Annotated in this window: 43 protein-coding genes and 4 tRNA genes (1 of these 47 only partly in view); 42 read left to right on the plus strand and 5 right to left on the minus strand. The window is 48.8% G+C overall.

The window, feature by feature from the left end; all coding sequences use genetic code 11:
• The 27 genes from ULO1_RS12985 to ULO1_RS13110 all read left to right on the plus strand — a co-directional run.
• On the plus strand, positions 1–4,467 hold a 4,467-nt coding region (locus ULO1_RS12985), incomplete at its 5' end, for a cytochrome c3 family protein (protein ID WP_200806973.1).
• A gap of 299 nt (positions 4,468–4,766) precedes the next feature.
• Entirely contained in the window at positions 4,767–5,501 is a 735-nt protein-coding gene (locus tag ULO1_RS12990) for a cytochrome c biogenesis protein ResB (protein ID WP_079933731.1), read from the plus strand.
• A gap of 4 nt (positions 5,502–5,505) precedes the next feature.
• Positions 5,506–6,309 (plus strand): cytochrome c biogenesis protein CcsA, encoded by an 804-nt coding sequence (ccsA, locus tag ULO1_RS12995; RefSeq protein ID WP_242947966.1) that lies wholly within the window; start codon positions 5,506–5,508, stop codon positions 6,307–6,309.
• A gap of 18 nt (positions 6,310–6,327) precedes the next feature.
• The gene (locus tag ULO1_RS13000) at positions 6,328–7,524 is read left to right on the plus strand and encodes a hypothetical protein (RefSeq protein ID WP_079933733.1); all 1,197 of its coding nucleotides are present in this window, start codon (positions 6,328–6,330) and stop codon (positions 7,522–7,524) included.
• Positions 7,525–7,624: 100 nt separating this feature from the next.
• On the plus strand, positions 7,625–8,578 hold the full coding sequence (locus ULO1_RS13005) for a 6-bladed beta-propeller (RefSeq protein ID WP_079933734.1): 954 nt from the start codon (positions 7,625–7,627) through the stop codon (positions 8,576–8,578).
• 16 nt (positions 8,579–8,594) lie between these two features.
• Positions 8,595–9,836 (plus strand): cytochrome c3 family protein, encoded by a 1,242-nt coding sequence (locus ULO1_RS13010; protein ID WP_079933735.1) that lies wholly within the window; start codon positions 8,595–8,597, stop codon positions 9,834–9,836.
• A gap of 27 nt (positions 9,837–9,863) precedes the next feature.
• On the plus strand, positions 9,864–18,242 hold the full coding sequence (locus ULO1_RS13015; RefSeq protein ID WP_079933736.1) for a cytochrome c3 family protein: 8,379 nt from the start codon (positions 9,864–9,866) through the stop codon (positions 18,240–18,242).
• A gap of 141 nt (positions 18,243–18,383) precedes the next feature.
• Positions 18,384–19,514 carry a cytochrome c biogenesis protein ResB gene (locus ULO1_RS13020; protein WP_159446908.1) on the plus strand — a complete coding sequence of 377 codons (1,131 nt, stop codon included), beginning with the start codon at positions 18,384–18,386 and terminating at the stop codon, positions 19,512–19,514.
• Positions 19,504–20,328 carry a cytochrome c biogenesis protein CcsA gene (gene ccsA / locus ULO1_RS13025; RefSeq protein ID WP_079933738.1) on the plus strand — a complete coding sequence of 275 codons (825 nt, stop codon included), beginning with the start codon at positions 19,504–19,506 and terminating at the stop codon, positions 20,326–20,328. Before ULO1_RS13020 ends, ccsA (ULO1_RS13025) begins: the two co-directional genes overlap by 11 nt.
• A gap of 8 nt (positions 20,329–20,336) precedes the next feature.
• Complete coding sequence (locus tag ULO1_RS13030; protein WP_079933739.1) at positions 20,337–21,521, plus strand: cytochrome c biogenesis protein ResB; 1,185 nt, start codon at positions 20,337–20,339, stop codon at positions 21,519–21,521.
• Positions 21,514–22,305: a cytochrome c biogenesis protein CcsA gene (gene ccsA / locus ULO1_RS13035; RefSeq protein ID WP_078666066.1), complete on the plus strand. Its 792-nt coding sequence runs from the start codon at positions 21,514–21,516 to the stop codon at positions 22,303–22,305. Before ULO1_RS13030 ends, ccsA (ULO1_RS13035) begins: the two co-directional genes overlap by 8 nt.
• 8 nt (positions 22,306–22,313) lie before the next feature.
• Positions 22,314–22,631, plus strand: coding sequence for a hypothetical protein (locus tag ULO1_RS13040; RefSeq protein WP_078666067.1), 318 nt, complete (start codon positions 22,314–22,316; stop codon positions 22,629–22,631).
• Between the two features lie 19 nt (positions 22,632–22,650).
• Positions 22,651–24,105, plus strand: a complete 1,455-nt coding sequence (locus tag ULO1_RS13045; protein WP_079933740.1) for a B12-binding domain-containing radical SAM protein — start codon at positions 22,651–22,653, stop codon at positions 24,103–24,105.
• Positions 24,106–24,218: 113 nt separating this feature from the next.
• Positions 24,219–25,451: an Ig-like domain-containing protein gene (locus ULO1_RS13050; protein ID WP_079933741.1), complete on the plus strand. Its 1,233-nt coding sequence runs from the start codon at positions 24,219–24,221 to the stop codon at positions 25,449–25,451.
• 134 nt (positions 25,452–25,585) lie between these two features.
• Positions 25,586–26,920, plus strand: coding sequence for a cytochrome c biogenesis protein ResB (locus ULO1_RS14615; protein ID WP_159071894.1), 1,335 nt, complete (start codon positions 25,586–25,588; stop codon positions 26,918–26,920).
• Positions 26,921–26,923: 3 nt separating this feature from the next.
• On the plus strand, positions 26,924–27,757 hold the full coding sequence (ccsB, locus tag ULO1_RS14620) for a c-type cytochrome biogenesis protein CcsB (RefSeq protein ID WP_107753548.1): 834 nt from the start codon (positions 26,924–26,926) through the stop codon (positions 27,755–27,757).
• Between the two features lie 77 nt (positions 27,758–27,834).
• Positions 27,835–28,476: a bifunctional precorrin-2 dehydrogenase/sirohydrochlorin ferrochelatase gene (locus tag ULO1_RS13060; RefSeq protein WP_078666070.1), complete on the plus strand. Its 642-nt coding sequence runs from the start codon at positions 27,835–27,837 to the stop codon at positions 28,474–28,476.
• The gene (gene hemA / locus ULO1_RS13065; protein ID WP_078666071.1) at positions 28,445–29,770 is read left to right on the plus strand and encodes a glutamyl-tRNA reductase; all 1,326 of its coding nucleotides are present in this window, start codon (positions 28,445–28,447) and stop codon (positions 29,768–29,770) included. The genes ULO1_RS13060 and hemA overlap by 32 nt, the downstream gene beginning before the upstream one ends.
• Positions 29,767–30,696, plus strand: coding sequence for a hydroxymethylbilane synthase (hemC, locus tag ULO1_RS13070; RefSeq protein ID WP_079933742.1), 930 nt, complete (start codon positions 29,767–29,769; stop codon positions 30,694–30,696). Before hemA ends, hemC begins: the two co-directional genes overlap by 4 nt.
• Positions 30,697–32,211: a uroporphyrinogen-III C-methyltransferase gene (gene cobA / locus ULO1_RS13075; protein ID WP_079933743.1), complete on the plus strand. Its 1,515-nt coding sequence runs from the start codon at positions 30,697–30,699 to the stop codon at positions 32,209–32,211.
• Positions 32,212–32,231: 20 nt separating this feature from the next.
• Positions 32,232–33,212: a porphobilinogen synthase gene (gene hemB, locus ULO1_RS13080; protein WP_079933744.1), complete on the plus strand. Its 981-nt coding sequence runs from the start codon at positions 32,232–32,234 to the stop codon at positions 33,210–33,212.
• Entirely contained in the window at positions 33,212–34,207 is a 996-nt protein-coding gene (gene nirJ2 / locus ULO1_RS13085; protein ID WP_078666075.1) for a putative heme d1 biosynthesis radical SAM protein NirJ2, read from the plus strand. The genes hemB and nirJ2 overlap by 1 nt, the downstream gene beginning before the upstream one ends.
• Before the next feature lie 92 nt (positions 34,208–34,299).
• Positions 34,300–35,607: a glutamate-1-semialdehyde 2,1-aminomutase gene (hemL, locus tag ULO1_RS13090; RefSeq protein WP_078666076.1), complete on the plus strand. Its 1,308-nt coding sequence runs from the start codon at positions 34,300–34,302 to the stop codon at positions 35,605–35,607.
• 4 nt (positions 35,608–35,611) lie between these two features.
• Complete coding sequence (locus tag ULO1_RS13095) at positions 35,612–35,878, plus strand: hypothetical protein (RefSeq protein ID WP_078666077.1); 267 nt, start codon at positions 35,612–35,614, stop codon at positions 35,876–35,878.
• A gap of 17 nt (positions 35,879–35,895) precedes the next feature.
• Entirely contained in the window at positions 35,896–36,672 is a 777-nt protein-coding gene (locus tag ULO1_RS13100) for a protein-glutamate O-methyltransferase CheR (RefSeq protein ID WP_242947967.1), read from the plus strand.
• 36 nt (positions 36,673–36,708) lie between these two features.
• The gene (gene cax / locus ULO1_RS13105; RefSeq protein WP_079906180.1) at positions 36,709–37,767 is read left to right on the plus strand and encodes a calcium/proton exchanger; all 1,059 of its coding nucleotides are present in this window, start codon (positions 36,709–36,711) and stop codon (positions 37,765–37,767) included.
• A 36-nt stretch (positions 37,768–37,803) separates the two neighbouring features.
• Positions 37,804–39,756, plus strand: coding sequence for a cell division protein FtsA (locus tag ULO1_RS13110; RefSeq protein ID WP_159446909.1), 1,953 nt, complete (start codon positions 37,804–37,806; stop codon positions 39,754–39,756).
• A 40-nt stretch (positions 39,757–39,796) separates the two neighbouring features.
• Here ULO1_RS13110 and ULO1_RS13115 read toward each other — a convergent pair.
• From ULO1_RS13115 to ULO1_RS13125, 3 genes are all read right to left on the minus strand, one after another.
• Positions 39,797–39,883 (minus strand) — tRNA-Leu (locus tag ULO1_RS13115).
• A 9-nt stretch (positions 39,884–39,892) separates the two neighbouring features.
• Positions 39,893–39,969: transfer RNA gene (locus tag ULO1_RS13120), tRNA-Pro, on the minus strand.
• Between the two features lie 51 nt (positions 39,970–40,020).
• Complete coding sequence (locus ULO1_RS13125) at positions 40,021–41,196, minus strand: class I SAM-dependent rRNA methyltransferase (protein WP_079933746.1); 1,176 nt, start codon at positions 41,194–41,196, stop codon at positions 40,021–40,023.
• A 100-nt stretch (positions 41,197–41,296) separates the two neighbouring features.
• Between ULO1_RS13125 and ULO1_RS13130 the strand changes: the two genes are divergently transcribed.
• Positions 41,297–42,298: an asparaginase gene (locus ULO1_RS13130; protein WP_079906177.1), complete on the plus strand. Its 1,002-nt coding sequence runs from the start codon at positions 41,297–41,299 to the stop codon at positions 42,296–42,298.
• 25 nt (positions 42,299–42,323) lie between these two features.
• Positions 42,324–42,518, plus strand: coding sequence for a hypothetical protein (locus ULO1_RS13135; RefSeq protein WP_079906176.1), 195 nt, complete (start codon positions 42,324–42,326; stop codon positions 42,516–42,518).
• An 88-nt stretch (positions 42,519–42,606) separates the two neighbouring features.
• Here the strand turns inward: ULO1_RS13135 and ULO1_RS13140 are convergent.
• Positions 42,607–42,693: transfer RNA gene (locus tag ULO1_RS13140), tRNA-Leu, on the minus strand.
• Positions 42,694–42,708: 15 nt separating this feature from the next.
• Positions 42,709–42,794 (minus strand) — tRNA-Tyr (locus tag ULO1_RS13145).
• Positions 42,795–42,885: 91 nt separating this feature from the next.
• Here ULO1_RS13145 and ULO1_RS13150 point away from each other — a divergent pair.
• The 13 genes from ULO1_RS13150 to ULO1_RS13210 form a co-directional block, all read left to right on the plus strand.
• Positions 42,886–43,458 carry a hypothetical protein gene (locus ULO1_RS13150; RefSeq protein ID WP_078666682.1) on the plus strand — a complete coding sequence of 191 codons (573 nt, stop codon included), beginning with the start codon at positions 42,886–42,888 and terminating at the stop codon, positions 43,456–43,458.
• Positions 43,459–43,533: 75 nt separating this feature from the next.
• Positions 43,534–44,514 carry a hypothetical protein gene (locus tag ULO1_RS13155; RefSeq protein ID WP_079906175.1) on the plus strand — a complete coding sequence of 327 codons (981 nt, stop codon included), beginning with the start codon at positions 43,534–43,536 and terminating at the stop codon, positions 44,512–44,514.
• Between the two features lie 234 nt (positions 44,515–44,748).
• A complete protein-coding gene (locus ULO1_RS13160) occupies positions 44,749–45,525 on the plus strand; it encodes an AAA family ATPase (protein WP_078665806.1) in 777 nt (258 codons plus the stop codon).
• Positions 45,526–45,574: 49 nt separating this feature from the next.
• Positions 45,575–47,530 (plus strand): anaerobic carbon-monoxide dehydrogenase catalytic subunit, encoded by a 1,956-nt coding sequence (gene cooS / locus ULO1_RS13165; protein ID WP_079906174.1) that lies wholly within the window; start codon positions 45,575–45,577, stop codon positions 47,528–47,530.
• A gap of 40 nt (positions 47,531–47,570) precedes the next feature.
• Positions 47,571–49,703 carry an acetyl-CoA decarbonylase/synthase complex subunit alpha/beta gene (acsB, locus tag ULO1_RS13170; protein WP_078665808.1) on the plus strand — a complete coding sequence of 711 codons (2,133 nt, stop codon included), beginning with the start codon at positions 47,571–47,573 and terminating at the stop codon, positions 49,701–49,703.
• Between the two features lie 80 nt (positions 49,704–49,783).
• Positions 49,784–51,124 carry an acetyl-CoA decarbonylase/synthase complex subunit gamma gene (gene acsC / locus ULO1_RS13175; RefSeq protein ID WP_078665809.1) on the plus strand — a complete coding sequence of 447 codons (1,341 nt, stop codon included), beginning with the start codon at positions 49,784–49,786 and terminating at the stop codon, positions 51,122–51,124.
• A 15-nt stretch (positions 51,125–51,139) separates the two neighbouring features.
• Positions 51,140–53,047 carry an ASKHA domain-containing protein gene (locus tag ULO1_RS13180; RefSeq protein WP_079906173.1) on the plus strand — a complete coding sequence of 636 codons (1,908 nt, stop codon included), beginning with the start codon at positions 51,140–51,142 and terminating at the stop codon, positions 53,045–53,047.
• A 20-nt stretch (positions 53,048–53,067) separates the two neighbouring features.
• Positions 53,068–54,021, plus strand: a complete 954-nt coding sequence (locus ULO1_RS13185; protein ID WP_078665811.1) for an acetyl-CoA decarbonylase/synthase complex subunit delta — start codon at positions 53,068–53,070, stop codon at positions 54,019–54,021.
• Positions 54,022–54,062: 41 nt separating this feature from the next.
• Positions 54,063–54,860 (plus strand): methyltetrahydrofolate cobalamin methyltransferase, encoded by a 798-nt coding sequence (locus ULO1_RS13190; RefSeq protein WP_078665812.1) that lies wholly within the window; start codon positions 54,063–54,065, stop codon positions 54,858–54,860.
• A gap of 95 nt (positions 54,861–54,955) precedes the next feature.
• Complete coding sequence (locus tag ULO1_RS13195; RefSeq protein ID WP_079906172.1) at positions 54,956–56,233, plus strand: FAD-dependent oxidoreductase; 1,278 nt, start codon at positions 54,956–54,958, stop codon at positions 56,231–56,233.
• The gene (locus tag ULO1_RS13200) at positions 56,233–56,634 is read left to right on the plus strand and encodes a hydrogenase iron-sulfur subunit (protein ID WP_078665814.1); all 402 of its coding nucleotides are present in this window, start codon (positions 56,233–56,235) and stop codon (positions 56,632–56,634) included. Before ULO1_RS13195 ends, ULO1_RS13200 begins: the two co-directional genes overlap by 1 nt.
• The gene (locus ULO1_RS13205; protein ID WP_078665815.1) at positions 56,631–57,311 is read left to right on the plus strand and encodes a methylenetetrahydrofolate reductase C-terminal domain-containing protein; all 681 of its coding nucleotides are present in this window, start codon (positions 56,631–56,633) and stop codon (positions 57,309–57,311) included. Before ULO1_RS13200 ends, ULO1_RS13205 begins: the two co-directional genes overlap by 4 nt.
• Positions 57,295–57,671, plus strand: the beginning of a protein-coding gene (locus ULO1_RS13210; RefSeq protein WP_078665816.1) for a methylenetetrahydrofolate reductase. It continues 541 nt past the right edge of the window; 377 of the gene's 918 nt are visible here — the first part of the coding sequence; the start codon lies at positions 57,295–57,297; the stop codon falls past the right edge of the window. Before ULO1_RS13205 ends, ULO1_RS13210 begins: the two co-directional genes overlap by 17 nt.

The raw sequence follows: 57,671 nt of genomic DNA on the forward strand, positions 1-57,671 counted from the left end.
CTGAAACACCAGCCTTTGCACTCAGCTGACAATGTTTTTAATACGCCGGCATTACACAATAATTGTAATACTTGCCATGGTAATGTCGACCTAACAGCCACGATTAAAAATCTGGCATTGTCCAATCAAAGCTACAGTTGTTTTGTCTGTCACAGCGGTACGCGGGCTCCGTTGCACAAGGCCGTCTTTAGCGGCAATAACCAGGAATATGACTTACCGGCAATGCATAGTGCTTGTGCGACCTGTCATGGCAATCCCGCTGTGAATGACAAGATCAATAGCCTGGCAGCAACCAATCCTGCTTCGGCCTATTCCTGTAATGAGTGCCATAGTGGCAGTATGCAACCCAAGCACAGTGCTGCTTTAACTTCCGGTGGAGCGTCTCTTGATACTGTTGGTTTCCATCCCAGCTGCACTACCTGTCATGGTAACGCTCAGGTAACAGCTATTATTCCGCAGCTAAAAGCTACGGCAGGAAGCTACCTGTGCACTGACTGCCATAATGGCAATGTAGCTTCTATTCCTAAACATCAGGCAGAACCTGAAGCTGGAGCAGCAACTCTGGATACCACCCAGTATCACCCTGATTGTGCCACCTGTCACGCCAACCCGGCAGCCCAGGCTAAAGTCAGTGGGTTGAAACAGGCTGTTAGCTATCAGTGCTGGAGCTGTCACGATGGGGTAGTGGCACCGACGGCTACCCATAAAGCTACCCTGGATCAGACGGGTGTAGCTTATGAAACCCCGAAAATGCACCCCAGCTGCAATACCTGCCACTTGAGTACTGATAGCAATGTTAAAACCCAGATTAAGGCTCTGGTTGGTCAGACCAGTTACAATTGTAGTGCCTGCCATACTGGTAGCATGGCACCGCGCCATCAGGCCTTGCTGGAGGCAGGGGGAACTCTTTACAATACAACCAGTTTCCATCCTGATTGCACCACCTGTCATGGCAACCAGCAGGTAGTCAACAACATTTCAGCTTTGAAGACTAAGAATCCCTATTATTGTCTGGATTGCCACAATGGCACAGTGGCACCTCAGCCTTACCATCAGGCCAGGTTTGACAGCAATGGTCAGGCTCTTTCTACACTAACATTCCACAGTCAGTGTGCTACCTGTCATGGCAATACAAATGCGAATAACACTATTAGCCAGTTAAAGGGTACCAGTGGTTACCTGTGTACAGAGTGTCATAATGGCACTGTGGCGGCAAATCCCAGTCACCAGGCGCGTTTTGATGCTAACAGCAGTCCCGAATCGACGGTTACTATTCACAAGGATTGCGCAACCTGTCATACCAATACGACAGTTGCCCCCATCATAGCTCAGCTGAAAGGGACTTCTGGCTATCAATGTTCGGAGTGCCATGGTGATATCAGCAGTAAGCACATAACCACTATCTCTACCTATCCTGTTGATTGTACCTGGTGTCACTCCACCAGCCTGGTGGATACTCACCTGAAACCGACTATTACATTAAACGGTACCTATACCTGTAATACCTGTCATGGCACAACCAGTCCGGTGAACAGCCAGGTGCAACTGAAATTGAAACAGTGTACAGATTGCCATAATGGTACCAGCGTTCAGGCACCGCATCCGAGCGAACAGTACGTGCCCAGACATGTTAACAAGTTCCCGGCCTTCTTGCCGGAATATGCTCCGGATTGTGGCAGCTGTCATAACAAGCAGTTCATCAGCTTGCACAATGATGTACAGCCTCCTGTCGGACCGGTTTCCTGTGACGTTTGTCATACCAGAACAACTTATAAGCCTGTGGTAACTTCCTTAAATACTGATTGTTCTGGTTGTCACCAGGCGACTATGGTTGATCGACATACTGTACCTCATAATGTGGATACCACTAAATATCCTGTTGCAGGAGATTGCCTGAAATGCCATGGTACTGCAGGCAATAACTTACTGGCAGTGCATAAGGCCAAATCAACCAGCACTGTTACCTGCAATACCTGTCACGGCTCCAGCAGACCGGAAGTGCAACAGGCTATAGCTAACAACAATGTCAGCTGTGATGCTTGCCATAGCGGTGGTACCGGGCACAAGCATCCGGTTAACAGCTTCGAAGCTCAAGAAGAGGTAAGCTGTAAAGCCTGTCACACAACTGACCAGGCTACAGGTTCTACTGAGCTGGCAAAACTGCACCTGGATCGGGGCCTGTCCTGTGCTACCTGTCACAACCCGACTTTTGAAGGCAGTGTGATCATCAAAGATGGTGCCATCAATGTACCCTACTGCAGTAGCTGCCATGACGGTACTAAGGCACCAGCACGGCATACCAGCCCGGCGCCCGGTCATACTGCCAGTGGTTATGGCGCCTTGACCAGCCTGGATGGCTACAGCTGCACCAACTGTCATAGCACCTTGAAGGTAACTGAGCTGCATAAGTCCAAAGGCTGTAACACCTGTCATGACAATCCGCAAAGCCCGATCTTTGCCACAGCGCAGCAGGTGATTACCAGCAACTGGAGCAGGAATACCGGAACTAAGACCGGTTACGCCTGTGATAGCTGCCATGGCACCGTGCATGGGTCCTGGACGACACTGCATACCTCCAGTTATGTGGCCAATCCGCCCATGAACTGCGCTGATTGCCACAAGAATTACCTGCCTGAGGAACACTTGAAGGCACTGCAAACATCCAGTGGTATTGCTTATGAAGTGCAGCGCAGTAGCGATAATGTTAACTTCGTCAAGGTGGGAACTACTACTGGTACTACCTTTAGTGTGGGCAGCCTGAGTCCCAACACGACCTATTACTTCCGGGTACGGGCCTATGATGCTGCGGGTAATTATTCAGGATTCAGCTCTGTGGTAAGTGCTACCACTAAACCGGCACCGGTTACCAGTATAACCAAGAATCCGGGAGCTGCTGAATATGCTAGCGGCAATAATGGCGACAGTGTATCCGATACAGGTATCAGGTCACTGAGTCCCACTGCCTTGACCCGGATTACCGATAATAAAGATACCTTCTATTCCACCTCTGATGTGGTGGTAAAAGAAGGGGGCAACAGTGACCAGTGGCTATATGTACGGTTACCGGAAGATGCTAAGAACTACACTGCTATAAAACTACAGGTACGGGCTTCCTGGAAGAGCACTGATAGTGCTGGTAGCATCGTGATCTATCCTTATAAGAGTGACGGTAAGAGCATCAACACTACCTCAGCCGTAACTTACAAGATCACCAATCCTGCCGCCAAAGGGACCTATGCTGATTATGTCATTGATGTGACTTCAGCAGCCAGCACAATGCAGAATTTTGGCTGGATGAAGTTCCGCATCAAGACTGGCAGTGATGGGACTTACAAAGAAGCGGCCATCAGTGAAGTGCGGTTCTTGCTGAGCAGCGGTACCAGCACGGAAAGCTCTGTCACTACACCCAGTACTACAGTTGCGCCGGTAACTGGCAGCACTGATACCCAGCCTCCGACCGTACCGGGCGGACTGACTGCTACGGCTGTCAACTCAGCCCAGATTGATCTGAGCTGGAATCCTTCCAGTGATAACAGTACATCTGGTACCGGATCCTGTGCGGTCTGTCACCAGAGCACCCGGACCGAGGTTCAGACTGCTATTACTCAGGGAAAAGTTAACTGTGATGCCTGCCATACCATCCATGCGGATGTTAACACCGTGCATACCAGTACCTTTGTTGACTCTCCGCAGTGGGACTGCAGCAAGTGTCACAGCAATGTACTGAGCGTGGAGCATCAGAACCGCGGCTTCACCTGTGCTACCTGTCATAACAGTACCCGTACCGATGTGCGGACAGCTATTAGCAGCAAGAACACCAAGTGCACTGCTTGCCATGTGGTACACACTGATTTGACGACACCGCACCTGACGGGAATCTTCCCGACAGTCAGCACCAACGACGACTGTCTGAAATGTCATACCGGTCAGGCGGCGGAATTTGCTACGACCCAGGCATCCTATCATGCCATTTTGGGAACCAGTAAAGCTAGCGGTTGGGGTGGCTATATTGGCGGCTATACTGCTACCAGTCAGTTGACCTGTAAATCCTGTCACGGGCCTACGACTCCTGGAGGCACTACAGCTTATGCCAATATCCTGCCCCGGACCTGGACCTATACCTCAGGTTCCAATGATAAGAACATGCTTTGCTATATGTGCCATGATTATGGTACTTATGGCGGCGGTTCCAGTACCTACAAGACCGGCTTCAGTTCCGGTGGCGGTTCCAAGAACCTGCATAATTTAGGAGATCACAAGAAGGGTGGCTACTTGCAATGTACCTGGTGTCACAGTGCTGTGCCCCATGGGGTCAATCGTCCGCATCTGATGGTTCTGACAACCGATCCTAAGCCGTACAGCAGTGGCGCAGTATTGTATAAGTTTGTTGATGCAGCGCCGGGTAATTATAGCAAGAGCAATTGTGGTTCTAATAGCTCCTTGTGTGGAGACCATAAGGGTTACTAATTGGCTTTCTGGTACCGGGCCAGCCAGGCCCGGTACCAGCCCTTATTTCAATTCCGTCATTGAGGTGTAATATGATAAGTAAACTGGGGCGATTCTTGCGGTCAGTCTCTTTAGCAGCAGTTGTTATGTTTTTAATGTTAGGATACAGCATAATGGCCATGGTTCTTAATCAATCACAACTATTTCGGCATCCGGTATTTTTATTTTTAGGTCTGGTTTTCCTGATTAATTTATTAGCCTGTACTTTGTTTCAAAGTCGAAAATTACGGTGGTCAGCACCGTTAGCAATATGGGGGTCTGTGATTTTTCACTGGGGATTAATTTTTGTAACTTGCGGGGCGCTACTCAGTTTTGCTTATAAAGTAGAAGGTTATCTGGTACTGGGGGAGGGCCAGGAAAAGGCTTTAACACCTACTGCTTTTTCTGTCCTGGAAACCGGTCGCTGGCAGCGTCAGTGGCCAGGATGGAACCTACAGTTATTGGAACAGAAGCGGCACTGGCGAGCCGATGGAACTCTGGCTTACACCAGTTCCCTAGTAATGGTCAAGACTGAACGGGGAGAAGAAGCAGTATGGATTGAAAAAGGGCAACCACTAATCGTTGGAGATTGGCGTTTCTTTCATTACGCTACGGGTTACGCCCCGGGTCTGGTAGTAAAAAAAGATGGTGAATTGGTGGGTGCTTTCTTATTGCCGGCAGAAAAAACAGATGAAAATGAGCAGGGATACAGAATTAAGCTATTAGAGATATTACCTGATTTAAAATTGAGCGGGATCTTTTATCCAGATGAGAAAAACAAAAACTCGGAAAAACTGATAAATCCCATGCTGATCGTGAAAGCCGGAGAAGAAGTGGAGCTTCGCCCCGGGCAGGTAAGGAATTTAGGTCCATATCAGCTGGAGTTAGGGGAGATCAGAGCCTGGGTGGGTTTAGAAACAGTTTATGATCCTGGAGCCAAAATTGTCTTTGCTGGTTCCTGGTTAGCGACGGTAGGATTGGGCCTCTGGTTTACTGGCAAAAATCGAAGGAGGTGAGCTGGTGCTCAAGACACAACTGATTTTGCTCTGGGTAAGTGTTTTCTTTTATGTTGTAGCAGCTTCACTGACAATAGCAGGCTCATGGTTTAGCAAACCAAGCTGGCGGCAATGGAGTTATGCTATTGCCTGGCTGGGTCTAGTTCCCCAGACTGCTGCTTTGCTTTTGCGCTGGTACCAAACCGGGCATTTTCCTTACTGGGGCACTTATGAAGTATATACCTCTTATGCCTGGGGGGCGGCACTATTAATTCAATTATTTTCGATGCTGGTACCGGCGGCGAGAAGTATAGTGGGCTGGTTATGGCCAGTGGTGTTTTTGATGATAGGTTTAGGCGCAATGGGAACTAAAGAAATTGAGGAAATACCCAGAACTTTTTATACTTTCTGGCTGGGAGTACACATTTTTTTCGCTAAACTATCATACGGTTCTGCCCTGATTGCTGCCGGACTTGGTGGGGCATTTCTCTGGCGAAGGAAAACAGCGGATCCGGCGGAGCTGGAAAGATTGGATCGTTTAAATTATAGCGTTTCCGGGTTTGCTTTTATTATGCTGGGAATTATGATTCTTTCCGGATCCATCTGGGCCTATAAGGCCTGGGGAGCTTACTGGCGCTGGGATCCGATTGAAACCTGGGCCCTCATTTCCTGGCTGGTTTATGGCATCGCCTTGCACCTTCGTTTTTCCTGGGGATGGCGGGGAGTCAGGGCAGCCTGGCTCAGTATTGCGGCTTTACTTTTAATCCTCTTTGCCTTTTTCGGCATTCCGCTGTTTTATCCCACTGCTCATGAGCATTTAACCTATTAAAATAAGGGGGAGAGCAAGATGGAATTAACAAAATGGGCTGAAGAGCTGGATGCGAAGGTGGCGGCATTTATTGCCCGCAGCTGGGAGCAGGAAACTAATGAGGCTGAGTTTAATGCCCTGGCGCTGGAAATCTTCGCTTACCAGTTTGAGGCAAACGACTATTACCGCAACTTATGTGAACAATTGGGCAAATATCCTGGTCAAATCAGCCACTGGAGCCAGATTCCGGCGATTCCTACCCAGGCTTTTAAGGAGTCGGTAGTAGCCAGCATCCCGGTAGAGAAGAGTGAATTGGCCCTGTTGACCAGTGGCACTTCCGATCCCAATTTGCGGGGAAAAATTTTCCGGGACCGGTCCAGTCTGGCCAATATCATCCAGGCTAATGCGTTGCTGACGAAAAAGTACTGTTTTCCTGATCGGGATAAAATGACCATGGCCATGTTGATCCCACCGCCGGAACAGGCCCCAGGGATGGCGATGGCTTTTGGTTTAGCTCAACTGCTCAAAAATTATGGCAAAGAAGATAGTCAATATTTCATCTCTGAACGGGGCTTAGATGCTGAAGGGTTATTGGCCTTCCTGACTAATGTTATTCAGCGGCAAGAGCCTGTTGCTCTGGTTGGAGCCACTTCTGGTTTCGTACTCTTCTTTAATCATATACGGAAACAGGGGAAAAAGTTGGTATTACCCGAGGGTTCCAGAGTGCTGGATGGTGGCGGTTATCAAGGGACCTTTGGGGCTATGACAAGAGAGGAATTTTATCAAAACTGTCAGGAACTGCTGGGTATATCTGCTCATTTCTGCGTCAATGTTCTGGGTATGAGTGAAAGTGGAACTAACTATGTCGATAATGTCCTGGCCGAAGCTATGGCTGGTCGCTTGCATACTGAAAGACAAAAAATCACTCCGCCCTGGACAAGAACAGTAGTGGTCGGTATGCGAACAGGGCAGCCCCTACCTCCGGGAGAAATAGGTTTGATTCGGCACTTTGATTTAACCAACCGTGCCACTGTGTTGGCTGTACAGACGGATAATCTCGGCTATTTGACTGCAGAGGGCTTTGAGATCATCGGGCGGGCAGAACAGGTTACTTCAGTCAAGGACATTGCTCTCGGGCTGGGGCATCGCTGTTCAACGGTTGTAGACCGCATACTGGCCCATTCCCATGCTTGTTCGACAGTAATGGACCGGATTTTAAAAAAAGCCGGAGTTTAATTCCGGCTTTTTTGTATTTATAGGCAGGAAAAGTAAAGATAATGTCGAATAATGTAGGTAGGTAAATTGTGAAGTAAATTACATCCTTGAGGTGGCAGTTATGGCAAAAACAATTAATCGGGACAAATTAATAATCGTCATATTACTTGTTATAATTGTGGGCATGAGTGGTTTCTTTTACTTGTATTTAACCAAACAAAATCCGCTGGAACCATTGACCCAGCCTGTGCACCAGATTCCTGAGGGTTTATTTACCTTCGGAAATGATAAACAGAATAGTTTATTAAAACCACTGGGGGTAGGGGTCGATGGCAACAAGATTATAGTTGCTGATTCGGCTAAACACCGGCTGGTCTGGTATGATCGGAACGGGAAAATGTTGAAGAGCGTGGGCAGTTTTGGCAATGGCCCAGGTAAGTTCAACTATCCGGTGGCAGTAGCTGCTGGTGATGGCAAAATTTTTGTGGCTGACTTGAATAACAATCGTATTGTTGTATTGGATGAAGATGGTAAATATCTAGAGTCCTGGCCTAAAAATAGCAAAAACAATGTACGCCCAGTAGCACTGGTTTTGAGTAATAAAGGGTTGCTCTATGTATCCGATTTGCTCAGTCAGCAAATTCTGGTTTTAGACGATAAAGGTGAGGTTGTAAAAAGAATAGGTGAACCTGGGACGGGGAGCACAGGCTTATCCTATGCCAATGGATTAGCTCTCAGTGCCGATGAAAGTATTCTGGTGGTAGCTGATTCCAATAACGGACGCTTACAAGTGTTCAGTACTGCTGATGGTAAACATGTCAAAACCCTGAAAGAAGGTTTCAATTTTGTTTTACCCCGTGGTATTGCCTATGATCGAAAAAGAAAAGAATGGATAGTAGTTGACACGATGCAGCAGGTAGTGGTAGTCCTTGATGATAATTTCAAACTTGTAGGCCAAGTTACCGGTTATAAAGAAGGGGATCCGTTCCGTTTTCCTAATAGCGTCACAGTAGATAGTTCAGGAAGAATTTATATCGCTGACCGGGAGAATGACCGGATCGTTGTATTGAAGTAATAAAGGAGGGGTTGTTATGGATAGGCCAATTAAATATTTAACAATTGCCATAACAACCCTGGTGTGCCTATTTATAAGCTCAACCGCCTGGGCGACTATTGATCCTCAAGCAACCATTCGCTTTACCGGTATGCTGGGTGGTAACAACCAGGAAACAGTATCTTGGACCAGTGTGCCAGGAGCGACAGGTTATACTTTGTTTCGCACTACGGATGGGGCTACGTGGATAACATTATATACCGGTACTAATACTCAGTTTGTTGACAATGGTGTACAAAACTATCTTAATTACTATTACAAGGTTACTGCTACGGATGGAACGACAACAATCGAATCACCGATCGGGAAGGCATTTCCCCCTAATACCAGTCCCCATGATTACTATGATCAAAACCTGGGAGCCTGTGCTAGCTGTCACGTGACTCATGCGGCAGCTGGGCCAAAATTGTTAGTGCAGAGGACAGGGACACGTACCTGCCTTGTTTGTCATGATGGTACCCAGAGTAAATACAATGTGCTAAACGGGACTGTAACCTTACCAGGTGCTGTTCTGGCACCTACATCCAGTGGTCCGTTTGGTTTATTGCCTCCGGCGGATAATACCACCAATGAGGTTTATGCAGCGGTATATTATAACTATAATGGCAATTCAGCTGTGAGTGCAGTGCCTACATCAGTACATAATGTGGGCACTCCTCACGGTGAAGCGCCGGGAGAAATGATTTATGATACCTTTTTCTTCGCTAGGCAATTGGATTGTACCAGTTGTCACAATCCACATGATAATGGCAATTACCGTTTACTTAAAAGCATAGTTGGTTCCAGCAGTGGTGAGCAACTGAATACAATTATTGGCTATGCCGTAACTGATACTGGCACTAACCAGGAAATACCGAAGTATGTTAGCGGCACTGTCTATTTTTGTGGAACTTGTCACAGTGACTTTAACCAGAAGGCTGGTAGTGGTCATCGCCTGGCCAAATTTACCGAACAGACCGGCTATGAACTCAATGCCAATTCTGTTGACTTTGTTATGCATGCTGTGTATGTTCCTAACAGTTATAACGGCTTGACTCCCCGTGGCAATTATCCATATGAAAATGGCAATCTGATTGTTTGCCTCACTTGCCATCGTGCCCATGGAACAACGGTGGTTGAACAAAACATTACGAGAAGTGGCCGATTGTCCACAGTTCTGAAAAGGGCTCCGGGTATGGTGATCTGTGAGGATTGCCATCAGAAAACTGATAATCCCTAAACCTGAGCGGAGAAGGAGGGGGACGGAATGAAAAAAACAGTCTTGTCTACTGGAAAATTTAATATATTCCTCCTGACCGTCGGGTGCTGGCTCGCCTTTATCAGCTGGGCCTGGGCCTGGCCGAATGGCAAACTGGATACCGCCAGTGAGAAGAATTATTGTTATTCCTGTCATGATACCAGGGGCGGGGGAACTGTGACGCTCCTGGATGTATCTGTCAACGGAACAAGTAAGGGAGCAGTGTCTGAAGTCAGCCTTACTGCTGGTCAGGCGCTTGAGATTACTTATCGGGTCACAGGATTGGGCTACGGATTAAACGGAACTGTAGCAGGTGCCGTCCAGGTACCTGCTACTTACCAGTGGCAAGTGGCTAATCCTGATACTCCCTGGAGTGATAATGGCCAATCTGATCTGACTCCCTGGGCTGTAGCCAAACAGGATACAGCCAAAAGTGCTCCTCTATATAGCCCATATATGTTTGTTACTGATTTCCCGGCCAATTCAACGCCGGTTAACCAGCAGGGAGTTACTCTGGATGATGGCAGTAACGGCACTCCCGGAGACCGCAACCGTAAACTGCATGATGAAGTGTTTAAAGTTAAATTGATTCCGCCTGCTGTCCAAGGGGTTTATACCATTTATATCCAGGGTGTAGGCAGGGACAGTACCGGGAACCTGGCTTATGCTCAACAGGCAGTTACTGTTAAGGTTGTGGCTTCTCCAGCTTTGCAACCCCATGGTAAGTTCACTGATCCTGGCCGGCAGGACCTGTGTAAATTGTGCCATTCTACCCACTCAGCTCATGGTTACCAGCTGGTTTTGAAGGATACAGTTGCCGATACCTGTTATGTCTGCCATGATGGCACCGCATCTGTTTATAATGTCAAGAGTCAGTTTGATGTTCAGGCTAACCCTTCCCACCACAAAGTGCCTGAGGGTAAAACCTTTTGTCAGGATTGTCATAATCCTCACTTCACCAATACTGACTCCACCAGTGCAGTTACAGGTAAAAAGAATGGCTCTATCCGTCTACTGGCAGCCCAGCGTAATGTCAATGGCACTTTAAAAGGGCCCAACTACTTTGGCAATGATGTTTGCTGGACCTGTCACGGGGCTCCATCGGACTTGCCGCGGCCTTTTGGTATTGACCACCAGACCTATTTTGCCAATTCAACGCATAATATTGGCAATGATGCTAATAGCTTGATGCAATATGCCAGTGTGGATACCAACCTTAACCCGGTAGCTCCCACCAGCAGTCCCCAATCAGACGGAATTGCCATGGTGGAGAGAGAGCCCATTACTGGGGAGACAGCCAGTGGCACTATGATCGCCTGTCTGAATTGCCACAAGCCTCATGGCTCGGCCAGTTATCCCCTGTTGCGCTGGAATAACAAAGCTAGCCTTTGTATCAATTGTCATCAGAGCAAGGGATTCAATTATTATCAGTACAGTTCCCAAAATAGAATTTACAATTCCAGTAATTATTTTATTGGATCCATACATGACAAAAAATTTGCTGCCTGGAATGGCTGCATGATGTGCCATGAACCCCATGGCTCAAAATATCAGTTTATGATTACAGCACCCTTTGTTAACAAACCTTATCCGACGGCAGTAACTCACAACCGTAATGAGTTGTGTTTTAAATGCCATGACTACCGTTATTACTGGAATAATGGCAGTAACCCCATTGTAGGTAGCCGTTTCGGAAATGGCAATGGTCGTAACTATCACTGGCACGTGAATAGTTATAAACTCTCTTGTCGGACCTGTCATGATCCTCATACAGGTAGTAACCAGTATTTTGATCTAAGTAATACCAATGCCTATAAGAACGGAACCAAAGTAAATAACTCTAACTGGAATTTGAATAACCCGGTCAATATCAGTTTTGACTGGTCTTATCTCCTCAATGCGGTGAGTCCGGCCAATGGCCGTCTGGCCTTTTATGCTACCGGTACCGACAGCCAGGGCAATGCCACCGGCTATGCCTGTTATTTGAATTGTAAAGCTAACCATACGCCAAAAGGATATTTGCGCAATCCATATGCCGGGCCAGGCCTCAATTGTGTGGCCTGTCATGACCAGAATGAATTTGACAAAAACTCATCTCACCCGATTATTTATGCTGGCACTACCAGTGGCAAAAAGGTTTCCTGTGATACCTGTCATGAACCGGATCATACCAAACATACTGGTAATAACCCCTATGGTTTGAAAAACCCTGTAGCCTGGACCGATCCCGTCTCCGGGACGGCGGTTACTCCTGACCCGGTCAGTGTGCCCAATTTTGCTACAACTGAGTATCGCGACTGGTGTTTTACCTGTCATGGTTCTACCAGACATATTACTGAGGATTATCAGACTAATTTTGCTGGCAAGCCTCATGCTAGTTTGAGCCGCAGTAATAGCAAGTATGGTACTACAGCCGATGGCATCAGCAAAGACCAGCCCTGTCTGGTCTGTCATGAACATCATGCTTCGACTAACGTTCGTTTGTTACGCCGGGATATCGATACCACTGATACTCATGCGATTGATGCTGATACTGATATAGGCAAAGTGAATGCTTGTTTGGATTGCCATGATGGTTATCCAGCCAAACAGGATATTCGGAAGCTCTATTATGCTGCGACTTCTGCCGGCCATTTTATCAAGTCGGTAGATTCGACCAAAAAACTGCTGTGTACCGAATGTCATAGCCCTCATGGTACGACCAACGCCAAGTATCTCTGGGATCGGGACAAATACGGTACCTTGCAGTTTGCCGGAACGGCCTGGCCAACGAATAAGACCGGCAGTAGTTTTAACGTCAGGGAGTTTTGTCTGGTCTGTCACCCGACTTCAGACCAGCCCAGCCGTGTCTACTATACCGGTAATACTATCAAAGTGACTTCTAGTGACCAGCCGGCTAACAGTTATAAAATCACTATCAAACCTTTGCCGGCCAGCATTGCTTCCCATAGCAGTACATCTACGGATAAATGCGATATTTGCCATGACCCGCATAAACCCTGGCCGGCGACGGGCTCCAATGCTGATTGCTATCTCTGCCATGGCAAACGGGGAGAGGCATATAATATCGAGATATTGATGGGACAGGAAGGGACATTAAGTACCGGGAAGATCAGCCGTCATAAAATCTATGATCCCAATACGGCTGATACTAATGACTGCATGACCAAGTGCCACCTGGCTCACCCGCATAATCCACGTTCCAATAATATCAAGGCGGTAGATGAAAAGACTTTGTGTTTCAACTGCCATGATACGAACGGTGCGCCGGGACCGCAGCCGCGGATTGACATGCTGAAATATGCTGGCAAACCCCATGATTATGTAAAACAGGAGCAAGCCTATAGTGATGGCAGTGGCTTCGGCAATAACTGTACCAAGTGCCATAATCCTCACGGTTCTGATTATAAGCCCTTGTTGAAGTGGGCCAATGGCGATACTCTGTGTTATCAATGTCATGATGGTCTGCATACTGACGGGAATGGCGCGACGATTAGCAATATCAAGACTTTGTATCAAGCTTATGGACATTATCTAAAAAGCGACCCGACCAAAAAATTAAAATGTTCCGATTGTCATTTCCCGCATGGAACTTCCAACACAAAATACTTGCGTGATGCTGACGTCAGTGAAGCCATCTATACTAATGGGGATACCAATCAATTGCGGACTTTCCCCAGCAATATTGGCAATAATGACAGCCGCCGTCCTTTCTGTACGGTTTGCCATTTGCCCAATAACCAGGACGCCAATGCGGATTTTGTGCGCTGGGTTAACCCTGATCTGCCTGGTGGACAGATTAATATCGCTGAATTGCCCCTGGTAGGGCCCAAGAGCGGTATAACTTTGAGTGAACATACGGCAGTAAGTACCGCTAACTGTATGGCCTGTCATAACCCCCATGACCCGCGGCCGGTAGGTTCTAACAAGGATTGTTACAAATGTCATGGTGGGTCCAGTGCTTTAGCGCCCAATATCGACCAGTTAGCCGGTTTGTGGAATGGAACACAAAATACCTGGCCTGATGGCCTAGGTGGCAGGACGACTACTAGTTCCATTGTGTCTTACCATAAGATTACTGATGCTCTGTCGCCTGATACCAATACCTGTATGACCAATTGTCATAAACCCCATTCCCATAACCCGAAAGCGGATTTGATCAAAGACCGCACTGGTGCCAGCGGTGATGTAACACCACCTAATGCTCCTAGCGGTTTAAGTGCCCAGGCGCTGGCCAAGAGTCTGGTGAAGGTCAGCTGGACTCCATCTAATTCCAGTGACATTTTCGGATACTATGTCTATCGTAATGACTTTACTGATGCCAATCCTATTGGTGTAATTAATAATACCACTACTTCCGGTACTGTTACCTTTTATGATGGTGCCGTGCGGGGTACACCGCCATTCACTTATAAAATCAAGGCTTTTGACAAGGCAGGTAACAGCACATGGCTCAATACCACGGTGGATGTATCCCCAGCTTATACCTCTGATACGACCGCGCCCAGTGTGCCGACCGGTTTACAGGCAGTGGCACTCAATAGTGTTCGCATAAAACTGACCTGGGAGCGCAGTACTGATGCGTCCGGGGTAAAGGGCTATAATATCTATCGCAGTATAGATGGCACTAATTTCACCAGAGTCGGTTTCAGCGGGACCAACAGTTTTGTCGATGGACCTGGTCTGAATAACAGTGTTCAACCCAGTACAACCTACTGGTATAAGGTTACAGCTGTAGATAAAACAGAGGACCTGGGCGGGACCGGCAATGAGTCCGGATACAGTAATGTAGCCACTGTTACAACTCCCGCTGCAGTTATTCCGATATCCAACGGGTTGTATAAGGCTGGCAGTGATACGGTGGAATTTTTTGATTACCAGAATGGTCGCACCAATATCTTCCCGGCTGGCACCAATATCCGGGTCAAGGTAACAACCAATACAGTAAACAACGCCAGTACCCGGCGGGTAATTGTCTATAACAAGACTGGTGGGCAACTGGCAACTTATACCATGAGTCAGACCAGCACAACTGCGCCCTACACCTATGAAGTAACCTTTAGCCGTCCCACACCGGGTCTCTATTACTTCCTGGTGCAGGTGTCCAATGGCACCAACTCGATCCAGGCCTATGAGGCGGTGGAAATTGCCGCAACTACCGAACATTATCGTACCTATGCGGATAGCGGCTATACTACAGAAAAGCTGGAATTCCAGCCCGGCCAGGTGGTGTATGGGGAAGTAGCGGCTAATGTCAATGGCACGATTGGAACTACTACTGCCAGCTTGATCAGGATGGATGGTACGACGGCGGCTACCCTGACTGCCAGCAATGTGGCCTATAATGGCAATTATATCCGTTTCCAGGTCACCTGGCCCAGCGGCTTAAATCCTGGCGACTGGTATTCACTTTATATTCGGGTTCGGAATACGGGCGGTACGACCCTGGTCAACGAGTATAAGATGCTAAAGAATTATGCCAGTGATACAACGCCGCCTTCAGCACCTGCTATCAGCAGTTTGTCACCGGGAACAAACAGTGTGACCGTCAACTGGAATGCTTCGACTCCGAGCGATGATGTAGCCGGATATACCATTTATCGCAGTACTGATGGCACTAACTATACCAAGGTGGGCTCAGTAGATGCCTCAACTCTGACCTTTACCGATACCGGACTTAAAAGCAGCACCCAGTACTGGTACCGGGTCAGTGCCTTTGATGTCAGCAGTAATGCCGCTACCGGTTCCGCGGTTACTACTACCACGGCGGCAGAACCGGTAGATAATGTGGCGCCACCGCCGCCGACTGGTGTCAATGCCACTCCGATCAAAGATGTGGTTACCGGCAGCATGGCGGTGGAGCTGACCTGGGCTCCGGCCAGTGCTGCTGATGGGGTAGTGGGTTACAACATCTATCGAATTGTGCCTGGTTTCAGTCAGCCGCTAAAAGTGGGGTCTACTACCGGTACTACCTGGACTGACCTCTATCTCAAGGGCACCACCAGCTACAGTTACTATGTGACTGCCTTTGATTTAGAATGCAATGAATCTTCTTTCAGCAGCAAAGTCACGGCCCTGACGCTGGTTGATCCTATGGCATCCTTGGAACGGGCCCTGTGTATGACCTGTCATGATGGTACCGGTTCGCCGCCAGGAGCGCCTGTGATCGGCACGGCCTATAACAGCAGCAAACACAATGTGGATGTACCGGTGGATACTTTTGCTGATGGCAGTATCTATTACGGGAACTGTACCAAGTGCCATGTACCGCACGGTTCGCAGTACCCGAGCTTGCTGAAGAAAGCCAAGGATAATGAACTGTGCTTTGATTGTCACACCAATGCCTCCAGCAATTACAAATATTCCGGTCGCCGTACCTTTGAAATGTCGGCGCACAGCCGGACCACGGATTCGCCTTCCGGTACACCCATAGTTTTCCCGAATAGTTATGGAACCGGGGGCACCAGGGATCCCAACAGTGCAGCCGATAAAGCGGCTTATGCTGGTAAGTGCTTTAACTGTCATACTCCGCATGGTAAGTTTGTGCCGACAGAGCATGGCGGAGATGGCGTGAGTGTGACCAGAGCTTCGACCCTGGATAGCTATCGCTTTACGGTGGGTGCTGATACCTTTATCAGTGTCAATGCTCTCTGTGAAGGATGTCATGCTGCTATAAGTTTTGGTGCCTGGAACGGTTTTACCATTTACAACAAAACAGCCCATGGCAATAAAAATAACTTGCTGGTCCGCTGGGATAACGAATCTGCACCCAGTGAATGCACCAACTGCCATGATCCTCATGGCACCGATTATGGCAGCATGTTGAAATTGCCCATGAATACCGATGCTGTGGACAGCAATGGTAACAGTTTGAAGAACAGTGTTTGTTTCTGGTGCCATGATAAGCCAGAAGTCATTGCTCAAACTTACTGGTTCCGGGGCAAGGCTGCCTATAATGCGTCAGAACACGCCAGCAAAGCCAAGTGGTATGATTCAGCCACAGGGCAATCGGCCATGTTTGTTCCCGGTAACTGTATGAACTGTCACAGCCCTCATGGCAAGGAGGACCCGAGCAATCCGGGCAATCCTTATCCGAAGCAGTTGTTGAAAAGCCCGGACAATAACGAGCTCTGTTATAATTGCCATGACAGTGTGGCCCTGGTGAAAAAGGTTTATGGAACAGGGGTTTACTGGTATGAAGCTGCTGCTCCTGGTTATCCGACCGTCTACTGGAAAGGTGGTACCAATAATAATGATAACACCATTCCAGAAACCGAACTGGTGGATCCTAAGGTAAAGACCACCGGTCAAAGCCTGTTCTCGACCAGCTCTCATGGTTCCAATGCCAATGCCAAATGGCCGGGCGGAACAGAGGGTGGTAATTATACCCAGGCCAGTAATGCCGCAGGTGCCTGTTATAACTGCCATGACCCCCATGGCTCAGGTTACCAGAGCTCGACTTTGAAGCCGGCTTCGGATCTTTGCTTCACCTGTCATGATGGCACTGGTCCTTCCAGCAAGAATGTGGCGGGGCAGTTTGATGGCACGGTAGGGCATACGGTTAAAGATCCCAATTATATTGCCCGCCATGTGCCCGGCCAGGATCCGGCCCTGATGAATTATGATGATAATTCCAAGACGGTACAATGTGCGGACTGCCATAATATTCACGCTTTGACAACTAAGGATACTTTTGTCAAGGATAACCTAAGAGCGTCAGGAATTGACGTCAATGGCAACTTCAAACAGGTTGCTGACTACCAGTATGAGGTCTGTATCAAGTGTCATAGTACCTTTGGCAGCAAGACTACCTTGCCCACGGGCTGGTCCGACGTACGCAGCCGCTTCCAGACCACCCATGACTCACATCATGGTGTGTTTGGGGTGAAAGGAACTAACACCTATGTCAATAGTACAACCCTAACGGCTTATGGGCTGGCTATACTAAACCGAACACCTCCGGCTGGGCAAGGCAAAGTTTTGTGCTCTGATTGCCACTATACCCACACTGGTACTGATGTCAGCAATCCGTATAATTTGAAGCTCAGTACGGATACTGCAGTTAGCAGTGCGCCGCTGATTGTAAAGCATTGTACCTTGTGCCATAAGCCGACATCCTATGGTTATACTACAAGTACTGGTTCACGGTTCTCCAATCATAGTAAAGGGGAGCACAAAACCACTAATGGTTGTTATGAGTGCCATGGTGACCCGAGTGTGAAAGGCTATATGCATGGCTTTACCTGGAACGGTTATGGCAAGTTTATTCGAGGGAGATCCATTGCAGTCTACAACTCGTCCAATATTGGTAGCAAGAGCGGTTGTACTTTGTTAACAGGGACATGTGGTAGCCATAGTACCACTGGATCGCGTACCAATGGCAGTTAAACAACATTTCTGAAGGGCCCAGCTTAAGCGCCGGGCCCTTCTCTTCACAAAGGTGATTATATGTATTTTTATCAGTTGCTAAAATCGAAAAGATTAGCCTATATTCTGATTATTACTTTAGGTCTTTATGTTTTGTGGGGGGTGGCGCGTGGTCTCCCCAGCGGGCAATATGATACTGCCTTTTTCCGCAGTTTGCTTTTGCAAGTTTTATTGTTATTGCTGTTACTGAACACTGCAGCCTGCATGGTGGCCCAGGTACGGAAACGCTGGCTGCTATACCAACGTTTAAAAAAAGCTGCGAGAATTTATCGTTGGCGGCAACGAAAAAGGATAGAAGGGGATGCCCGTAGCTGGCTCACCAGGCAGGGATTTCGTCCTCTTGGTACAGTGGTCTGGGCCCGTCGCGTATATGGCCTGGCTTTTATAATCTTATTTCATTTTTCCTTTTTACTTATTGGTCTGGGTTATCTCTGGAGTGCCTGGGGGAGAATTGAAGGGCTGGTCCCGATTACGACAGGGGAACAGGTCCAATTGACCAGGGACGCTTATTCATTATTACAGCTCAGTACTTATAGCCGTCTGAACACTGACAATTGGCGTTTACAGGTGGACCAGGTCCTGGTCAATTATCCAGCCCGGGGCTGGCCCCAGGATGTGCAAGGCCGGTTTCAACTCTGGAATAGCAATATTCAAGCGGTTTCAGGAATACTGCGGAAAGTACCACCTGTTAGCTACCGTGGCTATGATTTCAATGTCTGGGATTTCGGCTTTGCTCCCTATCTGGAAATCAGTCAGGAAGGGCAGGAACTACTCAGTGGCTATGTCTCCCTGGCTACATTAACCAGGGATAACCAGAAATTTAGCCGTGATACCTTGCTCTTACCGAATGGTAAAGAAATGGTAGTGGAATTTTTGCCCCGGGGTCTGGACGGAGATTGGGGCAAACCGGATAAATTCATGTACCCCAGTGAACCGCTGGTAAAAATCAGTTCAGGAGGACAGTCCCTGGTTTTACCATTGAACAGTTCCGGGGAGTTAGGGCAGTTTAAAATTAAAACAGGTGATTTCCGCTATTATCTCCAGGTGAAAATAATTAAAGATTATGGCATGGTTCTGATTTTTATAGCCTTCTGGCTGGGTTTAGGAGCTCTAGCAGGGCATTATCTGTTGCCCGCTTCTTTTGCGTGCATTGGACATGAGGGGGAAAAGGAAGTAATATATTTATATACCTGGTCCACATTTCCCCTGAGGAGGACAGAGAATGAACATTGAAGTAGCAGAAATCACTCTTTTCTGGCTGGCAGTTATTTTATATGCGGCTGCAACTGTGCTGGCAGCAATTGGAGTCGTGTGGACCAAGCAGAATTTACAGCGGACCGGCAATATAATCTTTGTCCTGGCCCTTGTTCCCCATGGGATAGCGATAATTCTGCGCTGGCTGGCCACAGGTCATGGTCCCTATTTACAAACTTACGAGATTGTTTCCTCTGATGCCTGGGTTGGAGCTGCTCTGTTCATGCTCTTGCTCTGGCGCCTGCCCAGGCTAATGCCAGCAGCATTATTCGTTTATCCTCTTACCTTGGTGTTTTCTGGCTGGGCCCTGCTTTCGTCCCGGGAAATCAGTCAGATCCCGGCTACCTTTCAGACTATCTGGTTAATCATTCATATCATTTTTGCCAAATTCGCCTATGGTAGCGCTCTGCTCAGTTCTGCCCTGGCTGCTATCTATTTGTTGAAAACCGGCAGCACAAAGTCCGGCTGGCTGCAGCGGGTTCCAGAACCAAACTGGCTGGATTACTATAGTTATCGCCTGACGGCCTTTGCTTTTTTAATGGTGGGAGTAATGATTGTGGCCGGGGCTATCTGGGCCAACCAGGCCTGGGGGTACTACTGGGCCTGGGATCCCATTGAGACCTGGTCCCTGATTTCCTGGCTGCTTTATGGTTTATACTTGCATTACCGCTTTACTGGAGGCAAGCCGCGGCGGGCTGCCCTGTTGAACTTGCTCTCTTTATTAATCTTACTGATCACATTGTTTGCAGTTCCTTACCTTTATGATACTGTTCATTCAGAGTATATGAGTTGAGGTGTGCCATGAACATCCGCCGACTTACCATTGCTCTCTGGTTTATTTTGCTGGTTTTTATCCTAATCCTGGTTCTGGTTCCTCAGGAAAACATCTACGGGGCCAATGGTATCGCTAAATGGGTGGCCAGCAACGGAAGCTGGGCAGTCCGGGTTGACCGGCTGGGATTAACTCATTTTGCTGCTACCTGGCCTTTTAAACTGGGGGTAGGAGTTTTTGCCCTGGTGGCACTTTATTCACTCTTGCAACAGTTTGCACTGGCGTATCAACAATGGTGTCGCGGCGGCATTGGTGGCCGCTGGCAGCCAGTGAAGTTGAAGCAAAAACCAGCAGATAATTGGTGGCAAAAAGCAGGGCTAAAACAGGTTAACCAGGGCTGGCTGCGCCATCCTGTTAGCCTTTTTGCCATTCCCCTTTTTCATCTGGCGCTCATCCTGATTATCTTTGGCGGCGCAGTCACCTATCTTTTGCGCGTTCAGGCTACTGTCTCCTTGACTGAAGGACAGGCCTTCACCGGCCAACAACAGCTGGAAGAAATAAAAAAAGGCCCCTGGGCAGACATTAAATTTCCGGCAGAATATCTGGGCCTGGATAAGTTTGATGCTAATGCAACTGAACCGGCAGCCTATGTGGTCAGACTAACCAGCAAGGGAGAAGTGCTGGCCCGGGAAAAAATAGCTGTGAATGATAATCTGCAATGGCATGGCTATACTCTCTATCTGGCCCGGAGCGGTTATGCTCCCGGCCTGGAAGTGAAAGAAGGCTCCAAGGTGTTGCTGGCTGGCTATGTTGCCATTAAGGAAGAAAGCGGGCAGGGTGAAATAAAGCTGCCCGGTGAACAAGCCCTTTCCCTTGCTTATGATCAAAAAAACCAGCAGCTGTTAGTCAATGGTCTGCCATTAAACCAGGGGGAAACCAGAACCTTACCGCAAGGCCTAACTGTCGCTTTTATCGATTTGCGTTACTGGGCGTCATTTTTGCTGGTAAAAGACCCGGGGCTGTACTGGATTGTGGCTGGTAGTTCCGCAGGTATAATCGCTTTGTTCTTCTGGTTATTCCGGCCGCCGCTGGAAATAGTACTGAACGAAGAAAAAGGGAATTGGATTTTGAAAGCCAGACGGAAACAATGGCAGAGCGGGATAGTGGCTGAACTGCGGCAAGTAATGCAAAAAGGAGAGGTACTGGGTGAGTAAAGTCGAAGTTATTTTCTACTGGCTGGCTGTACTGTTGTATGCTGGCTCCCTTTTTATGTCAGCTGTAAAAATCATCTGGAAAAAAGAACAGGGCAGGCTGGATTTGTACTTAGCCACTGCCGGTTTTCTTGCGCACACTGCGGCTTTACTCTATCGCTGGTACCGGGTCGGTCATGGGCCATATGTCGATTTTGCGGAAGTAGTTCCTGCTGATGCCTGGGCGGGCATGGCTGGTTTCCTCTGGCTTTGCTATTATAAGCCCCGCTTTAGAACTTTGCTTTTATTTGTTGCGCCGGCTACTATGCTGGCTTTGGGAGCGGCAGTTTTAAATTCAGACCAGATGGAAAGCATTCCTCTAACCTACCGTAGTTTCTGGCTCTACCTGCACGTGTTGTTCGCTAAACTGGCCTATGGCAGTGCCTTGCTGGCGGCAGGTACAGGAGCCTACTATTTGCTGCACAAGCGGAAAGGCAACAATGTGGCTGAAGTAGATGATCTAACCTATCGTTTCCTGGCCCTGGCCTTTTTAATGCTGGCTATCATGATGATTACCGGGGCCCTCTGGGCCAACCAGTCCTGGGGCCGATACTGGGCCTGGGACCCTGTAGAAACCTGGGCGATGATTAGCTGGTTGATTTACGGACTGGTACTGCATTTACGCTTCACTTATGGCTGGCGTGGCGAAAAGGCGGCCTGGCTGGCGATAGGGGCATTTGTTCTGATTATATTTGCCTATTTTGGCGTCCCATACATCTATCAATCCATTCATGAACATTTGAAATAGGTGAGAAGATGAAAGACTGGTTAATTGTTACCAACAGTTTTATCCATGATACGGCAACAGGGCTGTGGCTGGCAGGGCTGTTTCTGCTGGGGAAAATCAAGGCCAGTTATGGTCAGGACGCTCTTTTCTGGGAGCTTAACACCTGGGTTTGGCTAGCGCTAGTGCTCATTCTGGTCACCGGTGCCCTGCGCGGTATCAGTTTCCGTTATTATGGCTGGACCGGGGATGTAGCGCGGGAGCGCAAACGCTTATTGCTGATTAAACACGGTATATTAGGGGTAGTATGGACTGCAGGTTTAATTTACCACTGGCAGTTATTACACTAGCAGCAGGAGGTGAGCGGTAATGAAAGTTTTGTTAATCACTCCGTCTTATCATGCCGGCGTGGTGGAAGCAGCTGGTTCCTGGCCTAACCTTGGTCTAGTTTACCTGGCCGGGCATTTGAGGGCGGCCGGGCATGAAGTGGTTATCTATGATGCTATGACTAAAGGGCATGACCTGGCGCAGATTAAAGCCAGGATTGAACAGGAAAGGCCCCGGGTAGTTGGGACCACCTCCTATACAGCCTCAGCGCCAGCTGCCAGCCAGGTTTTACAAGTGGCTAAAGCCGTTGATCCATCGATTCTGACAGTGTTTGGCGGTATCCATGCTAACTTTATGTACGAGGAAATGTTGAAGGACTGGCCCTGGGTTGACGTAGTAGTGCGGGGAGAGGGAGAAGAGATCCTGCCGGAATTGCTGGACAGCTGGCCTGATGAAAAGAAACTGGCTCAGGTAAAAGGCATTGCCTGGCGCAACCAGCGGGGAGAAATCATCGTTAATCCAGCCAGACCTTTTCTGCCTGACCTGGACCGGCTGATTCCGGCCTGGGATCTGGTTGATTGGGAGGACTACACTTTTTATGTTCTACCCGGCTCCCGTCTGGGTTTGGTCAATTCCAGCCGGGGTTGTCCCCATCAGTGCGCCTTTTGTTCTCAGCAGAAATTCTGGCAACAGAGCTACCGGGAACGCAGTGCAGAGAGCTTTGTCAGTGAACTGGAGCATCTGAAACAGACCTACGGGGTCAATGTGGTGATGCTTTCTGATGAATATCCTACCCGTAACCGGGAGCGCTGGGAAAAAATCCTGGATTTGCTGCTGGAACGCCAGGTAGGAATGTATCTCTTGCTGGAAACCTGTGTCAGCGACATTCTTCGGGATCGGGACATCCTGGACAAATACAGGGCGGCAGGAGTTATCCACGTCTATGTTGGAGTAGAAGCCACCGACCAGGCTAGTCTGGATCAATTCAAAAAATCAATTACCTGTGAACAGGGCAGAGAAGCTCTGGCTTTACTTAATCAGGCTAATATCATCAGTGAGTGTTCCTTTGTCCTTGGCACTCCCGATGAGACTCCTGAACATATCGCCCAAACTTTAGAACTGGCCAAACACTATAATCCTGATTTTGCCCACTTCCTGTTGCTGGCTCCCTGGCCTTATGCTGACCTTTATCCACAATTAAAACCCTTTATCATTGAAAATGATTATGCCAAATATAATTTTGTGGAACCGGTAATTAAACCCCTGCAAATGCAACCGGAAGAACTGGCCCAGGCTGTTCTCAAGTGTTACCGGGAATATTACCTGGAGAGGATCGAGTCTTATCCGCTTATTTCTGATCCTTTTAAACGGGAATATATGTTGCGTTCTTTAGAAGTGATGTTGAATAATTCCTTCTTGCGTAAACATATGCAGGGCAAAGGGCCCTTGCCAGAGGCGATGAAAAAAGCTTTATCCATTCTGCAATCCGGCACTTAGGCCGGATTTTTTTGTCGAAAAAAAATATACTTTTCTCGACTGTTTGTGACAATTTTCTCGTCCCCCAGGGAGTATAATTGCAACAGAAAGTACAATCCCTGGGGGTAGGATAAATGAAAAGCTGGTTTATGATTGGTACAGCCTCCTTGATGCTGGCGATGCTTAACTGGTGGGGAATATTTATCTGGGCCGAAGAAGGTCTTTTGCCTGGAAATGAAGGTGTTACCCAGGAAATTGAAGCTCCGACAACCATAGAAAAACCTCAGGAACCAGCACCGGAAGAAAACTCGCCCCTGCCGGTGGTAGCTTCGGCCATTGACCAGGGAGGGGGAAATAGCAATCCTGCAGATATAAGTAACCAGGGAAACTCGGAACAACAGCCAGACGGAGTAACGGAATCACCACCTACAAATTCAACTGAGTCGCAAACAGCAACCGGGGGGAGTCCGGAGGTTGCCCTTTCTGTGAGTGAAGAAACTTATTCTCAAAATCCAGACACCTCTTCTGCAGAGCCACCAGCTGCACCAACTGGCTTAACTGCGGCTGCTACCGGCCCCAATTCAGTGACGCTGTCCTGGAATGGAACTACAGGCGAAAATATAGTCTATCAAGTCTATGGAGCGCCAGATGATGGTACATTCACCTGGCTAAAAGATGTATCTACAACGGTAACGGCTGTAAATGGTTTAAAACCTGTAACTACCTATAATTTCTATGTTCAGCTGTTAGTCCAGGGCCAGGTTAAATCAATCAGTAACATAGTAACCGTAACTACTCCGGCCAACACAAAACCGCCAAGAATAATTTCGAGTCTGAGAAAACCAACGGGGTCCGGCATCTCACGGACTCAGCGGGTCGAAGTGGTCTGGGATGACTGGCTGGAGCCTGCTACCATTAATTCTAAAAGTTTTTATGTTACGGTGGTCAACTCTTCCGTTAAAATTCCAGGGAGATATAGCTGGGATGACACTACTCGCACTATGTATTTTACTCCGGACCAACCCTGGGCCCAGGATACTTCCTATAATGTTGTCATTAATGGAAACATTAAAAGCACTTCTGGTCTCGCAGCAGGCTTTACTTCCTGGGTATTTACCACAATCAAATCTCCTTTTATCAGTCCGCATGGGACATACCTCTTTTCTACTGCTCCCTGCGCTATGTGTCATTCTGCCCATGCTGCCACGGGTAAAATGCTTTTGACTAACTTAACTATCGCTGACCTCTGTCTTTCCTGCCATGATGGCAGTGGCAGTGTTGTGCTCTTTTTTGATGCGCCCCAAATGGGGCATGGCCTTGATTCCAATTGCTGTGCCTGCCATAATCCCCACAGACCCAAACCCTGATACCCGGCTGACGCTGGGTATATTTTTCGTGTGTGAAGCAAGTCACAAAAATTTCAATTTTTTTTCGACAGGATTATTAGGAAGAGGGGAGAATATTTGATACGGAAGTAGACTCAATGAAAGGATGGGGAGACATGCAAGAACAATCCAAACCAGCACAACGCAGCGGTATAGAGGAGGTCTGGCGCTTTTTCTCCTCGATGAAGCTGGCTCTGTTTGTGCTTCTTATTCTGGCTGTGGCATCAGTGGTAGGAACCTTACTTCCCCAGGACCCACAGACCAGGCAGCCGGTTTATGATATTTACCACAGTTTCTGGTACCGGGGCTTACTGGGGTTACTCAGCATGAATTTGCTGATCTGCAGCCTGGAACGAATTAAACTGATCAGAAAAGCTCTCGGGGAACCCAATACAAAAATTTCAGAAGCTTTTGTTAAAAATTTAAAATTGGCAGGGACCGTACGTCATAAAGCCAGTTTGGCTGAGACGGAAAAAGTCTGGGTTGAAGCACTGGCAGCGAAAGGCTACCGGGTTTTTGCCGATGAGAATGAGGGTAAAAAGATACTGGCAGCAGACCGTGGCCGTTTTGGAGTACTGGGTAGCTTTATTACTCACCTTTCCTTTTTAGTGATTGTCCTGGGAGCTATTTATGGTAATTTTACCGGTTTTGAAACTTATCTGGCCGGTGTGGAAGGCCAAACCATCAGTATGTTGTCCTTGCCAGACATTAAAAACTTTGATCCTGAGGAGAATTTCTCCATTCGCATTAACCGTGCCTGGGAAGAGGGGAGCACATCCACACCGGGTATGGTCAAGGACTGGTATAGTGATCTTTCTGTGATTGAAAACGGAAAAGAGGTATTTCGTAAACGGATCGAAGTTAACGATCCTTTGAAATGGAAAGGCGTTAAGTTCTATCAAAGCAGTTTCCAGGCTGGTCTGCCCGCCCTGAACTTTACCATTGAGGATGAAAAGGGGCAGAAACGGGAAGTAACGGGATTGGAAGGGGAGGTCTTGCCACTGGATAACAACCTTTACCTCAATATCCAGGGGTATGTACCGCAATTCGATCCCAATCAGCCCCAGAACCCGCAAGCTCCTAATGGTAAGCCGGCTGTCCTGTATCAAGTGTTTAAAAACAATCAGCAAATTGCCTATTCATATCAGTATATCGGCCAGGCGGCTCAGGTTGAAAATTATAAAGTGACAGCAAATGGAATCAAAACCGTTAATATGACAGGCTTATCGGTACGGCGAGATCCCGGAGTACCTATTGTTTGGGCAGGTAGTATACTGATGGTGGTGGGGATTTTCCTTTCCTTTATGTTGCAGCACCGGAAAATCTGGGTAGTGCTAAAGCAGGCTGGTAATACTATCATTGCTGAGTACGGGGCTCAGGTTGACAAAAATAAACTGGGGCTGGAGCAGGATCTGGATGAGATTCTGACAGCAGTGCAAGAAAGGGGATAAGCTGTGAGTGAGCTGTCTTTATATTATCTAACCATTGGTTTTTATCTGATTTCCTCCCTGTGTTACCTGGGATATTTATTGACTAAAAACGATACTATTGGTAAAGTGGCAACGGGTACTGCTTTTGCAGGTCTACTTTCTAATTTTGCCGGGCTGATCATGAGAACGGTAACCACCGGGCATCCACCTTTTACCAATATGTATGAGTATTCTTCTTCTTTTGCCTTTGGTGTAATGCTGATCTATCTCTTTGCTGAGTGGAAGTACGATATGCGCATCGCCGGGGCTTTCGTAGTTCCCGTAGCCTTTGTGCTGGAGATTTCCACCATGATGCTGGGTTTGCCTTTTGAAGGCAGCAAAGAATTGATGCCTGCTCTGCAAAGCAACTGGCTGCATGCCCATGTGGCTACTGCCATTATTGCCTATGGTGCCTTTGCTTTTTCCTGTGGTTTGGCCATTATGTACCTCTGGAAAGAAAAAATGGAGGCTGTGGGCAGCACTAGCTGGTTTAACCGGGAGTTGCCCAGGGCAGCTTTGCTGGATGAGCTTTCCTATCGCTTTATTGCCTTTGGTTTTCCTTTGATGTCCCTGGTCATCATCACCGGGGCAGTCTGGGCAGAGTTTGCCTGGGGTCGCTACTGGAGCTGGGACCCTAAAGAAACCTGGTCCTTGATTACCTGGTTGGTCTATTCTGCTTATTTGCATGCCCGTTTAACCTATGGCTGGAAAGGGCGCCGGGCAGCCTGGATGGCGATTATTGGCTTTTTAACTGTGCTGTTTACCTACTTCGGAGTTAATATCCTGTTGCCAGGTTTGCATTCTTATTCCGGGGCGTAAAAAATCGCATGTAGGCAGGATTTTTACGAAATATGACGAATTAATTTTTATTCCCTGATAGTTTAGGAGGGGCTGAGGTGCTGTATCCAATTTTTCTCCGTCTGGACGGCAAGAAATGTCTGGTAGTTGGCGGAGGCCAGGTGGCAGAACGGAAAATAGCTGGCTTGCTCCAGGCAGGAGCAGGGGTACTGGTAGTCAGCCCTGAGGTAACAGAAAGAATTGAAGGATGGGCCGGCGCCGGTCGCGTAATGTGGTACCGGCGCCTTTTTCAACCCGATGATGTGGAACAGGCACATCTGGTCTATGCAGCCACAGATGATGCTGCGGTTAATGCCAGGATTGCCCGGGAGTGCCAGCAAAGGAAGATCTGGGTCAATGTGGTTGATGACCCGGAACGGGGGGACTTCTATCTGCCGGCAGTTCTGAGGCGGGGCCATTTGCAGCTGGCTGTCTCCACGGGAGGACAGAGTCCGGTGTTTGCCCGCAAATTAAGGGATCATCTGGCGCGATCTATAGGACCTGAGTATGGAGAGATCAATGATTTGCTCGGTGAACTCAGGCAAATTTTACTTGCCAGAATTCCTGACCCAGGGGAACGCCAGAGGATTATGGAGGGTTTACTGGCTGAGGGATTCTGGGAGGATCTGGTCCGGGGAGAAATGGAGAAGGTAAAGGAGCGGATAAAAAATGTTTTTGGTGACTGTTGGCCTCAATCATAAGACTGCTCCGGTGGAAATCAGAGAAAAACTGGCTTTTACTGAAAGCCAATTGCCTGAGGCCTTGCAAACCTTGAAACAATATCCGGCCATTGATGGGTGTGTACTGCTATCCACTTGTAACCGTACGGAGATTTATGCGGCTTGCACAGATATGACCCAGGGGTTAAAATCCATAAAAACTTTTCTGATGGAATGCTTGCATGAAGAAGAATGTGAAATTGATAACTTCCTCTATATTCATACCCTCTATGACTGTGTCCATCATCTGTTTCGAGTTGCATCCGGACTGGATTCGATGATACTAGGTGAGACCCAGATTCTAGGCCAGGTGCGCCAGGCCTATCAAATTGCCAGTGCGGCGGAAAGCACCAATAAAATCATTAACACTCTGTTTCATAAGGCTATTGCTGTTGGCAAACGGGTAAGAACCGAGACGGAAATCGACAAAAATGCTGTTTCTATCAGCTATGCTGCAGTAGAGCTGGCTCGCCAGCTGTTTGGCACCCTGGAAGGCAAGGCCATTCTGATCATTGGCGCCGGGAAAATGAGTGAGCTGACGGCAAAACACCTGGTGGCCAACGGAGTTACCAGTGTGCTGGTTTCCAACCGCTCTTATGATAAAGCAGTGGAGCTGGCTGAGAAATTTGGCGGTAAAGCAGTGAAATTCGATCAATTAGTGGAATGCCTGATTCAGGCTGATATTGTAATCAGTGCTACCGCCGCCCGCCATGCCATTATTTTGCCGGAAATTGTGCAAAAAGTTATGCAAACCAGACAATACCGGCCCATATTTTTGATTGATATCGCCGTACCTCGGGACATCGATCCGGAAGTGGCCACCATTAAGGGAGTAACCCTCTTCGATATTGATGATTTGCAAAATGTGGTAGATCGCAATTTACAGGAACGGAAAAAAGAGGCCGTCAAGGCCCAGAAAATAGTGGATGAAGAAATCAAGGAGTTTTTCAGCTGGTTAAATACCCAGTTTGTGGTGCCAACCATTGTAGCTCTGAAACAGTTTGGGGAAGAAATCAAACAACGGGAGCTGGAAAAGGCGTTTAATAAACTGGGCGATTTAACGGAACGAGAGCGCAATATTATCCAGGCTCTGGCCCATAGCATCGTTAACAGTATTTTACATCGGCCAATTGTTAATCTTAAAGCTTATGCCCAGACCAGTCACGGTCATCTCTATACCGAAATTTTGCAAAACCTGTTTGATTTACAGATAGAAGGACAGAGAATAAAACCAGGCAAACCCATGGCAGCAGAAGAAGTGGAGGAATTGGTATGAGCAAAACGGTAAGGGTTGGCACCCGGGACAGCGCCCTGGCCATGTGGCAAACGGAATGGGTGGTAACCCAGTTGAGAAAATTGTACCCCGACCTGGGCCTGGAGATCGTACCCATGAAAACCCAGGGAGATAAAATTCTGGATGTGGCACTGGCCAAAATCGGTGACAAAGGGCTTTTTACCAAGGAACTGGAAGTTGCTATGCTGGCAGGGAAAATAGACATGGCGGTGCATAGCATGAAGGACCTGCCCACCCGTTTGCCTGACGGTTTGGCCCTGGGAGCCATCTGTGTCCGGGAAAACCCCGGCGATGTGCTGATCAGTCCTAAGGGTTATACCCTTGCCACCCTTCCTCAGGGGGCAAAAGTGGCTACATCTAGCCTGAGAAGACGGGCCCAGCTTCTGGCTTATCGGCCTGATTTGCAAATGGTGGATATGCGGGGCAATCTGGCTACCCGCTTTCGCAAAATGGAGGAGCAGCAGCTGGATGGTATGATCCTGGCAGCAGCCGGGGTTTTACGCCTGGGCTGGCAGGAACGTATCACCCAGTATATACCTTTTGAGATCAGCCTGCCTGCGGTAGGGCAGGGGTCGATTGGGATTGAAATCAGGGAAAATGATGAAGAGATTAAAGAACTGTTACGGCCGCTTAATGACAGAGCTGCTGCTAAGGCTATCCTGGCAGAAAGGGCTTTCCTGCGCAAATTAGAAGGCGGTTGTCAAATTCCGATTGGAGCTTATGGCATTTTACAGGGTGAACAGCTGATTTTACAGGGTGTGGTAGCTTCCCTGGATGGACAGAAATTAATCAGAAAACAGATAAATGGCAATCCTGAAGCAGCGGAAGAGCTGGGGGAAAGACTGGCCGAGCTCATGCTGGCTGAAGGAGCTGATCGGATACTGGCGGAGGTAAGGGAGCTGAGTTAGATGCAAAAAGGTTTTGTTTATCTGGTCGGTGCGGGCCCGGGAGATCCGAAACTGATCACTCTACGGGGACTGGAGTGTATCAGCAAGGCAGATGTTATTGTTTATGACCGGTTGGCCAGTCCCAAACTTCTGACTTATGCCCGTAAAGATGCTGAACTGATCTTTGCCGGAAAGGAACCGGACAAGCATACCTTTCGACAGCAGGAAATCAATGCTTTACTGGTGGAAAAGGCCCTGGCAGGGAAAATTGTCACCCGCCTGAAGGGGGGTGACCCCTTCGTTTTTGGAAGGGGGGGCGAGGAGGCCGAGGCCCTGGTGGAGCATGGGATTGGTTTTGAAATTGTGCCAGGGATTACTTCTGCTATTGCGGTACCGGCCTACGCCGGGATACCTGTCACTCATCGGGAACTATCGGCCAGTCTGGCTATTATTACCGGCAATGAGGATCCGGAAAAGGGAAACAGTCAAATCAGATGGGAACATTTAGCTACCGGGGCAGGTACCCTGGTAATATTGATGGGCATGGCCAACTTGCCCTTAATCGTGGAGAAACTCATTGAACATGGCCGTTCACCAGAGACCCCGGTTGCCATCATTCGCTGGGGGACCAGGCCGGAACAAATAACGGTAACGGCTACCCTGGCTGATATCGTGGAAAAGGCCAGGGCTGCTGGGGTCAAACATCCGGCTACTATTGTAGTGGGAGAAGTAGTGACAATGCGGGATAAGCTGCGCTGGTATGAAGCTAAACCCCTCTTCGGTCAGCGGATTGTGGTGACCCGAGCCAGAGAACAGGCCAGCAGCCTGACCAGCAAACTGGAAGAACTGGGTGCCGAAGTCTGGGAGTTTCCTGCCATTGAAATTACCGACCCGCTGGATTTTGGTCCCCTGGATCAGGCGATTAATGAGCTGCAGAGTTACAACTATATCATTTTTACCAGTGTGAATGGGGTTGAGCGCTTTTTCCGCCGTCTCTGGCAGCAGGGCAAGGATGTACGCGAACTGGCTGGTATCGAGATTTGCGCCATCGGTCCTAAAACCAGGGATGAGATTGAAAGGCGGGGTATTCGTTGTTCCTTTATCCCGGAGGAATACCGGGCTGAAGCCATTGTTGAGGTTCTGAAGCAAACTGACCTGGCCGGGAAAAGGGTACTATTGCCCCGGGCGGATATAGCCAGAAAGGTGTTACCGGAAGAATTGCGCAAGCTGGGGGCTGAGGTTACAGAAGTGGATGCCTACCGGACTGTGGCTGGTTCCGGGGATAAAGCCCTGTTACGGCGTCTGTTGCAGGAGAAGACCATCTCCTGGGTTACCTTTACCAGCTCATCAACAGTGAAGAATTTTATTAAATTGCTAGGAGAAGATTACCAGGAGCTTTTGCAAGCTGTTAAACTGGCTTCCATAGGGCCTATTACTTCCCAGACCGCCAGGGAGCTGGGACTGACGCTAACCGTGGAGGCCCGGGAATACACCATTGACGGTTTGGTCACAGCAATTGTGGAAAGTATGGTATAATGGAGACGGAGGGAAGGAATATGGGTTTTCCGGTTAACCGCCCGCGGCGGCTAAGGCGTAATGAAACCATGCGGCGACTGGTGCGGGAAAATCATTTGCGGGTCGAAGACCTGGTTTATCCTCTTTTTGTTACTCAGGGCCAGGGTTTTCGCAAGGAAATTGAATCCATGCCAGGGGTAGCCCAGCTTTCAGTGGGTCTGGCAGTGGAAGAAGCGCAGAAGGCAGCTGAACTGGGGATCCCGGCAGTTATCCTGTTTGGTATTCCCGCCTACAAGGATGAAACAGGCAGCAGTGCCTGGGCCGAGGATGAGGCGGTGCAAAGAGCTGTGCGGGAAATCAAAAAGACAGTACCGCAGCTGCTGGTGATTACCGATGTTTGCCTCTGTGAATATACCAGCCATGGGCATTGTGGCCTGCTTCAGGGCCAGGAAGTGGCCAATGATCCTACCCTGGAGTTACTGGCCCGCACAGCTCTCAGCCATGCCCGGGCCGGGGCGGACATCGTGGCTCCGTCGGATATGATGGACGGCAGGGTGGCAGCCATTCGCACCATGCTGGACCACCATGGCTATCAGGATGTTGCCATCATGTCCTATGCGGTTAAATATGCTTCTGCTTATTATGGCCCTTTTCGGGAGGTAGCCGAATCGGCACCGCAATTCGGAGATCGCAAGGCTTATCAGATGGATCCGGCCAATAGCCGGGAAGCATTAAAAGAGGTTGCCCTTGATCTGGAAGAAGGAGCCGATATTGTCATGGTCAAGCCGGCTCTGGCTTACATGGATATAATCCGTCAGGTCAAGGATGCGGTGGTGGTACCAGTGGCAGCCTATAATGTCAGCGGTGAATATGCCATGATCAAGGCTGCGGCCCGTCTGGGCTGGATAGATGAAAAACGGATTGTGCTGGAAACGATGCTTGGCTTTAAACGGGCCGGGGCTGATATAATCCTGACCTATCATGCCCTGGATGTAGCGAAGTGGTTGAAGGAGGGCTATTAATGATTATTTCCTGGAATACTACTAATCAATGCAACATGTATTGTGAACATTGCTACCGGGATGCAGGAGCCAAAGCTTCAGAGGAATTGTCCACCGAAGAAGGCAAGGCTTTGCTGGAGGAAATAGCTAAAGCTGGCTTTAAGATAATGATTTTCAGTGGTGGCGAGCCTCTCATGCGGCCGGATATTTTCGAGCTGGTGGAACATGCCGTTAAGCTGGGGCTGCGGCCGGTGTTTGGTACCAACGGTACTCTGATAACTCCGGAAGTGGCCCGCCGCCTGAAAGAAGTAGGCACTATGGGTGTGGGTATTTCTCTGGACAGCATTGATGCAGACAAGCACGATAAATTCAGAGCCTATCCTGGCGCCTGGCGGGATGCTCTCAAGGGCATGAAAAATTGCCGGGATGCCGGCTTACCGTTCCAGATCCATACCACAGTAGTAGACTGGAACTATGATGAAGTGGAAAAGATCACTGACCTGGCGGTGGGAATGGGGGCGGTGGCTCACCATATCTTCTTCCTGGTGCCTACCGGCCGGGCTGTTAACATTGAAGAAGAATCTTTGCGGGCAGAACAATATGAAGCTCTGCTAACCCGGATCATGAAAAAACAGCAGGAAGTGGATATTGAACTGAAGCCAACCTGTGCTCCACAGTTCATGCGCATTGCCAAGGAAATGGGCATGGATTTGCGTTTTGGCCGAGGCTGTCTGGCCGGAACATCCTACTGTATCATTTCCCCCAAAGGAGATGTGCAGCCCTGTGCCTATCTGAATATTCCGCTGGGGAATGTAAGAGATATTCCTTTCAGCAAAATCTGGGCAGAAAATCCGGTGCTGCAGGAATTGCGTACCCTCAACTATTCCGGTGGATGTGGTGTGTGCAAGTACAAGAAAATCTGTGGCGGATGCCGGGCCCGGGCAGCTTTCTACAATAACGGGGACTACATGGCAGAGGAGCCCTGGTGTCTCTATCATGGGCGCAAAGGCTACTAAAAAATGGGAAGGTGGGAAAAGCGGACAGGGGAGTTAATCTCCTGTCCCTTATCTCCATCTAAGGCCAGCCAATAGAAAGGGAGGATCGGATCGTGCATAAGGGTTTTAACCGCTCGCTCGAATTGTTTGCTGAGGCACAGCAGTATATTCCCGGTGGAGTAAACAGTCCTGTCCGGGCTTTTAAAGCAGTAGGAGGTCAGCCTGTCTTTTTTGTCCGGGGACAGGGGTCAAAAATTTATGATGTAGATGGCAATGAGTATATTGATTATGTGGGTTCCTGGGGGCCGTTGATTCTCGGACATTGCCATCCGGCTGTGACTGAAGCTTTACATAAATGGGTTGATCTGGGCACCAGCTTTGGTGCTCCCACGGAACTGGAAACCCGTCTGGCCCGGATGGTGATTGAGCGCGTGCCATCTGTGGAAATGGTGCGGATGGTTAACTCCGGTACGGAAGCTACTATGAGCGCTTTGCGGTTGGCCCGGGCCTACACAGGTCGCAATAAAATCGTTAAATTTGAAGGTTGTTATCACGGGCATGCGGATTCGCTTCTTATCAAGGCAGGTTCCGGGGCTCTCACCCTGGGAGTACCCACCAGCCCTGGAGTGCCAGTCAATATTGCCAGTAATACCATTACCGCCCGGTTTAATGACCTGGCCATGCTGGAGGAGATTTTTGCCCTGGAGGGCAAAGATATTGCGGCGGTAATCATCGAACCGGTACCTGGCAATATGGGGGTGGTACCGCCTCAGCCTGGTTACCTGGAGGGTGTGCGGGAACTGACCCGGCGTTACGGAACCCTGCTAATCTTTGATGAAGTGATGACCGGTTTTAGGGTGGATTATCACTGTGCCCAGGGCTTGTTCAACATTGAGCCTGATTTGACCTGTTTCGGTAAAGTCATTGGTGGCGGCTTGCCGGTAGGAGCTTATGGTGGCAAAAAGGAAATTATGTCCATGGTTGCTCCCGCTGGTCCTGTCTATCAGGCAGGCACGCTATCCGGTAACCCTCTGGCCATGGCTGCCGGGATAGCCACTCTGGAACAATTAACCCCTGTAGCATATGAGGAATTGGAAAGAAAGAGTGCCAGACTGGCAGAGGGAATGGCCCGAGCCGCAAAAGAAGCAGGGCTGGAATTGACTCAGAATCGGGTGGGTTCCATGGTATGTACCTTCTTTACCAGTCAGCCGGTGGTGGACTTCCAGTCGGCCAGCACCTCAGATACACAAGCCTTTGCCCTCTTTTTCCAGGAGATGTTAAAACGCGGGGTTTACCTGGCACCCAGCCAGTTTGAGGCAGCTTTTGTTTCTCTGGCTCATACTGAGGAAGACATCGACCGGACGATTGCCGCTGCCGCAGAATCATTCCGCATAGTGAAAGAACACTGGAAGCGGGGGTAAGAAAATGAAGAAATACCGTCACCTGATCTCAGGTCTGATTGTGGTGGCCATTCTGGCTGTTCTGGTGGTTTCCTTTTTTGCCAATGCCAAAGGCAATCCCCATGGGGAAGACTGGCTGGCCAAACACGGGGAAACTGTAATGCGTAACCGTAACCCGGAAAAAAACTGTCTGAAGTGTCACAGCAAGAAACTGGGGCAGACCAAGGAGAATTTCTGTGACAGGTGCCATCAGGAGCGGGGAGTCAAAGTTCAGTGGCCACAGGCGCAGTAAGTGGAGGGAAGGAGCAGGTGGATCAGTATATTGAGTTTGCCAAACAGATAAACCGCTATTTCGGGGTAGACCTGTTACAGTATAAGCGGCCCCAGATGGAGCGTAGAATTCTGAGCTTGATGCGGACGGTTGGGGTGGATTCCCTGGAGAAATATGTGCAGGTTTTGCGGGGGGATCAAGCCCAGCTGGACAAATTCATGAACCATTTGACCATCAATGTTTCGGAGTTTTACCGCAACCCTGCTCAATGGCAGCAGCTGGAAAAACAGATTTTACCAGAGCTATTGCAGCGATCCCCGAATTTGAAAGTTTGGAGTGCCGGCTGTTCTTCAGGAGAAGAACCTTACACAGTCGCTATGATTTTGAATGAGCTGGCACCTCAGGGGCGGCACCAGATTATCGCTTCTGATATCGATAGTGCTATTCTGGAACGGGCCCAGGAGGGAAGATACAACATAAAATCTGTAGCAGGGCTTCCCGAACCCTACTTCAAAAAATACTTTGACCGGGATGGAGAAATGGTCCTGGTAAAACCAGAACTAAAGAAGTGGGTTAAATTTAAAAAACATGATTTGCTGAAAGATCCCTATGAGATTTTGTGTGATTTGATTATTTGTCGCAATGTAGTGATCTATTTTACCGAGGAAGCCAAAAATACCATCTATCGCAAGTTTTATAATGCCCTCAAACCGGGAGGAGTTCTGTTTATCGGCAGTACTGAACAGATTTTTCAGGCCCAGGAAATAGGGTTTAAATCAGTGGCACTCTTTTTCTACCAGAAAGCGGCGGGATAGATCTTTCTACCCGCCCTTTTTCCGAGGAGGGTTGAAATGAATATTTTCTACTGGCTGCTAGCATTTGTCCCTGTATCCATAGCACTGGAATACTGGCATTTTTCTGTCGGCTGGGTGTTGCTTACTGCCTGCCTGGCCATCCTACCTCTGAGCGCCCTGATGGGTAAAGCTACGGAGGAATTGGCCCACTTCACTGGACCGCGGATCGGGGGTTTCCTCAATGGCACTTTTGGCAATGCCGTTGAGCTGATTATCACCCTGATTGCCATCAAAAAGGGCTTGTTTGAAATGGTAAAGGCATCCATCACCGGTTCTATACTGGGCAACCTGTTGCTGGTACTGGGTTTTGCCCTGTTATATGGTGGGATAAAACACCGGGAACAATCTTTTAACCAGCAGGCAGCTGGTGTGAATTCCACCATGCTGGCTCTGGCCGTTGCCGGTCTGGTTATTCCGGCTGTGTTTATGTATTCAGCCCATCAACCCCATTCCGACAGGGCTGTTCAGCTTAGCATTGGTGTAGCTGTCGCCCTCTTTCTCGTCTATTTGGCGGCTCTGTTTTTCTCCCTGGTTACTCATCGTGAAATCCTGGCGCCAGTATGTGAGGTGGAAGAGGAGAACGAACCTTGCTGGTCATTGAGAAAAAGCATTACTATTTTGGCCGGAGCTACTGTGCTGGTGGCTGTCACCAGTGAGGTTCTGGTCAGCGCTTTGGAAGAGGTTATTGCTACCTGGCACTGGTCTGAGCTTTTTGTCGGGGTAATACTGGTTCCTATTGTTGGCAATGCAGCTGAGCATTTCTCTGCAGTGCTGATGGCTGGCAAAAACCGAATGGATGCAGCCCTGGAGATTGCAGTGGGTTCCTCGATTCAGATTGCTCTCTTCGTTGCCCCGGTGCTGGTGTTTGCCAGTCTGATTTTTGGCAGACCCATGGACCTGATTTTTCAACCCTTTGAGCTGGCGGCACTGGCAGTATCGATTACAATCGTCAATTTAATTTCTCTGGATGGCAAATCTAACTGGCTGGAGGGGGTTCAACTGCTGGTTACTTACATAGTGATGGCTCTGGCGTTTTATTTCTTACCAACAGCATAATATTGAATGGGAGTGTATGGGAAAGGCTGTGAGAGCGTGGCAGAGGAGAAATATCAGGTGGTCCTGGATATAGGGACCAGGACATTAATTGGTTTAATCCTGAAACAAGAAGAAAAGGGTTTGAAAGTGGTTACCTGCCAGCGCTGGGAACATCCTGATCGCGCCATGCTGGACGGGCAGATTCATGATATACCGGCTGTAGCAGCGGCAGTAAAGCATGTGGTCGGGCAGCTGGCCAAAAAAGCGCGGCGTCCCATAAGGAGCGTGGCCGTAGCGGCAGCAGGACGTTCTTTGCGTACAGAGCGAGTACGGCTGGAAAAGGACTGGGATTGGGGAAAGCCGGTTCAGGCAGGAGATATCAGTGAACTGGAAGAAGAGGCCTTACAGCAAGCTCGTTCTAATGTTACCAGGACCAGACTGGACTGGCATTATCAGTGTGTTGGTTACAGCATAGTACATTACTATTTATCTGGACAGCCAATTGCCAACCTTGTCGGTCAGAGAGGGAACCGGATCGGAGTCGAGCTGATTGCTACCTTTTTGCCCCGGGAAGTAGTGGATTCCTTACAGGCTGTGCTGGATATGACGGGATTGAGTATGGATAGCCTGACTCTGGAGCCAATAGCTGCTGCCCGGGTTGTAATACCTCCTGCGATGCGGCAGTTGTCTCTTGCTTTAGTGGATATCGGAGCCGGAACTGCCGACATAGCGGTTACCCAGCAAGGAGCAATCCAGGGATATGGGATGGTTCCTGAGGCAGGAGATGAAATCACCGAAGCTCTAGCCCAGCTCTTGCTACTGGATTTTAATGAAGCAGAACGTCTTAAACGCTGGCTGAATCAAAAAGATAAGCTGGAATACACTGATATCCTGGGCCAAAAACACCATGCTGAGAGCAGTGAAATAATAAAACTGCTGGAACCCAGGGTACGAGAGCTGGCCCAGAAGATAGGTCAACAAATTTTAGCAATAGCCCCTAAAGGGGTACAGGCGGTCCTGCTGGTCGGGGGCGGTGCCCTGACTCCGGGCCTGGCGCCGTTGCTGGCTGATGAGCTGGGTCTCAGCAGTAACCGGGTAGGCATCAAAGGCAAGGATGCTTTGCAGCAGTGGGTAAACAAGTGGCCGAAAGATTTTGATGGCCCCGATATGATTACCCCTCTGGGGATCGGTTTAACAGCTTTAGCAGGGGAAAGTCTCAAACGCTTTCGTTGTTCTGTTAATGGCCAGGATATCGATGTGTTTGGCTGGCAATCTCCCCAGGTACTGGAGGTATTACGGGAGGCTGGAGTACCCCTGCGGGAAATCTTAGGCAAACCTGGAATGGCCTTGAGTTTTACCCTGAACGGGCAATTGCGCCTGGTCAAAGGGGAAGCCGGTCAGCCAGGTCAAATCTGGCTGAATGGCCAGCTGGTGGATTATTCGGCGCGAGTTAGGCCCGGGGACAGGATCGATTATTCTCCGGGGCAACCGGGGGCAGATGCCAGGGTCCGCGTCAAGGAGATTTGGGAGGGGGAAGAATATAGCCGGTTCTGGTTTAATGGTCAGGAGGTACGATGGCCCTGGACAGTAAAGATTAACGGCCAGACGGTGGCCTGGGATAGCTTTATACCTGATCTGGCTACGGTAGAAATAGGACTGGATTTAACTGTAGCCCAATTTTTACAAGGGCAGCAGATAGAGATCGGAAAAGGGGAAATATATCTTAACAAGCAACCTGCTGGTCTGGAGGCAAAAATCAGGCCCGGAGACTGGATTGAATATGAGGTGCGCCGGGAAACAATTATCGTGGATCTGGAAGGACAGGCTCGGGAAATAGAGTGGCAGGAAGGGATGCTGGTTGTGCACGCTCTGGACCTGGTAGGATTCGTTCCCAAGCCCCCCTGGCCGGGAGCAAAAGCCATATTGCTGGTAAATGATAAAATCAGCCAGTTTTCCCAGGCCCTGCAGCCAGGTGATCTAGTCAAGCTTTACTGGCAAAAGGAAGAATAAAAACCGGTTGGTATAACCAACCGGTTTTACTTTCAATTAATGGTGCGGACAAGAGGACTTGAACCTCCACGGGCGTAAGCCCACTAGAACCTGAATCTAGCGCGTCTGCCAATTCCGCCATGTCCGCACATTTAACTGGTCGGAGCGACTGGACTTGAACCAGCGACCTCCACCACCCCAAGATGGCGCTCTACCAAACTGAGCTACGCCCCGACTGACATTGATTATATTAGCGCAAAAACCCCGGATTGTCAAGAGTTTGTTTTAAAGAATTTCTAGGATTAAGAACTTCAAGTAATAGGTCTCTTTGGCAGCCAGCAAAATGGGGTGATCTTTGGATTGTCGCCTTAACTCCAGCAGGCGCACTTGCCGTCCTACATCAAGAGCAGCGCTTTCAATTACTTCCAGAAATAAGTCCTCCTGCATGTGATAAGAACAGGAGCAGGTGATCAAAATACCGGAAGGTGGTAGTAATTTCATTGCCCTTAAGTTAATTTCCTTGTAGCCCCGTACGGCGCCTTCCAGAGTTTGCTTACTTTTGGTAAAAGCAGGGGGATCAAGAATTATAACATCAAAGCGGCGTTTTTCCCTGTCCATTTCCCGCAGCACATCAAAGGCATTGCCTACTTGAAAACTGCAACTGTTTTCTAATCCATTCAGGGAGGCATTTCTCCGCGCTGTTGCAATGGCGTGCTCCGATATATCCAGAGCCAGAACGGAGCGGGCACCATAGTGGGCAGCATGAACAGTAAAGGAGCCAGTGTGACAAAAACAATCCAGCACTGTTCTGTCTTTGACATAAGGGGCAATGGCAGCCCGGTTCTCCTTCTGATCCAGGAAATAGCCGGTTTTTTGGCCATTTTCCATATCGACCAGGAAGGAGAGACCGTTTTCTTTGATTATTACTTCAGGTTGAAACTCTCCATAGAGGACACCTTTAACTTGAGCCAGGCCTTCTAGCTCCCGAACATTGACGTCATTGCGTTCATAGATTGCCCTGGGCTGCAACAGTTCCACCAGTAATTCGGTAAGGAGCTGCTTTTGTTTTTCCATGCCCAGGGTTAATACCTGCATGACCAGGTAGTCTTCAAACTTGTCAATGATAAGCCCGGGCAAGAAGTCTGCTTCGCCAAAAACCAGGCGGTAGGAAGTTGCCTCGGGCATTACTTTTTGCCGGTGTTTCAGGCAATACAGCAATTTTTGTCGAAAAAATTCCCGGTCGATAGTTTCATCTTTGCGGGTAAGCAGCCTGACAGCAATCTGGGAACGGGGATTGTAATAACCGCGGCCGATAAAACGTCCACGGAAATCTACGACATCGACAATTGAGCCAGGCTCAATTCTGGGGTCGACCGAAGCAATTTCGGTAGCATAGACCCAGGGATGACCGGTAGACAGGCGCTTTTGCCGGCCCGGGGCCAGGGTTAGAGTTGGATACAAGTATAATCCCTCCCGCTTACTTAATGAAATTGTTCACAGGTTTATAAGTAGGATTTTAGCAGAAAACAGCGAAATAATAAAGTTAGATGGCAAGGAGGTCATGAATAAAGTGGAAATATTAGCTCAGGTTTTGCGCAACGGACTTGAAGAGAGTGTTCATACCGGACATATTGTAGTTACTGACCACAATGGAACTATCCTTGCGGCTGTCGGAAACCCTGACTATAAAACTTTCTGGCGTTCAGCAGCCAAGCCAATACAGGCTCTGGCGGTAATCGAAGCAGGCGCAGTGCAAACCTTTGACCTGGAACCGGCGGAAATAGCTTTGCTTTGTGCCAGTCATAATGCTGAGCCGGAGCATATCCGGGTAGCTCAGCAGTTGGCTGCCAAAATCCAGGCTGATGTAACAGAACTGCATTGCGGTTTACATTACCCAACCCATCGGCCAACAGCTCAAGAAATGCGGCAGCGGGGAGAACAACCCCAGCCCTGGCACTCCAACTGTTCGGGCAAGCACCTGGGCATGCTGGCCCTGGCTCGTTGTAAGGGTTGGGATACCCAGGGGTACTGGCTGCCTGAACATCCCGTTCAGCAAGAGATGCTTAATATGGTAAGTAACTATACGGACCAGGCGGTAACAGATATTGGCCTTGGGGTTGATGGCTGCGGGGTGCCGGTCTTTCATTTGCCCCTTAAAAGTATGGCAATGGCTTATGCTCGACTGGTTTCGTCTCAGCGCACTTATGTGGCTGATACAGTAGTAAGGGCAATGATCTCCTCTCCTTACTATGTCGCAGGTAGTGACAGGATATGTACTGATTTGATGCAGGTTACCCGGGGGCGTTTACTGGCCAAATCGGGATATGAAGGAGTCTATTGCGTCGGCCTGGTTGACCAGGGCCAGGGCCTGGCGCTAAAAATCGCAGATGGTAATCCGCGGGCCCTGGGGCCGATATTAATCGAGGCCTTACAACAGCTGGGCTGGTTGACTTCTACCGAGAAAAATAAACTGGCTTCCTACTGGCAAGTTGAAGTTAAAAATTTTCATAATGCTGTAGTTGGGACCATCAAGCCGGTATTTAAACTGGCTTTTCACAGATAAAAACATCAAAGGGGAGGAACAAAAGATGACGGTAGAAAAACTGGCAGGCAAAATTCAGAAGGAGCTGGGTGAGCTGGTTGATCTGGACTGGCAGGATCCGGACCTGGAACGGATTCTGACGCGTCTGATGCGGCATGCCAAACAGGTAGGTGACAGCCAGCTGCAGCAAAAAGTACTTACCTATTATAATGATTATTTGTTTCTAATTGGTGAAGTTTAATATTTGGAGGCCAGCGTTTGGGGGTAGACGCTGGCCTTTTCTCTGGTAAAATAAAAATCCCCATCTTAGGGGATTTAGTTTGCAGATTTGGTGCGGACAAGAGGACTTGAACCTCCACGGGCGTGAGCCCACTAGAACCTGAATCTAGCGCGTCTGCCAATTCCGCCATGTCCGCATGTATTATATTTTATGGTGGAGGAGGTAGGATTCGAACCTACGAAGGCGTCAGCCGGCAGATTTACAGTCTGCTCCCTTTGGCCACTCGGGAACTCCTCCGTGAGACATTTGAAATTATAACGCACTCTTGCTGCTTCGTCAAGCAGGAAAATCATTTTTTTTGTAGAAATTTTGTTTGGAGGTGATAGGAATGAAAAAAAGAAAATATACATTAGCTATTGTAGTAGTCATAACACTAATCGGAATTGGTCTCCTTTATTATTTTTTGGGGCTGAAGCAGCCGCAACAGGTTAAAGAGGAAAAAGTGCCTGCAATTACTATGGGTCAAATCATACTCTACAATCAGGGCAATGATATCATTATGGGCAGTGACCACCCCCTTTATCCTAAAGTCAAGAAGTTGTTAGAAGAAGCTGTCTATTTTGCGGAAGCTGGCCAGTTCAAGAATGCTATCATACCCGAAGGGGATGTAACAGATCCAGCTAAAGCCAAAGAGATTATGAAAAACAGCGGCGGCTTGCCTCCCAATATTAATGTGGTCAAGAGTGCTGTACCTTCCTTTGGCGCTTTTCTGATGGATGTTCAGCAACTCCAAAACCGCAACAAGTTAAAAATCAACGGTGATCATATCGTAGTGGCAATAGGTGGGAAGAGTGCAGGAACACTCTTTGTCAGAAAGAGTTTTGAAGACCAGAACTGGCAACTATATCAGGTTCCCAGACCCATCATTATGAAAATGGTGGAAGTGGTACGAGCTAAATAATGGACTGGTAGTCATATTGAGCTGGACTGGCTTATATATATGTTAACGAAGTAGGACGATAAAGGGGGCCAGTCTATGCTCAGAAATAAAACTGGATTATTTGTTTTGTTATTATTGTACCTGGCTTTGGCTCAACCGGTTCTGGCGAATCCGCCTGATGAGGAAAAAAGGCAGGCAGAAGAAAGACGTTTACAACACACAATCATCATTGACATTACCGGTGACAGTAAAAAAATCAGCAATTTATCGGCGGTTAGAGCTTTAGCCGGGGAAGGTATTTGGCTACAAATACCTGATCCCGATAATGTGCGAGATATGAAACCCGCAGCTGAACTGCAGGCATATCTTTATCTGGCCGATTCCCTTTACAGTAACCAGGAGGCTACTCAAGCTTATGACAAGATTGTTCAGGATGCGTCTGAGGAAATCCTCAACCGGGCTAAAGTTTCCTGGGCAGCCGAAAAACCGGAGTTTTTGAAGGTTCAACTTGTTGCCAGCAGTCAACATTTGAGCAGATTAAACAAGCAATTGCTGAATCTCTATGGCTCAATCTACCAGGCTGGCGTCTGGCCCGGAACGCTGTTAGTAATAAATATTAAAGACTCAAGCAATTACCTGTCAATCTGGAAAGGGCCTGGGCTTATGCCTCGTGACCAGAGTTTAATATTACCGGGAGAAATCTACAATCAGGTACTGGAGGCCTGGGTAAATCGACGGCTGTCAAGTCCACCGTTACCGTCGCTGGCATTAGGACAGAATAGTGAACTGCGGTTATGGCAGAAAGAAATTTCCCTCTGGCAACAATCTCTGGCCCGGGTTTACGAGATGCTGGCTGAAAAAGAAAAAGTAATCAGAGACAACGAGACTACTATAAAAAACATTGCCACTCAGCAGGCCAACTGGCAACAAAGGGAACGGGAGCTGCACAATAGATTAACTAAAAATTTGAGGCAAATCCTGTTCTGGCGCGGTGTAGCAGGAGCGCTGATTATTCTTTCTATTTTGTTGTTAATTGTTGAATACAGGATACTCCGAAAAAGATATTTGCTTTTTTAGCCCGCAAGTGCGGGTATCTTTTCTTTTTGTATTTATTTTCAGAATTTTTTGGGAACTAGCAGGGAATTAACAATTTGTGTCGAAATATAATTATTAATAACCCGACCTGACCATTTGTATAACAGAAACAACATTTCAAGATTATTTTTCAACACCTAGCAGGATTTTTGTTGACAACGACGAAATAATTAAGTTAATATTATTAGAAATTTTCTGAAATAGGGGGGTGATGGAATGAAGCTAGCCATCTCAGGAAAAGGCGGAGTAGGTAAAACGACGATTGCATCAACGCTGGTAAGGATTTTTGCTGAAGATCATCCCCGGGTTTTTGCCATTGATGCTGACCCTGATGCCTGTTTGGCCCAGGGGGTTGGCATCGAGCGCCAGGTTGCTCAGGAACACCGGCCGGTCATCGAACTGAAGGAAATCATCGATGCCAAGAACGCCGGCGGGGGCGCTTTTTTCACCTTGAATCCAGATGTGGATGAGATTCTGGAGGAGTATTGCCTGAAAAAGGACAATATTAACTTTTTGCGGATGGGGGGCTTGAAAAAAGGCGGTGAAGCCTGTTATTGTAAAGAAAACAGTTTTCTTAATTCTGTTGTTAATTCCCTGTTGCTGGACAGAAATGATGTGGTTATCCTGGATATGGGGGCCGGTATAGAACATTTATCCCGGGGCACAGCCCGTGGAGTGGATGCCATGCTGGTAGTGGTAGAACCTTCCCTGAACAGTGTCGGCACTGCTCTGCAGGTGAAGAAAATGTCCGAAGATCTGGGAATTAACCGGGTTTATTTTATCGGTAATAAAGTCAGAACTGAGAAGGAAAAAGAGTTTTTAAGCAGTAAACTGCCTCAGGATTTATTGTTAGGTATTATTCCCTATGATGACGAGGCTGTGGACACTGCGATGGAAGACGGGGTTGCCATCAGCCCGCAAGGGATTATCTATAAAACTTTAAAAGAGATTAAGAAAAGGCTGGAGGAGGAGGTAGGGAACAGGGATATTTAATTAGCATGGTTTTAACCTGTAACAAACGATTAAGGAGGTTTGGAAGGGAATGAGCGAACAAAAAAAGTCCATTGACCCCGGTGTGTTGCAGATGCTGAGCCGGGCTAGTGAATTGAACATTTTTACCGCTTTTGATCGGGCCAAAGCCCAGTCGCCTCAGTGTGGTTTCGGCAGTAATGGTATTTGTTGCCGGATTTGTATCCAGGGCCCGTGTCGGATTATGCCCAAAAAACAGGGTGGCAACAAGGGTATTTGTGGAGCTACTGACTATACTATTGTGGCTCGTAACCTGGTACGCGCAGTAGCGGGTGGTGCATCTGCTCACTCCGATCATGGTCGGCATATTGCAATGGCATTACTGCATGTTGCTGAAGGCAAGACCAAGGACTATGAAATTAAGGATATCAACAAACTGAAGAAAATCGCCGCAAGAATCGGTATCGAAACCGAAGGGAAAACCCCTGAGCAACTGGCCAAGGAAGTGGCTCTGGCAGCTCTGGAAGATTATCAGCGACTCAGCGGTTTCGGTGAGGCCACCTGGGTTAAAACAACTGTTACCGAAGGCCGGGTCAAGAAACTGCGGGAAACCAAGACCATGCCTGCAGGTATCAATAGTGCTATCGTAGAACTGTTAAGCCAGACTCACATGGGTATGGATGCTGATCCTGTATCCATTATCTTTGGTGGTCTGAAAGCTGCTATGGGTGACTATACCGGCATGCATATCAGTACTGATCTGTCTGACGTGATTTTCGGCACTCCTGTCCCCACTGTCACTGAAGCTAACCTGGGGGTAATCAAGGAAAACAAAGTCAATATCGCTGTTCACGGTCACAACCCCCTCTTGAGTGAACTGATTGTCCGGGCTGCCAAGGAAATGGAAGCTGAAGCCAAAGCTGCCGGGGCTGAAGGCATCAACTGTGTAGGTATCTGCTGTACCGGTAACGAGGTTCTGATGCGCCAGGGTGTGCCCATTGCCACTAGCTTTGGCTCTCAGGAACTGGCCATTATGACCGGGGCCTTAGATGCCATGGTAGTAGATGTTCAGTGTATTATGCCCGGCTTGCAGGCGGTCTGTGAATGCTTCCATACCAAATTGATTACTACTTCCGATATCGCCAAGATTCCTGGTGCCTATCATGTTTATTTCAATGAAGAAGATGCCATGGAAAATGCCCGCAAGGTTATCCGTCTGGCCATTGAAAACTACAAAGAAAGAGATGGTCAAAAGGTCTATATCCCGCAAATCAAGAACAAGGTTGTCGGTGGCTGGAGTCTGGAGGCATTACTGGAGATTTTCGCTGCCATCAATCCCGAGCGTCCGATCAGTGTCTTAACTGATGCCATTTTGAATGGTGAAATCAAGGGTGTGGCGCTTTTCGCCGGTTGTAACAACCTGAAAGGTGTGCAGGATGAAAAACACATTGGCGTGATTAAGAAAATGGTAGCCAATGATGTGTTCGTAGTGGCAACAGGCTGTTCAGCGCAAGCTTTTGCTAAACATGGCCTGCTGAACGGTGAGGCGGTTGAGGAATTTGCCGGTCCTGGCCTGAAGGCTTTCCTGAATCGCTTGAATGAAGCCAATGCCGGTAAGATCAGCGAAAAGCTTCCTTTGGTTTTCCATATGGGTTCCTGTGTTGATAATAGCCGGGCCAGCGACTTGTTGATGCTGATGGCGGATGAACTGGGGGTAGATACACCAAGAGTTCCCTGGGTGGCATCTGCGCCTGAGGCTATGAGTGAGAAGGCCATTGCCATTGGTAGCTGGTGTGTAACTCTGGGCATGCCTGTTCATGTCGGTACCCTGGTTCCTGTGGAAGGCTCCAAACTGGTCTATGGAGTGGTCACCAATATCGCTGAAGATGTCTTTGGTGGCTACCTGATTCTGGAACAGGATTATGAAAAGGCTGCTGAAAAGATGCTGAACAAACTGGAAGAACGGGCATGGCGTCTGCGCATCCGCAAAAAGGCTTTGGCCCAGGCTGCTGAACTGGCTGGTAAGTAACATCTCAACAGCCCATATTGGAAGGTAAGGAGGAGGAAAGATGTCACAGACTTTGTTTAAAGATGCATATGAGGGAGCGATAATCGCTCTTGGCTATGCGAAAATTTTGCTGGACAAAGCTCTGCAGGAGTATGGTCCGGAAGCGCCTATCGCCTATCCGGATACGGCCTATAAATTGCCGGTTATGCTCTCCCTGAGCGGGGAAGAAGTGACCAAACTGGGTGATCTGCCGCCTATTCTGAGCCGGGTGGAAAACCAGTACCTGAGAGAGGCTCTTACTTTTGAAAATGCCAAACTGGCCGGAGAAGCCACCCTCTATGCTGCCGAAGTAATTGAGGCTATTAAGTATGTTAACGGCAATGATCCCTATGCGGGTGACTATTTCACCGGTTTCCTCAATGACCGGATTTTGCGGAAATTCGGTGTACCTCTGGTTGACTTTACTATTCCCGGGGTTGCAGTTATTGTCGGTAAGGCCCGCAGTACAGAAGAGCTGGCTGCAATGATCAAGGACCTGCAATCCAAAGGCATGATGTTGATGCTGTGCAATGAAGTGATCGAACAGTGTATTGAGGCCGGCATCAAACTGGGTACAGATTATATTGCTTTCCCGCTGGGGGATTTCACTCAGGTTATTCATGCTGTTAACTTCGCCTTGCGCGCTGGTCTGGCTTTCGGGGGTATCAAACCTGGCCGCCGGGAAGAAATGCTGGACTACCAGGCTCGCCGGGTTCGTGCTTTCGTCCTCTTCCTGGGCGAACTGGATCAGGTGCGGATTGCTGCCGGTTTTGGTGCCATTGACCTCGGTTTCCCCTGCATCACCGACCAGGATCTGGAGGAAGAGCTGCCTGACTGGTTTGTGACTGAAAAGGATTACAAGAAAATGGTCCAGGTGGCCATGGAACTGCGGGGCATCAAGCTCAAAATCGTGGATATTCCCGTACCGGTCACCATCGGTCCTGCCTTCGAAGGGGAATCCATCCGTAAGAAAGATATGTATGTGGAATTCGGCGGTGGCCGTAAGCCTGGCTTCGAACTGGTGCGGATGATGCCACTGGATGATGTGGAAGACCATAAGATCGAACTGATTGGACCTGATGTGGATCAGATGGAAGAAGGCAAGGCCTATCCTATCGGAATTATTGTCGATGTAGCTGGCCGCAAGATGCAGGAAGACTTCGAGCCAGTGCTGGAAAGACGGATCCATTACTTCATCAACTATGGTGAAGGTCTCTGGCACGTGGCCCAGCGGGATCTGTGCTGGTTGCGGATCAGCAAGGGCGCTTATGAGAAAGGCTTCCGTATGAAGCATTTCGGGGAAATCCTCTATGCCAAGTTTAAGTCCGAGTTTCCGGCCATCGTCGACCGGGTGCAGGTAACCATTATCACTGATGAGGAAAAAGTTGTGGAAATGCGGGAAGTGGCCCGGGAGAAATATGCCAAGCGGGATGCTCGCTTGCGGGAGCTGACCGACGAAGGTGTAGATACCTTCTACAGCTGTACTCTGTGTCAGTCCTTTGCTCCTACCCACGTTTGCGTGGTTGCTCCCGAACGGGTTGGTCTCTGTGGTGCGGTTAGCTGGCTGGATGCCAAGGCTGCCTATGAGATTAACCCCCATGGTGCTAACCAGCCCATTCCCAAGGGTGAGTGTGAAGACCCGATTAAAGGTCGCTGGAAGTCTTTCGATGAGTTTATTTTCAACAACTCCCAGCGCACAATTGAGCATGTTAACTTCTATACCATTATGGAATACCCCATGACTTCCTGTGGTTGCTTTGAAGCCATTCTGGCCATTGTGCCTGAGTTGAATGGTATCATGGTGGTTAACCGGGAGCATGCCGGGGAAACTCCTTGTGGTATGACCTTCTCCACCCTGGCAGGTACCTGCGGTGGTGGCGCTCAGTTGCCTGGTTTCATGGGGATTGGTAAGTCCTATATGCTTTCCAAGAAATTCATTCCTGCAGATGGCGGATTGGCCCGGATTGTTTGGATGCCCAAAGAATTGAAGGAACAGATGAGAGAGCAGCTGGCTGAAAGGGCTGAAGAACTGGGGCTGGGCCGAGACTTTGTTGACAAGATCGCTGACGAAACAGTGGGTACCACCCCGGATGAAATCCTGCCCTTCCTGGAAGAAAAAGGCCATCCGGCCCTGACCATGGATCCGCTGTTCTAAGTCAAAGATTGTTTGGGGTCGGGAGGGGGATAGACCTCTCCTGACTCCATTAAAATAAAGATTGGAAAGGGGTTTAGAGAATGGCATTAACCGGTCTGGAGATTTACAAACAGTTGCCTAAAAAGAATTGTAAAGAATGTGGGCAACCGACATGTTTGGCCTTTGCTATGCAGCTGGCCGCTGGTAAAGCTTCCCTGGAAGCATGTCCCTATGTAAGTGATGCTGCTAAAGAATTCCTGGGTGCAGCTTCTGCTCCTCCTATCGCTCTGGTTAAAATCGGAACCGGTGAAAAGGAACTGTCCATTGGTAATGAAACTGTCCTGTTCCGTCATGATAAGCGGTTCGAACATCCCACTGGCATTGCTATTGAAGTCTACGATGACATGAGTGCTGAAGAAATTGCAGCGAAAGTGGATGCTATCAACAAGCTGGTCTTTGACCGGGTTGGTCAGATTCACGAAGTGGATCTGGTGGCTGTAGTGAACCGCTCTGGTGATGCCGGCAAATTCGTAGAAGCTGTTAAAGCCGTTCAGGGCGCAACCAAGTACCCGCTGATTCTGATTTCTTCTGACGTTAATGCTATGGGCCAGGCCCTGGAAGTAGCTGCAGCTGGCAAGCCCCTGGTTTATGCTGCTACTGCTGAAAACTATGAAGCGATGACTGAACTGGCCAAGAAATATCAAGTGCCGTTGGCTGTAAAAGGCAGTAACCTGAATGAACTGGCTGAACTGGTAGAAAAGGTAACTGCTCTTGGATGGAAAGAACTGGTCATCGACTCCGGCGCCAGGGAAGTAGCTCAGGCTCTTGGTGATCTGACCCAGATCCGCCGTAAGGCCCTGAAAGAAAAGTTCCGTCCTTTTGGCTATCCGGCGATTGCCTTTGCCAGCAATCCTGAGAACCCCTTGCAGGAAGCCATCGATGCGGGAGTATATATTGCAAAATATGCCGGTATTGTGGTTATCAGCAGTGCCGATCCGGCTGTGGTATTACCGCTGATCACTCTGCGGCTGAACATTTACACTGACCCGCAGAAGCCGATTGCGGTAGAAGCTAAAATCTATGAAATTGGCAATCCTGGTCCGGATGCTCCTGTCTTCATCACCACTAACTTCTCGCTTACTTATTTCTGCGTAGCCGGTGATGTGGAAGCTTCCCGGGTACCTGCTTATGTAATACCCATTGATACAGATGGGATCTCCGTGTTGACAGCCTGGGCGGCAGGCAAATACTCACCTGAAAAGATTGCCGAAGATCTGAAAAACCTGGGCATTAAGGACAAGATCAACCATAACAAGATTATCATTCCTGGGCACGTTGCCGTTCTCTCCGGTAAGCTGGCGGAATTGTCCGGATTTGAAGTTATCGTCGGTCCGCGGGAATCCTCCGGTATACCTTCTTTCTTGAAACAGCGCTGGAATTAGGAGATGAAATAAAACATGGACCTGCATCGTGTCTACTTTCTGCCTGACGGCGTTGAAGTACAAGTCGAAGCGGGCACTACCATCTGGAAAGCCGCTCAGAAGGCAGGCCTGGCCATTAAAAGCACCTGTGGCGGTCAGGGGACCTGTGGTCGTTGTGCGGTGATTGTCCAGTCCGGTAAAGTGGAACGGGGGGCAACAGCCAATCTCTCACCACAGAAACTGAATGAGGGTTGGGTATTAGCCTGCCAGGCTAAAGTTCAAGATAACATAGTTGTTGAAATTCCTCTGGAAAGCCGTCTGGCAGAACATCAGGTGTTGACATCTGATGAAAAAAGGGCTGGTACCCTGACCGAGCAGGAAATAGATGAAAAAAGATGGTCTGGACCTGGGCTGATTTGGCGGCAAACGGTTAAGCTTTCACCTCCAAGCTTGACAGACAATACAGATGACTGGAGCCGCCTGCTGACACTACTGCGCAAGCAGACTGAAAATAGCAACATCCAGATCCGTTTGTCAGCCCTGGCTCAATTAGCCCAGGCATTACGGGAGGGGAATTGGGAGGTAACGGTGACTCTGGCTTTAGGAGCCGGGGTAACGGAAGTGGTTGACATATCTCCGGGACAGAATAATTCTCCTCTGTACGGAATTGCCGTTGACATTGGTACTACCACGGTAGTAGTACAGCTAATCAACCTCATCACCGGCGAGAGGTTAGATGTTAGAGGAACGTATAATCGTCAGGCCAAGTTCGGCGATGATGTAATCAGTCGAATTGTGCATGCGGTTGAAGTCAACGGCGGACTGGAGGAGCTAAAAGAAGCAGTTCGGTCAACGATTAATGAACTGGTACAGGGATTGTGCCGGAAAAACGGCATAAGCCCTACGGAAATCAAAGCGGTCGTATGTGCTGGCAACACTACCATGACCCATTTATTGCTGGGCATTGACCCCAATTATATCAGATTGGAACCATATATCCCCACCATCAATTTTGTACCGCCTATCCGAGCCAAGGAGCTGGATTTACTGGTTGATCCGGAAGCCTGGGTTCATGCATTGCCCAGTATAGCCAGTTATGTCGGTGGCGATATAACTTCCGGTGTGCTGTACACAGGCATGGCTGAACAACAGGAATTAACCCTCCTGATTGATATCGGTACCAATGGCGAAATGGTGCTGGGAAATGAGGATTGGCTGATTGCCTGTTCCTGTTCCGCAGGTCCGGCTTTTGAGGGAGGCGGTATCAAGTTTGGTATGCGGGCAATGTACGGAGCAATCGAGCGGGTCGAAATCGGTAGTGACGGGAAGGTAAAATTGAAGACCATCGGCAATGGCAAGCCCGTGGGTATTTGCGGCTCAGGATTGATTGACTGCATTGCCCGCCTGCGGGATGCCGGAATTATTGACCGGACTGGCAAGTTTGCCAATCTAAAACATCCGCGGGTAAGACAGGGAGAAGAAGGACCGGAATTTGTTTTAGCATGGGCAGAGGATAGTGGGATAGAACAAGATATAACCATTTCGGAAGCAGATATAAAGAACCTCATTCGTTCTAAAGGAGCGATTTTCGCCGGTATTCGGGTAATGCTGGGAATGGTAGATCTGCCATTAGAAGCGGTAGATCGAATTCTGATCGCTGGTGGCTTTGGTAACTATCTCAACATAAAAGATGCGGTTACCATCGGCCTCCTGCCGGATTTACCGGAAGAAAAGTACAGGTTCATCGGCAATAGCTCCTTGAAAGGAGCCTGCCTGGCCCTCACTTCCCAGGCGGCTCGAGCCAAAGTCGACGAGATTGCAGCTAAGATGACTTATCTGGAATTAAGTGTGGGTAATACTTTTATGGATGAATTCGTTTCGGCGCTATTTTTGCCACACACTGATTTGTCTTTATTCCCTTCTATTGAGCAGAAACATAAATAAATCCGAAAGGAGCGGGTGAAATGGCTGTTACCATCCTGAAAGAACGCTGGACTTCCAAAGTCGCGGAAGTCACTATCGGCGAAGGGCCTAAAGCAGTTAAAGTTGGTGGAGACTCCACCTTACCCTATCTGACTTTTGAAGGGCAAGTTCCTAATGCTCCGGTAGTTGCACTGGAAGTATCTGATGTCTATCCGGAAGATTGGCCGGAAATCCTGAAGAACGCCTGGGGAGATGTACTGTCTGATCCCGTGGCCTGGGCGAAAAAGGCCGTTGAATTTGGTGCTGATGCGGTGGCATTGCGCCTGGATAGCGCGCATCCTGACAAAGGCAATGCCAGCGCTGAAGATGTAGCCAGAACTGCCAAGGCGGTTGCAGATGCTATCGATGTACCCTTGATTGTCCTGGGCTGTGGGGTTGAAGAAAAGGACGCAGAAATTTTCCCCACTGTGGGGGAAGTGCTGCAAGGCAAAAACTGCCTGATTGGCTGCGCCACTCAGGAAAACTACAATTCCATCGTAGCTACTGCCCTGGTTAATGGTCATTCTGTAATTGCTTCATCTCCGCTGGACATTAACCTGGCCAAGCAGCTGAACATTCTGATTACAGAAATGAATCTGCCTTCTGACCGGATTGTTATAGACCCATTGATCGGTGCTCTGGGCTATGGTATTGAATATGCTTACTCCATTATGGAACGGGCCCGTTTGGGTGCTCTGACCGGTGACAAGATGCTGGCCATGCCCATCATCTGCTTTGTTGGTCAGGAATCCTGGAAGGCCAAGGAAGCCAAGGATGAAGGTTCTCCTGAAGGTTATGATTGGGGCGGACAATATACCCGGGCTATCCTGTGGGAAGTTATGACCGCTACCACACTGCTTCAGGCAGGGGGGCATCTCTTCCTCATGCGGCATCCTGATTCCCTGAAACAGTTTAAGGACCATGTTGCTGCTATCAGCAAGGGTGCACAATACTAAAAGAAAGGCCTTGGGCCGGGAGAAAAAGGGAGGTTTACTGAATGTTTGAAATTATCGGTGAAAGAATTAATGGTTTGTTCAAGGATATTCGGCAGGCTGTTGCTGAACGGGACCCCAAACCCATTGAAATGTGGGCCATCAAGCAGTACGAAGGGGGCGCCCACTGGCTGGATATCAACACCGGACCCATTGCCAGTCAGGAAGAACAGGCAGAAATCATGGCCTGGATGGTAAAAACTGCCCAGAGTGTGGTTGATTTGCCGGTTGCTATCGACTCTACTTCCGTACTGGCTATTGAGGCTGGCTTAAAGGCTGCCAAAGGCAAAGCCATGATCAACTCAACCACCGCTGAACAGGCGAAAATGGATGCCCTGTTCCCGCTGGCCAAGCAGTTTGAAGCAGCTATTATCTGTTTGGCCATGAATGAAAAAGGTGTACCCAAGGATGCTGAGTCCCGAATCGCTCTTGCCGGAGAACTGGTGGTCAATGCTGATGCTTATGGCATTCCTATGACTGACCTCTATATAGACCCCCTCATTCTGCCGGTGAATGTGGCTCAGGACCATGTGCCGGAAGTGCTGGAAACCTTGCGTCAAATCAAGATGCTGGCCAGTCCCGCACCGCGGACTACTATAGGCCTGTCCAATGTGTCCCAGAAGAGCCCCAACCGGCCCTTGATAAACCGTACTTTCCTGGTCATGGCCATGGCTGCCGGCCTGGATTCCGCCATCATGGATGCCAATGATAATGACCTGGTGGATGCAGCAGCTACTGCCAGCATTCTGTTGAACCAGACCATTTACTGTGATTCTTACCTGAAAATATTCCGCCAGCGCTAAGAGGCGGGTGGTTGATGAGAGCTTCCCATCCCCGGGAAGCTCTCTACCTCTATGGTTCAACTTGAGGTTAGAAGGAATTGAGGTGTGTCGGAGGGATGAGGGAAAAGATTGCGGTTAATCAGGATGTGGTAATCATTGGCGGGGGCATTTCCGGCATGGAAACTGCTGCTGCGCTTAGACGCCTTGGCCACCGGGTATTTTTAGTGGAAAAAAGCGATCAGCTGGGAGGGGTTTTTGCCGAACTGGCTTCACTGGTAGAAACCAGGGAAAAACCAGCTGAAATTGTTGAAAAATTAAAAAAACAATTACTTACTGATAGTGATGTGGCTGTTTTCCTGCAGAGCCAGGTAGTTGACTGTTTTGGTGTAGCAGGAAATTTCCGGGTACTGATTTCCGGGCCTCAGGGTCAGCAGGCCATTAATGCCGGGGCTGTTGTAATTGCCATTGGCCTCCAGACGGTACTCTGCCCGGCCAAATATGGTGGTTTGGGAATGAATGACCGGGTTTTAGGGCTGCTGGGCCTGGAAAAGGCCATAAAACAGACAGAGGTCAAGGGGCAGACCTATGTTTTCATCCTGGGCAAAACTACGGAAAATTTCTATATGCCCTATATTTCCACCTTGAAAAATGCCCTTCTTTTGCGGGAGACCTATCACAAAGATGTGCATGTATTTACCAAAAACATGAAGGTGGCCCAGGAAGGACTGGAAGAGTTATTTGGCCGGGCCAGGGCAGCGGGAGTAAATTTTTACCGTTATGAAAAGGATGTGCAAATTATTAAGCAGGGGGATAAGATCGAGGTAGCCTATCAGGATCCCTTCCTGCAGACTACAGGGAATAGCTTCAAGGTGGCGGCTGACTGGCTGATTATTCCGGAAGAGATTGTGCCCAACGAGGATGCCAGGGTTTTAGGACAGATTTTCCGTATTAGGCTGGATGCCTATGATTTCCGGGGTGAAGATAATGTTCATATTGGTCCACAGTTCACTTCCCGGGAAGGTATATATGTAGTTGGAAATACCCATGCTCCCAGCACTTACCAGGCGATTTTGATGGATGCGGCTCTGGTTGCGGGGGAAATTCAGCAAAAGCTGCCTGCTGCTGAAGTGGAAGTAATAGCAAACTATCCCAGAGTAGAGGCGGCAAAGTGTGTTGTTTGCCTAACCTGTTATCGCTGTTGCCCGCATGGTGCCATTGAAATTAAACATGATTATGCCAGCTATAACAACCTGTATGGTTCGGTGGCTTATATGAATCCTATTGCCTGCAGAAGGTGTGGAATCTGTGCGGCTGAATGTCCAGGTAAGGCCATTACCATGCCAGGCTATGAGGACCAGGAAATTCTGGGACAGTTAAAGGAGGCGGTAAACTGATGGCCAGGATAATTGCATTTTGCTGTGAAAATTCCGGTTGGCTGGCCTATCAGTCGGCCCGACCCAATTTGTCCTCCCAACTGAAGGTCAAAGCTATCAAACTACCCTGTTCAGGGAGGCTGGATGTGCTTTACCTCTATAAGAGCCTGGCAGCAGCTGATGGGGTAATGGTGCTGGCCTGCCAGAAAGAGAACTGCAAGTTCCTTCGGGGTAATAACCGGGCAGAACAGCGCTGGCAGGGAGTGGCCAAGATGCTGGCCTCTATGGGCGTAAATGCGGAAAGAATGGCTTTTGTCAATCTGGCAGCTAATATGGGCCCTCAACTTGCGGAAGAAATACTGGCTTTTGCTCAACGTTTGGCAGCCTTAGGGGATAAGCCGGGGAAGGTGGTAAATAAATGATAGTAGCTGATCGTAAACCATTGGAAGAGATCTTACAGTCTGTCTCCAATTATAAAAAGATTTTATTACTGGGTTGCCGGGGCTGTGTGACTGTCTGCCTGGCCGGTGGTGAAAAGGAAGTAGGTATACTGGCAGAACAGCTACGCCTGGCCCGGCAGGAAAACGGGCAACCTTTAGAAGTTTTAGAGGCTACGGTAGAAAGACAATGCGATTATGAATTTATAGACCAGGTCAGGGAAATGGTACCGGAAGTTGAGGCTATCCTTTCCACTGCCTGTGGTGTAGGGGTGCAGGGGGTTGCAGAACGATTCCCGGCGGTAAGGGTGCATCCGGCCCTGAATACCAAGTTTATGGGCATTAACCTCAAAGTAGGGGAATGGGCGGAAAGATGTCTGGGTTGTGGCAATTGCGTACTCAGCATTACCGGAGGAGTTTGTCCTATCGCCCGTTGTTCCAAAAACCTGCTCAATGGTCCCTGTGGCGGTTCCCAAAACGGTAAATGCGAAATCTCCAAAGATATTGATTGTGGCTGGCAGCTTATCCATGACCGTTTACAGCGCCTGGGTCTGGTGGAGCGCTTGCTGGAAATTCAGCCACCGAAAGACTGGACTACAGCCCGGGATGGAGGGCCGAGAAAACTGGTAAGGGAGGAACTGTACCTTGAAAGCGGGGAGTAAACTGGAACAACTGTTACGCAGGGGCGAGTTTGTGGTTTCCGGTGAGATTGGGCCACCGAAAAGCTGTGATGCCAATGTAATCAAAAAACACGGAGAGCACTTACGCAATGCCGCTGATGCTTTCAATTTAACAGATAACCAGACGGCGATCGTACGGATGTCTTCTATAGCTGCCGGCAAAATCCTGGTTGATATGGGAATTGAGCCCATTATCCAGATGACCTGCCGGGATCGGAACCGCATCGGATTGCAGTCAGACGCCCTGGGGGCGGCAGCTCTAGGGATAAAGAATATTCTTTGTCTGTCCGGTGACCATCAGCGTTTTGGTAATCACCCCATGGCCAAGAACGTCTGGGATCT

It is taken from the genome of Carboxydocella sp. ULO1, assembly GCF_002049255.1.
In the GTDB taxonomy this organism is placed as follows: domain Bacteria; phylum Bacillota.

Bases quoted from the DNA above. Each gene is read 5' to 3' on its own strand.
- ULO1_RS13000 (WP_079933733.1), top strand. From the start codon at position 6,328: ATGGAATTAACAAAATGGGCTGAAGAGCTGGATGCGAAGGTGGCGGCA.
- ULO1_RS13005 (WP_079933734.1), top strand. From the start codon at position 7,625: ATGGCAAAAACAATTAATCGGGACAAATTAATAATCGTCATATTACTT.
- ULO1_RS13010 (WP_079933735.1), top strand. From the start codon at position 8,595: ATGGATAGGCCAATTAAATATTTAACAATTGCCATAACAACCCTGGTG.
- ULO1_RS13015 (WP_079933736.1), top strand. From the start codon at position 9,864: ATGAAAAAAACAGTCTTGTCTACTGGAAAATTTAATATATTCCTCCTG.
- ccsA (WP_079933738.1), top strand. From the start codon at position 19,504: ATGAACATTGAAGTAGCAGAAATCACTCTTTTCTGGCTGGCAGTTATT.
- ULO1_RS13030 (WP_079933739.1), top strand. From the start codon at position 20,337: ATGAACATCCGCCGACTTACCATTGCTCTCTGGTTTATTTTGCTGGTT.
- ULO1_RS13040 (WP_078666067.1), top strand. From the start codon at position 22,314: ATGAAAGACTGGTTAATTGTTACCAACAGTTTTATCCATGATACGGCA.
- ULO1_RS13045 (WP_079933740.1), top strand. From the start codon at position 22,651: ATGAAAGTTTTGTTAATCACTCCGTCTTATCATGCCGGCGTGGTGGAA.
- ULO1_RS13050 (WP_079933741.1), top strand. From the start codon at position 24,219: ATGAAAAGCTGGTTTATGATTGGTACAGCCTCCTTGATGCTGGCGATG.
- ULO1_RS14615 (WP_159071894.1), top strand. From the start codon at position 25,586: ATGCAAGAACAATCCAAACCAGCACAACGCAGCGGTATAGAGGAGGTC.
- hemA (WP_078666071.1), top strand. From the start codon at position 28,445: ATGTTTTTGGTGACTGTTGGCCTCAATCATAAGACTGCTCCGGTGGAA.
- hemC (WP_079933742.1), top strand. From the start codon at position 29,767: ATGAGCAAAACGGTAAGGGTTGGCACCCGGGACAGCGCCCTGGCCATG.
- cobA (WP_079933743.1), top strand. From the start codon at position 30,697: ATGCAAAAAGGTTTTGTTTATCTGGTCGGTGCGGGCCCGGGAGATCCG.
- hemB (WP_079933744.1), top strand. From the start codon at position 32,232: ATGGGTTTTCCGGTTAACCGCCCGCGGCGGCTAAGGCGTAATGAAACC.
- nirJ2 (WP_078666075.1), top strand. From the start codon at position 33,212: ATGATTATTTCCTGGAATACTACTAATCAATGCAACATGTATTGTGAA.
- ULO1_RS13095 (WP_078666077.1), top strand. From the start codon at position 35,612: ATGAAGAAATACCGTCACCTGATCTCAGGTCTGATTGTGGTGGCCATT.
- cax (WP_079906180.1), top strand. From the start codon at position 36,709: ATGAATATTTTCTACTGGCTGCTAGCATTTGTCCCTGTATCCATAGCA.
- ULO1_RS13130 (WP_079906177.1), top strand. From the start codon at position 41,297: ATGAATAAAGTGGAAATATTAGCTCAGGTTTTGCGCAACGGACTTGAA.
- ULO1_RS13135 (WP_079906176.1), top strand. From the start codon at position 42,324: ATGACGGTAGAAAAACTGGCAGGCAAAATTCAGAAGGAGCTGGGTGAG.
- ULO1_RS13150 (WP_078666682.1), top strand. From the start codon at position 42,886: ATGAAAAAAAGAAAATATACATTAGCTATTGTAGTAGTCATAACACTA.
- ULO1_RS13155 (WP_079906175.1), top strand. From the start codon at position 43,534: ATGCTCAGAAATAAAACTGGATTATTTGTTTTGTTATTATTGTACCTG.
- ULO1_RS13160 (WP_078665806.1), top strand. From the start codon at position 44,749: ATGAAGCTAGCCATCTCAGGAAAAGGCGGAGTAGGTAAAACGACGATT.
- cooS (WP_079906174.1), top strand. From the start codon at position 45,575: ATGAGCGAACAAAAAAAGTCCATTGACCCCGGTGTGTTGCAGATGCTG.
- acsB (WP_078665808.1), top strand. From the start codon at position 47,571: ATGTCACAGACTTTGTTTAAAGATGCATATGAGGGAGCGATAATCGCT.
- acsC (WP_078665809.1), top strand. From the start codon at position 49,784: ATGGCATTAACCGGTCTGGAGATTTACAAACAGTTGCCTAAAAAGAAT.
- ULO1_RS13180 (WP_079906173.1), top strand. From the start codon at position 51,140: ATGGACCTGCATCGTGTCTACTTTCTGCCTGACGGCGTTGAAGTACAA.
- ULO1_RS13185 (WP_078665811.1), top strand. From the start codon at position 53,068: ATGGCTGTTACCATCCTGAAAGAACGCTGGACTTCCAAAGTCGCGGAA.
- ULO1_RS13190 (WP_078665812.1), top strand. From the start codon at position 54,063: ATGTTTGAAATTATCGGTGAAAGAATTAATGGTTTGTTCAAGGATATT.
- ULO1_RS13195 (WP_079906172.1), top strand. From the start codon at position 54,956: ATGAGGGAAAAGATTGCGGTTAATCAGGATGTGGTAATCATTGGCGGG.
- ULO1_RS13200 (WP_078665814.1), top strand. From the start codon at position 56,233: ATGGCCAGGATAATTGCATTTTGCTGTGAAAATTCCGGTTGGCTGGCC.
- ULO1_RS13205 (WP_078665815.1), top strand. From the start codon at position 56,631: ATGATAGTAGCTGATCGTAAACCATTGGAAGAGATCTTACAGTCTGTC.